The sequence below is a fragment of the Photobacterium sp. DNB23_23_1 genome (assembly GCF_052873815.1).
Window position 1 is genome coordinate 1 of the sequence record NZ_JBNNXT010000018.1, and the last position, 57,671, is coordinate 57,671.

Here is a 57,671-nt window from a genome sequence, read left to right on the forward strand (position 1 = left end):
ACCGTACTGACAGCTGCAGGTGGTCTACCGGCTGAGCTTTCGATGAACTGGCAGAACTACCAGATTGGTAAGTTCGATATCGATTTTGGTTATTCGTGCATGGGTTACGAAATTGCCGGTGGCTGGGGCGCGAAAATTGCTAACCCAGGCAACGATGTTGTCGTGCTGGTCGGTGATGGCTCATACCTGATCCAGAACTCAGATATTTACTCTTCAGTGTTGACTGGCCACAAGATGATTGTGGTGGTGTGTGACAACGGCGGTTTCGCGGTTATCAACAAACTGCAGAACAATACCGGTAACGAGTCATTCAACAACCTGCTTGAAGATTGCCGCCGTCCAGATGGCGAGTTGGCCCGTGTTGACTTTGCCAAGCACGCAGAAGCACAAGGTGCAATTTCCGAGAAACTGACGTCTGTTGACGAGTTTGATGCTGCCTTTGCCCGCGCGAAAGAAGCGGACCGTACTTACGTGATTGTGGTTGATATCGACCCAGTTTCTCCTGCGGCATGGTCGAAGTGTGACTGCTGGTGGGAAGTGGGTTTGCCTGAAGTGACACGCAACGAAGAGACAGCGAAGAAAGTCGCTGACTGGGAAGAAGGCCGAGTTACTCAGCGTCGTGGCGTTTAAGGTCTCGGCTTATAAAAACGCTGCACTTTAGCGAGAATTTATTAACCAAGAGGCTCTTATTACTGAGAGCCTCTGAGAATAAAAACTCTGTAAACAAGAACAATCTAATTCCAATATCTGAAACGCAGGTATCTCTCAAAAAATAATGGGGATCCCTGGCAAGGAGTGAAGCCATGTTTAATGAAGAACGTCATTTTGATCAACCTATCCGTTGGGCAATGGTAGGCGGCGGTCGTGGTAGCCAGATCGGTTACTCGCACCGTAACGCAGCGCTGCGTGATGGTTTGTTCAAGTTGGTAGCCGGTGCTTTTGACCTTGATCCTGAGCGCTGCCGTGACTTCGGTAACAACCTTGGCCTTGATAGCGACCGTTGCTACGCCAACTACCAAGAGATGTTCGAGCAAGAAGCACAGCGTGAAGACGGTATCCAAGCTGTTTCTATCGCAACGCCGAACTCGACCCACTACGCCATTTGTAAAGCAGCGCTAGAAGCAAACCTACACGTAGTGTGTGAAAAGCCAATCACTTTCACTACCGAAGAAGCAGAAGAGCTGAAAGAAATTGCGGCGAAAAACAACCGCGTTATCGGTGTGATGTACGGTTACAGCGGTTTCCCAATGGTTCAGCAGGCGCGTGAAATGGTTCAGCGTGGCGACCTAGGTGAAATCCGTGTTATCAACATGCAGTTCGCCCACGGCTTCCACAACGAAGAGTACGAACTGAACGATCCAGGCCTGAAGTGGCGTGTAAGCCCTGAAGTATCTGGCCCAACTTACGTACTGGGTGATATCGGTACTCACGCATTCTACCTATGCGAAGTGATGACAGGCCTTGAGGTTGACCGTCTATCTTGCATGCGTCAGAGCTTCATCAAGTCGCGCACTCCGTTAGAAGATAACGCGCACGTAATGATGGAGTTCAAAGGCGGCGCTGTCGGCACGCTTTGGGCATCAGCGGTGAACTCGGGCTCGATGCACCAGCAGAAGATCCGCATCGTCGGCTCTAAAGCGTCTATCGAATGGTGGGATGAGCAACCAAACCAACTTCGCTACGAAGTGCAAGGCGAGCCATCTCGTCTATTAGAGCGCGGCATGGGTTATCTACACCAAGATGCACCGGGTGTGGCATCTAACCGTGTTGGTGGTGGTCACGCTGAAGGTTACTTCGAGTCTTGGGCAAACTTGTACCACCGCTTTGCGCTGGCATTCGATGCGGCTGACCGCGACGACCAAGCTGAGCTAGCAGGTATCTGGTTCCCAGGTATTGACGCGGGTATCGAAGGTGTACGCCTTTGTGAGAAATGTGTTGAGTCTGCAGATCAAAATGCGGCTTGGGTAGATTACGAGTAATAGGAACGGACCATGACAAAGATTGCACTTCAGCAAGACCGTAAGCTGGATGCCATCGTGTTGGGACGTGCGGGCGTAGATCTTTACGCCCGTGAATCAAACACGGACATGGCTGATATTTCAGGTTTCAACAAATTCGTCGGTGGCTCGGCAGCCAACATTGCAGTGGCTGTAAACAGACTTGGCGGCAAGGTAGGGTTTATCGGTTGTGTCGCTGATGATGCATTCGGCGGCTATGTGAAGCAGTACATGTCAGGTCAGGGGATCAACCTTGACGGCATGATGACAGACAATTCAGGCTCGCGTACGTCAGTGGCGTTTACCGAGATGAAGCCAAGCGACTGCACGGTATTGATTTACCGCAACAAGGCCTCTGATCTGACCATTAAGCCAGAGCAGGTCGACCCAGAGTACATCGCAAGCTCGAAAGTATTGGTGGTAACCGGTACGGCGCTTTCAGAAAGCCCGAGCCGTGAAGCAACGCTTATCGCGATGGAACATGCACGCCGCAGCAACACGTTAGTGGTTCTGGATGTTGATTACCGTCCGTATTCATGGCGCACCGACGTTGACGCATCAATTTACTACGGTATCGCCGCGGGTCTATCCGACATCGTGATCGGTAACCGTGAAGAGTTCGACATGATGGAAACCGTGCTGGCACCGGGTAACACCGACGATGATGCAACGGCTGACCGCTTCCTTCGCGCAAACACCCAGGTGGTAGTGGTTAAAGCCGGTGAGTTTGGTTCCAAAGTGTACTGTCGAGATGGTCATAAATTCCAGCAAGGTATATTCCGCGTGGACGTGCAAAAGCCATTTGGCTCTGGCGATTCATTTGCAGGCGGCCTGATTTGGACACTGGTTAACGGTGGTGAGCTGGAAGACGGCGTGAAGCATGGTACGGCAGCGGCGGCAATCAATGTCAGTGGCAACAGCTGTACTGAAGCGATGCCGACCAAAGAACAATTATTCGATTTTATTGAGACCAGAGAAAAAAGCCTTTAATCGTCATCTTCGGGTGACGTGATTAAAGGCAATTAGGTCCGCCGAGCCAGTATTTTACTGGACACGTCTAGAAAGGGTACAAACCATCGAGGCTCGGCTTTTTTATTACGACAATTTTGACTGATAAACACTGTGCTGGAAAACGACAGTTGAAAAGGCAGGCAGTGAGGAGAGAGTACAATGGGCAAGCATATCCCACCATTTGATAATAAGAACCAACCAATCGTTGATGTAAACGATGAAGTCACACCGTTGTGTTATTTTAACCAAGTTTGTCTTTCGCAAGGCGATCAGCACCAGCATGTTGTTGAAGGTTATGAGTCTGTCATCGTCCTTGCAGGCGGCACCTGTTCAATTACCGTTACCAATGGTGAAAAGACCGAAGTTTACGACAATATCGGTAAGCGAAAATCAGTGTGGGATGGCAACCCAGAAGCTGTCTATGTCCCGCTAGGTTACAGTGCAACCATTGACTGTGTCAGCGACACGGCTGATGTGATGATTGCCGGTGGTAAGTTTGAACAATCGCTAGAACCTTTCTGTGTGCGTGAAGAGAATGTCGATATTGTTCAGTACGGCTCTGATGACACTAAAACTCACCGTAAGATCAAACACGTATTGGGCCAGTCTAATTCAGATAATCGCGGTCGCCTTCTTGTCAGTGAACTGTTTACTGTAGGTGCAGGGGGCTGGTCAGGTTTCCCTCCTCATAAACATGATGAAGATCGCGTTAAGCCTGATGGCAGCAAAGAAACACTTTACGAAGAAGTGTACCAATTCCGCTTTAACCCAGATTTCGGCTTCGGTGCGCAATTCCTGTATGAGCATGAAGATGACTTTGGTCCGGTTTACCATGTCCGCACTGGCTCTGTGATTGCTATCGATAAAGGTTATCACCCAAGCGTTGCGGCACCGGGTTATGAAATGTATTACTTCACGATCATCGTGGGTAAGACTGAGAAGTCGCTGATCCAGCACTTTGACCCACACCACGAGTACCAAGTTGAAACGATCCCTGGCATCAAGGACATGATCGCCAAGTTTAAATAAGGAGGGGCAATATGCTCGTCAATTTGAAAGACCTATTGCCTCAAGCTGCAGCGTCAGACTATTCAGTACCTTGTTTTAACGTATTTGGTTACGAAGATGCCCTTGCAGTTGTGGAAGCGGCTGAAGCTGTTAACAAGCCAGTCATTCTGGCTTGTAACAAAGACGTGGCTGACTTCTATGGGGTAGAGACTGCCGCCGCGATGCTATTGCCGATGGCACATAATAGTTCAGTGCCGGTTTGCTTGCACCTTGATCATACCTATGAAGAAGAGGTTGTTTACCGTGCCTTGAAGGCGGGATTCAGCTCCGTGATGTTCGATGGTTCTCAGCTGCCGCTTGATGAGAATATCGCCCGTACCCGTGCTGTTGCTGATGTTGCACACGCGTTAGGTGCATCGGTCGAAGGTGAAATTGGGTCGGTGCCTTATGATGAAGGCCGGGATCACATCAAATCTATCTACACCGAACCTGAAGATGCTGCGCGCTTTGCAAAAGAGAGTGGTGCTGATTGTGTCGCCATTTCGGTTGGAAACGTACACCGATTGACCGAGCCGACATGTACAATTGATTTTGGTCGTTTAGATCGTATTGCGAATATGGTAGATATTCCGTTGGTCATTCATGGCACCAGCGGTATCCGTGATGAAGATATGGAAGTGCTGAAGCGTACAAGAGTATCAAAGTTCAATATTGGTACGTGTTTACGTCAAGCTCTAGGCCATAATCTGCGCGATTTCATGAATGAAGAACCACAAAAATTTGATCGTATCTACTTTATGCAAAAGGCAATGCCCTTTGTGAAGCAAGAAGCGATTCGCAACTTCGAATTATTATCATAAACTATAGCCTCAGGTGCTTAGCACTTGAGGTATTCTTATTTTGTAGTATTGCTTTCGAGCGGGAGAGCGGCCATTTATGGATGTAGAAGAACAAGTACCAGCTGACTTAGATACGCTGCGTGAGCTTATTGTTAAGCGTTACGATAGCCTAAGTGGGCGACTACAACAGGTTGCTGATTTTGTGATGGCCCAGCCAATGTTGGTAGCGGTCGAAACTATGGCAACTATAGCTGAACAGGCCAATGTTCCTTTATCGACGCTGAGCCGGTTTTCAAATGCGATGGGCTATTCTGGATTTAGCTCAATGCAGGCACTATTCCGTGATCAGTATTTGAATCGTCCGAGGGATTATCTTGAGCGTGTAAAAAAAGCACGTGAAACTGAAGAAGTGAGCCAAGACTCACCGATGGCGATTTTCCAGGACTTTGGACAAGCCAATATTGAAGCGATGGAGCAGCTGCAAATGTCTGTTTCCCCGCAAAAGCTAGAAAGAGCTGTGAGCCTGCTTGATGGGGCCGAGACCATCTATATTCAGGGCATGCGACGAGCATATCCGGTGGCATTTTATCTTTGGTATGCGCTGATGAAATCAGACAACAATGTTGTATTGTTGGATGATCACGGTGGTATGTTGGCACCAATGACTCGTCGTATGAATGATAAAGATGTGCTGGTCACTGTGACTTTCAGCCCTTATGCACCTGAAACCAGTAGTTTGATTGATACAGCGTTTGAGAAAGGGGTGCCTATTGTTGCGATTACGGATAATCAGATGACCTCTCAAGGCAGCAAAATGGAAGTGTGCTTTGAAGTACAGGAAGGCGAAATCATGGGGTTCCGATCGCTCAGTAGTTCTTTGTATCTGGCACAAACGCTGGCAGTCAGTTTGATGTGCCAAGAAGTGAAATAGTATTTTTTCGAGACATTTATTAGTTAGTACGAGTAACCAAGTTATATCAAATAATTTGGTTACTATACCCAAGTGACTTCCGCCTTATCTTCTTTAGAAGTCACTTGGCTATAGAACTTCTGTTTTATATATATTTCTTATTTCAGGTAGGTGCCATGACCATGGCGTCTAGGGATTTTGTTGCACGGCATTTGGTGTCGATAAGGATTTAAAATGCGTTTTGCTCTTCATGGAATGTGTTCACTTCATAGTAATATTCTTTCTGATATTCGTTTGGCAAAAGAAACGGGTTATCAGGGGTTGGAAATTCATACCGAAAAACTATGGCGTTATATTAATGCTGGTTTTACCAGTGAGGAATTTAAAGCCCGCCTTGATGCGGCTAATATTACTCCTTCAGCTATTGATATTATCGGAGGGGTAGAGGCAACAACGAAAGAAGAGCAACAGCGTGTATTCAAAGAAGCTGAAGTATTATGTCGTTTTGCTAAAGACATTGGTGCACCCACTATTCAGCTAAATGCTTTTGAAAGCCTAAATGGCTTTAGTACTGAAGAAAACATTCAATTAACGGCGAAAAACATCCGAACTATTGCCGATATTGGTCGAGAGCATGGTATTCGCTTTCAGTATGAAGGGGCAGCATGGACACCGATCGCGACATTAGATGATTACTATCGATTGCTCGATGCTGTTGGGCGTGATAATTTTGGTTTCGTCTTAGATACATGGCACCTATGGGCATGTCGTGGTGCAACGTTAGAGCAAATCTCTCAAGTTGATAAATCTCTAATTTATAATGTTCATCTATCTGATGGTAAACGTCCTGCAGTAGGGCAGCCATGGGTTGATGAAAGAGAACTACGTGGTGTCTACATTGGTGAAGGCGATATCCCAATGCAAGAGTGGGTTGATGCCCTTCTACAGACAGGTTATGACGGTTTCTTCTCAGGCGAGTTCCTCAATGATCAAATGTGGGAGCACGATCATTACGAAGTGGCAGAAAAAATGCTTAATGGTATGAAAGCATTGGTTCGTTAATGGTTGCATGGATTTGCAGCTTATATTTGGAATAATTATTTGAAAATATATTGCTGTTATTTCCTACACGTTAGTTGTAGCGAGGGCGCTTCAGAATGAATCTTGAGCGCCGTGCTGATTTAATATTGGTCGCAACCACAGTATTGGCGGCAGCTGGCTGGATTTTCTCTAAAGAGGCAATTCAGGGGCTACCGCCTTTTGGCTTTATTGGCTTGCGTTTTATCTTAGCCTCTTCGTGCCTATTGCTGTTCTGTTATTCTGACATTAAGAAAGTCGAAAAATCCGTCATAGTCAAAGCGCTTGGGGTAGGGTGTATTCTTGGTAGCGCCTTACTGCTATGGATACATGCTATTTCTGTCAGTGATACGTTGGGCGAAGGCGCATTTATTATGAGCCTGTCCATGTTGTTCGTACCGTTGATTGCTTGGCCGTTGTTCAAAGCTAAGCCACCAAGAACATTTTGGCTGGCATTGCCTATCGCTTTTGCTGGTTTGTTGATGCTGTCGTTAGGAGGCGGTAATGGTTGGCAGATGGCGTCTAGCCAGTTGTGGTTTATGGCTGCGGCGGTGATGTTGGCGGTTCACTTCAACTTTAACAGTCAGTATGCTCGTCAGATCCCAACGCTGTTGCTGACCTGTTTACAGTTATTCAGCACTGGCTGTATGGGCATCATTGCTTCTTTATTGTTTGAATCATGGCCTGAGTCAGTCAGCTTGGCGACATGGGGCTGGTTCACAATGAGTATGCTGGTTGCGACAAGCTTGCGTTATGTGATGCAAACGATGGGGCAGAAACACAGTACCGCTGCGAATGCCGCGATTATTATGATCCTTGAACCTGTGTGGACGGTTATTCTCAGCGTTGTTTGGTATGCTGAAGAAATGCCGTTTAATAAACTCGCAGGGTGTTTGATGATTTTACTGGCCTTATTCACATACCGTGGTGGGCCGTATTTGGTCAATCGTGTGATAAGGCGGTTCTCGCACTAATCAAGTCTTACGGTGATCCAGTGCAAATACTTGATCAACGACTTATCCAGATTGGTATTACTTTCCTAAATATCTAATTTGTTCATTTATGCTGCTGTAAAAAAACCATCTGAAGAATTATCGCTTTGTTTTTAATAAAAATTGACTGCAACATAAAAAGATCACCCGGGACGTGATTGTGGTGCATCGTTATGCATACAAGCATAACTTTGATGAGTATCACGGATATGGATAAATGTATTGAGGTATGGTGATATTCACTCAGGGAATACGTGGGTCCTTTTGTCAAAAGTATTAAACGTAGCAAGGAGTCGCTATGCATTATTTACATTGCCCGGTATGTAAGCGTAAAAAAAATGTCTATCGGATCAAAAGAAATACCATAGAACGTATCACCAGACATAGTTATGCCAAATACCAGTGTGCGTGTTGCTCGTCGGTATTTTTATCTCACATGGTAAAGCAGGACACGATTCTCATCAAACGAGGTGAAGTGAGCTATGAAGCTACGGATTGATGTCAATGGCTGAATGCCTACAGGGTTAACGACCGCCATGAAGCGGTCATGGCTTCTGTCATTTTACCCGGTGAATATAAGGGAAATGTAAAACCACCTTCGATGTCGGAGGTAGCTTGTCCCATACCCATACGACCAGTCTGTAATGAAAGGTGATTTATAGCAATGTATCAAACATTCAACTCCCTCAGTAGTTGGTTTCGGTATGCTACGGCTTCAGGGTTATTCCGAGATAATCCAAGCTCAATCCATTTTTCGATGATGCTGATTTCATCTCTTGTTAAAGACTGTTCATCAACCTGATAGCGTTTTAGTAACGACAAATAGTCATTAGTGGTGATTGGGATAATTTCAAACTCTACTTCACCGAATGCGCATCGTTCACCATCATCATAATTGAGTGATACTCTAAAGTAACACTCGCTAATTTCTCTAATATTTTCATCGTCAATGATATAGAAATCGTTGTATTTCTTTAAATGGTAGCCACGGTAGTCTCCGACCTGTGGTTTATCATGGGTACTAACGCCCAATTTAGGGACAATGTTATCTTCTAGTGAGGTGACTTTCACCCCGATATCAAAGTAACCATTAAAATCTGAAATTTTCACATAAACACAGTCAGTGTAGTAATTCTCACATTCTAAAAGATGAGGTTTACTGTCAGTAACACGAATAATGTCAGCACTTTTAGCTGTGAGGTGGTCATGTTTTTGTTGTTGTGCTTTTTTACCGTCCAATAAAATGTATTGGAAGGTGACAGTGCTCAGAATAATAACAGCGATAAACACCGATAATGCTGCTGGTCCCGAGTGTTCTATAAAAATGAAAAGCGTTCGGTAAAAGTCACTTTCCTTGGATAAAAAATAAGAGAAGTATTGGCCTGAGAACAACTGACTGAGTTCAACATAGGAGCCTTTTACAAGTCTTTGATGGTACCCGGCGATAAACTGATATCCAGCGATGCAATACAGGGAACTCAGAGCACAGCAAAGGATAAACTTGCTGGTTTTATGTAACTCGTTAAGGGCGCTTTTCATTCCAACTCCATTCGTGATCTTTGTTATGCTGTAGCTATGAACGGCGAATTCAGCTACTTATAAATCAGTAATTTAATCTAAAACGACTGAACAAAAAAGATCAGATTCATGCTTACAGAGAGGAGATGGCTGGTTTTGTAGAGGAGGATGGGAAGTTGGGAAATGCGGTATGCATTCCCCATCTATTTTAAATAATAAAACTTACAGTATCAGTGCTGCTATCCAGGCAAACAGCACCATACCAAAGTTCGCATGGGTAAACGTAGGGATCACCGAGTCTTTAATGTGATCGTGTTGCCCGTCGGCATTCAAGCCTGATGTTACACCCAGTGAAATAGTCGAAGCGGGTGAGCCTGCATCACCCAAGGCTGCTGACGCGCCTAGTAGGGCAACGGTAGCGGCAGGTGAGAAGCCCAGTGACAAGGCCAAAGGCACGTAGATAGGGGCTAGAATGGGAACGCTGGCAAATGAGTCACCAAAGCCAATCGTAATAAATAAACCAACCAGGAGCATTAGCAGCGCTGCAATCGCTTTGTTATTGCCAATCAACTCACCGGTTGATTGCACTAGCGATGGAATTTCCCCTGTTGCTTCAAGCACTCCCGCAAAACCGGACGCAATGGTGATGATAACGGCGATCTGTACCATCATTCGCATCCCTTCGGTAAAGACATCATCCTGTTGCTGCCATTTGAACACACCTGATACTGTTAGCAGCATGAAGCCCACCATCGCTCCGATTAACAGTGAGTCGAACAGGATTTGGCACAACAGAGCGACGGCAATAGCACCGAGGACGAAAAGCAACTGTCCAACTTTGAGCGTTGGCTGCTCATTGTGAAAAACTAGCTTACTGGTTACTTCAGCGTCGTAGTCCCGTGGCTTGCGGTAGGTAATGAATACCGCAACCAGCATACCGGCGACAATGCCCATCACCGGTAAAAACATGGCTGATGGGATCTGCGAGGCTGTTACGGTGAGATCGTATGCTTCACCAGCCGAATTGACATTCGGTAGTAGGATTTCGAATAAGTAAATCGCGCCAAAGCCGGTTGGCAGCAACAGGTAACTGACACTGATGGAGCAGGCGATGATACAAGCTACCGCACGACGGTCGATTCGCAGCTTGTTGAAGATAGCGAGCAGTGGCGGGATCATCACTGGGATAAAGGCGATGTGAACCGGCACGATATTTTGTGACATGATTGAGGCGCCTATAAACAGGCTAAATAGCATCCACTTGATGGTTTTATGCGAAGCCCCTCCAGATACTGCGCCGAGTGTCTTGTTCGCAAAAACATCAAGTAACCCACTGCGGCCAAGGGCTACCGCGAACGCACCAATCATCACATAGGTCATCCCCACTTGGGCACCTGCGGCTAGATTGTCATTGATGGCACCAATTGCTTCATTGGTCGTCATGCCACTGTTGGTAGCTCCCACCATGGCTGAGGCAATTAGTGCAATCGCTACAGGCATACGCAGCAAACACATGGCAATCATAAGCCCAATGGCAAGGATCACTGAGTTGACGGGGAGCAGGCCGGGTTGGATGAGGGCAATGGCACTGATCACAAACGTGATGGCAATGGCCACTCGCGGATAAAAGCTGTTGGGGTTGGGTTGGGTTAAGCCCAACGATGACGTATCGGTAGCCATGGAATATCCTTTTCGGTTGGCATGAAATCAAATTAGCGGAATGAGTTTGTCGAAAGCCATCCTGGCTTTAGGGGAACGCATATTAAGCGAATGAAATACCTAAAATGCATAATCCATGAAGACATAAGGGTTATTTCTAACGATTTATGCATGAATGTCAAGGTGTTGAAGGGGAGAGAGGCAATTTAGTAATTATTTATTCACTGTCTTCTTCGTCTCTGATGGTTTTTCCCCAAACAACCGTTTGTAACTCTTGGCAAACTGCCCCAAATGATAAAACCCAAAGCTAAAAGCGATCTCATAGACCGCCCGTGTATCGGTGGCATCTTGTAATACTCTTCTTACTTGGTTAAGTCTCTGCCTTTGTATAAATTGCTGGGGAGCCATACCGCAGCATGCCTCAAAACTATATTGCAAGGTTCGACGACTAACATGGACGGCTTCACACAGTTCGCTGATGGTTATGGGGTTACTGGTGTCGATGTTTTCTAGATATTGTTTGATTTGGCCCATGATTTTCTGGCGGCGGTAAGGCGACTCAAGGTGCGTGTTCGTATTCGGTTTGAGCGTCAGCTGTTCGGCGACAAAATCCTTAAGGAGGGCCTCGTGGGTATGACTGGACCATCGAGTCGGCTTGGGCGCCAACAAAAGGGCAAGGTAGTTTTTAAGCTGTATTGCTTGTTCTTGAGACTCAATTTGGCACAACTTATCGATGTCACCAAGGCCAAATTCAACCTGCTCGCTGATTGATTCCAGCAGGTGTTGATCGAGAACCATGCCATAAATTGAAAAGGCATCGGGTGTGATGAGTTCAAAATCAACACCGCCAGAGCGTAATAACATGTGGTTAGCACTTACTTTGGCGTGATTTAGATGCAGCGATTTTTGCTGCGCGCTTATTCCGAGCCACAATCCTCCTACTTCCACACGGCACGCTTGCTTAAGTGCCCGGTTGCTGTCCTCACGAAACACATGAATGTGAGAAAATCGCCTTTCAATAATTTGCCCCATATAACGACCATTACTCAACTGGTCATATTCTTGCTGCCAGTTGGTAAGGTTCGCAGCTTGCTGGTTTGCATCACTTGAGGGCTGAATGCACAAATCCGGTGCAAGAGAGTGCGTGACTTCATTCAACTTAGTTCTCCCTAACTTCAAATTGTTGAACCAATTTAGAGCGATAACTCTATAACCTTTTGTTTATTTGAGCTTTTTTGATATTGCCAACTTTAGATAACACGTTGGAACGTATTTCGCAGCCATAGAGTCAGTATCTAATTGAAATAACGCAAGAACTGAACCAAGTTGTAGAGGAAGAGTGATGACAGTAGCGTATCGTTGGCAGCAAGGTAACCGTGTATATACCTTCAACTCCTTGGCGGATTTATTGGCCAAAGCAACACCCGAGCGTTCAGGAGACGCGTTGGCTGGCGTTTGCGCAGAGTCGGCTGCAGAGCGAGTGGTTGCGCAAATGACGTTGGCTGATTTGCCGCTTAAAACCTTTCTTAATGAGGCCGTAATCCCCTACGAGAAAGATGAAGTAACCCGGCTAATTATTGACACTCACGACTCCGGTGCCTTTAAACCAATCGAACACCTGACTGTGGGGGATTTTCGGAACTGGCTTCTGAGTGAACAAGCAGACGCATACACGTTAAAGCAGATCAGCGCGGGGTTAACCCCTGAAATGGTGGCTGCGGTGAGCAAGATCATGCGTAATCAAGATCTTATCTTGGTGGCTAAAAAGTGCAGCGTCGTGACGGCATTTCGAAACACCATTGGTTTACCCAGCCGCCTGTCGACACGTTTGCAACCCAACCATCCAACAGATTCACTCAATGGCATTGCTGCCACCATATTTGATGGGCTGATGTATGGTAACGGGGATGCGGTTATCGGGATAAACCCTGCTACCGACAATGTGCCTCAAGCCATTAAGCTGATGAAGCTAATGGATGAGGTGATACAACATTATCAAATTCCCACTCAATCCTGTGTTTTAACGCATGTCACCAATACGATTGAAGCGATTGAAATGGGTGCGCCCGTCGATTTGGTCTTTCAGTCCATCGGCGGAACGCAGGGCACTAACGATACATTCGGCATCGACCTCGCTGTGCTTAAAGAAGCGCAACAAGCGGCCCAGTCACTCAACCGCGGAACCGTGGGGAATAACGTGATGTATTTTGAAACAGGGCAAGGAACAGCGTTGTCTGCCGATGCCTTTCATGGCGTCGATCAGCAGACTTGTGAGGCTCGGGCTTATGCAGTTGCCCGGCATTTTGATCCCCTGTTGGTGAATACCGTGGTCGGCTTTATCGGACCCGAATATTTATTTGACGGAAAACAGATTATCCGCGCCGGATTGGAAGACCATTTTTGCGGGAAATTGCTGGGGCTGCCGATGGGGTGTGATATTTGTTATACCAACCACGCCTATGCCGATCAGAATGATATGGACAATTTGCTGACGTTACTCGGCGTGGCCGAATGTTCGTTCATTATGGGGATCCCTGGCTCTGACGACATCATGCTTAACTATCAAACCACCTCTTTCCATGATGCCTTGTATGCGAGAAAAGCCCTTGGCTTGAAACCAGCACCTGAATTTGAAAAATGGCTGATGGACATGCAAATCTTTCATGATATCAATGATGTTCGCTTGAACGACCATCCCGCTGGTTCTTTTGCTGGCGCAATTGCACAACTAAATTGAGGGGAATGTCATGGGTAAAGTGATTGCTTTAGCAGAAAAACAGTTTCCAACAGAAGTCGTTCAGAATCCTTGGTGCCAGCTTCGGGCATTTACCTCTGCCCGCATCGCATTGGGCAGAAGCGGAAATAGCATTCCCACCAAAGAACTTCTTTCTTTTCAGCTCGATCATGCACAAGCGATGGATGCCGTGCACTGCGCACTGGATACCGATTTGTTGGTCAGTCAACTCGTGGAGATTCCATCGCTCCTCGAATCAACATTAGCCTCCCCGGTTGTGGTCGAGAGTAAAGTTACCGATCGGTTGATGTATTTGCAGCGCCCAGATTTAGGTCGTCAATTGAATGATGTGTCATGGCTGGCGTTGGAAAACCTCTCCTCAAAACATCATGATACACCTGATTTGGCCATTGTTATTGCCGATGGCCTCTCCTCCACCGCAATTCAAAGTCACGCGGTAGAAGTTGTAAGCCGTTTGTTTTCAATGTTGGGTAACGACAGGGAGCATGAGTGGGACTTGTCGCCAATCAGTGTCGTCAAGCAAGGGCGGGTAGCTGTCGCCGATGATATTTCACAATGCTTCAACGCCAAAATGGCCTTGATCTTAATTGGTGAACGCCCCGGACTGACGTCGCCTGACAGTATGGGAATGTACCTGACATGGGGGGCCAGACGGGGCGCAAAAGATTCCCACCGCAATTGTATTTCTAATGTACGCCCAGGCGGATTGAGCTATGACGATGCCTGCAACCGCGCACTGTATTTGCTTAAAGAAGCGCGTAAGTTGCAGCTTTCAGGCGTCAACCTCAAAGATCGCTCCAATATCGACGAAGAAACTCAAGCCCAGGTCGATGATAAGCACAATGACAACTTTTTAATCTCACAACCGTAGAAGGATCTACTATGTCTAAACATCATGAATACCTGTCAAAAAGGCAGTTGAAAAGAGGCACCGCAGGTTGGGTTTTACTGGCTGGATTAGGTGTTTCCTACGTGATTTCCGGCGACTTTGCTGGTTGGAACTTTGGCATTGCCCAAGCGGGCTGGGCTGGTTTCTTGCTAGCTGCGGTCGCGATGGCGGTGATGTATTTTACCTTGGTGCTCTCATTGGCCGAAATGTCAGCTGCTATTCCAGCGGCGGGGGGCGGTTACAGTTTTGCTCGCCAAGCAATGGGTCCAACGGGAGGCTTTATAACGGGGTTAGCGGTATTGATTGAGTACGCACTGGCACCAGCCGCCATCGTTATCTTTATTGGCTCCGCGGTAAATGAACTGATTGGTATTGATGGCCCTCTTGTTTACGCACTTTTTTATGCTGCCTTTATCGCCATTCACTTAGCCGGTGTTGGTGAAGCTCTCAAGGTGATGATGGTCATTAGCGGCCTTGCCGTTTTAGCGATTCTGATGACAGCAGGCGTGCTCGTCGGACATTTTGATACCACTAACCTCTTCGACATTGCACCAGCAACGGCGCAAGCCACCGAAATGCTGCCTTTTGGCTGGTATGGCGTATGGGCTGCACTACCATTTGCGATGTGGCTCTTTTTAGCGGTTGAGGGCGTCCCACTTGCAGCCGAAGAAGCGAAAAACCCAGCAAAAGATGTACCTAAAGGTATCATTGGCGCGATGTTATTCTTGTTAGTGACCGCAACATTAGTGGTGTTCTTACTTGCCGGTGCGGTAGGGTCTGAAGCGATTGGTGCTAGCGCGGTGCCATTAGTGGATGCTCTAAAACTGACTGGAAACCCAATGATTGCAACGATGGTGAATGTGTTGGGGTTAGCTGGGTTAATCGCATCTTTCTTCTCCATTATTTATGGTTATAGCCGCTTGGTCTTTGCGCTTTCCCGTGCGGGGTATTTGCCGCAAAGTCTATCTTTAACCAGCAAGAAGAAAGTGCCTTCACGTGCATTGATTGTCCCTGGTGTCTTTGGCTTCGTGGTTTCATTGACGGGGGAAGGGGACTTAATTTTGGCGATGGCGGTCGTCGGTGCCACAGTATCGTACGCGCTGATGTCACTGAGTCACATTATGCTGCGAATTAAACAACCAGAGTTAGAGCGACCATATAAGACTCCCGGTGGCATGTTTACGTCAGGTATTTCATTAGTCCTGTCTCTTATTGCGATGACTGGAGTGTATGCATTTGACCCATCTGCCTTTTTCATGACGATGGGACTCTTTTTGATTGGTGGCGTGTATTACGGTCTGTATAGCCGTAATAAGCTGGTAGCAAGCAGCGCGGAAGAAGAGTTTGCGATGTTGTCACTTGCAGAGCAAGATCTCAACGCGAATACAAACTAATCCTTTAGCAAGATGATAAGAACCAGAGTAACCGTTTATACGTTACTTTGGTTCTTCGTTTTAAATGGAACAACGGGTCGCAGGTATGAATAGTATGCCTTTCTATAAAAAAGGCCTAACGAAAAGTTAGGCCTATGATTTAAAGAAAGTAATTAAGCTGTTAACCACTCTGATTCGTCAAGAGGGCGGTCAACAATACGGACCTCACTTATGTAGCCGATGAGTGGGCTAGAAATACGGCCATCCCAATGAGAAGCACCAATCGTCCAGTTAAAGCCATTCACAATCGCAAGACCATCTAGGTTGCAATTTGTCTGGTTACGCATAGTAAGGGCGCCATCGACAAACATTTCAGTGATCATGTAACCCGTTGACTCCTCAAGACGGTTAACCACGGCAATGTGGTGCCAACTGTCGGTGCCAAGATCCCACGACCATGAACGGTGAATGTTGCCGCTATCATGTGACAAACTTTCAAATTGCATTTCACGCAGCGTTGAAGTCGCAAGAACCATAGCTGCATCTTCACCATTACCGTTAATTTCCAACTCTTCTGCTGCTTGTGTACGAGATATTTGATGACACAGAATCCCCCCCCAGCCAGCTTGATTGGAGTTCCAACCATTTGGTAGTTTAATGAAGGTTTCAATGGTGAAACCGTCACCTTTAAAATCAGAATCGCTTAAGGTAACCCCTGATGTTTCTAAGTATACGCCTTCATCTGTTCGCTTATCACCAAGGAATAACATCGAGCCTGATGCAAATCCTTGGCCCGGGTTATCGTCCGTCATATCGAAGTAGCGGGAGTTAGATCCTATATTTCCAGAGAATCCTTTCATTACCAGATGGTTTCCTAGTCCACTAAGGTCTTGAAAAAGAATTTCCTCAGCTGCACTTTCACGAACAATCATACGATCTTTATCAAGAATCCAATGTGCTCGAGTACCTTCAATCCCACCCGGCCCAGCGTTGATGTTATTTGAGTTGTTTAGATCATTAAAACGCTCTTTGAAATTCATTGGGAAGTCGAAGTGGTTTATGGCATCCGTCAAATTCAATTGGTCTTGTGGGTCAATCGGCATACCAGCGGCCATCTTTTCCATAACGTATGGAGAGAAAGAACGCATAACCATTTTATTGTTTTTATAATCAAAGCCGACTGTACGCAACAGGCCGTTTCCACCCCAGAACATTGCCTGATAATCGACAACAGCCATTAATACCTCACGGCCGAACTTGTTGTACGCGACTAAGCTTGATGCACCGTGATGGTGCCCATTCAACGTAAGGAAAATCTGGTCGTTGTTGTAAATTAGATCAGTAAAGAATTCAACACCTTGGTTTGTTACTAGTGGACTTTCACCATCACCTGCAATGTTAATCAACTGGTGAGTTGAAAGGATGGTTGGAATAGTTGCATGTCGGTCAAGAACTTCTTGTGCCCAAGCGATACTTTGTTCGGAAGGGCGCCAGTCCATCGCAAGTGACAAGAACTCTTGGCCATTTGGTGCTTGGAAGATATGGTAACTGTTAAAGCCAGTTGGGCAACGGCCCATGAAAGTAGGGTCTTGCTGCATACGGCTTTCTGGGAACCAAGTGAAGTATGGTTCCTCAGCTAAATTACGTTCGGTATCTTTATTTTGGTTGAGCAGATCATGGTTGCCACAAAGAATCGAATATGGAGTGTTCCCTGTTTCGAGGAGAGACATTGCATAATCAGCCGCAACCCATTCTTCTGTAATACGGCGATCCTCAACAATATCGCCTAAGTGGATTGTAAATGGTATTTTTTCATTCTCCCAGTTCTCAGCAATCCACCTTGTTTGAGCATTGTAGCGCTCAGGACTGTTCTCTGAATACTTTTGGGTATCAGGTAAAACGGCAAGTTTAAAATCAACGTTAGTTGAAGAGCCTGAATTATCGCTCGAAGAATCAGAATTGCAACCTGTTAAATACGCCGCAGCCATAGTTGCCGTTGCACCTTTAAGAAAAATACGTCTAGTAATCATATTGTAAACCAAATTATGTAGTGATTTTTATAAATGCTATCTTGATGTTTTAATGCGAATTAAATTTATATAAATGCAATAAAGATAGGTATGGAAACTCATTTTTAATTATGTTTTGTTGCTTTTCATTAAATTAGTAACATGAATGAATTACTTGTTGCTGTAAAACTTGCTAAAAAACAGCCCTAGTTCAAATAACAATATCATAGGTATTGCTAATAATGTTTGAGATATTATATCTGGCGGAGTTAATATCATGCCTATAACAAATACGCCGACAATTACATAAGACCGCTTCTCTCGCAGCTGGCTAGGAGTTATTACGTTAGTCCAACATAGTAAAATGGTAACAACTGGAATTTCAAAAGCTAGACCAAACCCGAGAAATATTTTAAGAACAAAACTTAGGTAACTACTGATATCTGTAGCAATAACCACACCCTCAGGAGAAACACTAGAGAAAAAACTAAATACTAATGGGAACACCAAAAAATAAGCAAACCCTACACCAATATAAAATAAAAGGGCAGAAGCTATAATAAGTGGTATGACTCTTTTTCTTGCTTTTCTATAGAGACCAGGGGCTAATAAAAAACAAACCTGAAATAAAATCGCTGGCATAGAAACAAAAAAAGCGACTATCAAGGTTAATTTCAGTGGTGCAAAGAATGGCGATACAACATCGGTTGCGATCATACTTGCATCATCGGGCAACACTCTGATCAATGGAGATGATACAATTTCATATATATCATTCGAAAAACAAACCAAGCATAAAAAGGTAGTCAAAACAATTATTACAATACGTAATATTCTTACTTTTAGTTCTTGAATCCGTGATAGTATTGGGGATTCATCGACTGTGTTTTTTGGGTTCATACCGCTTTACTGCTTTGATCTTTTATAACGTTGGTATTTTTTATTGTTAATTCTTGTGTGCTTTTTTCTATATCAGATATGCACTCTTTGATATCATCAGGTATTTGTTCAAAATCAATTGACTTTATTTTGTCAACACCCTGTTGAAGCTCTTTTATTCTCAGTTCTTTGTTTAATTCGTCATTTAAAGAGTTGGCCATTGATTTTAGATTTGAAATGGTGTTTACAACCGTGTCTATTGCTTTAGGTAGTTTTTCAGGACCAAGAACAATCAAGCCTAAAACACCAATAAGAATAACCTCCCAAAAACCAAAATCAAACATCGATCGATTTAACCCTCGCTGTCATGTTGTTTTCTAATGCATCATCTATTTGTTCATCTTTTGTTTTTTTAGTGGAGTCTTCGATATTTGTTTCTTTTCTGAAATCACGAATAGCAGTACCTAAATCGCCACCTATTCCACGTAGTTTCTTAGTACCAAATAATAATGCAATGATTAATGCAACAATTAATAGTTGCCATACACTAATTCCCATAACTCACCTCTCGATTAACTGAGCACAGTATATTGAACAATTGTTTAATTAATATTACGGTGGGAATTAAAATTTCATCGCCTAGCTGGTAAATTTAATTATTTTAAGAAACCTCATTTTATTAATTGTTTGTAATGTTTACTGCGTGCTTATTGTTGATTTTCTTTGTGTTGTTGCTATCAATATGTGACTAACTCGGTTGAAAATAATAAGGTGAAACCAACCTAACCCCCCGAATTACACTTCTAGCAACATTATTGTATTTCTAATAGGCTGATGAGAATGTAAGCAATTAACGGTGTCAGCTAGAGTGGCATCATTTGATGAGGGAGGTGATAATCTCGTATATCGTGTTTCTTCCTGCCTGAAAAGTAATAAGCTTTGTATTCCAACGAAAGAGGCCTGCAAAGTGCAGGCCTTTTGGTGATTTGTTAAATGGTTAGTTTGCCAGTGCTTGACGGTTGCGGTGCCAGATGGTCAGTTTGCTTTAGCTTTGCCATTGCCACATAGGCGACAGGTACCACGAACAGCGAGAAAAAAGTACCGGCAACCAGACCGCCAACGAGCACCAAGCCGATATTTACCCGACCCAGTGAGCCCGGCCCAGAGGCAAATGCCAGCGGCAGCGAACCGAGGATCATCGTCAGTGAGGTCATCAGTATTGGCCTCAGGCGAGAGCGGGCACTTTCCAGTGCAGCAGTAATCGCTGTGGCGCCATGTCGGCGTTGTTCGTTGGCGAATTCAACCAGCAAGATGCCGTGTTTAGTCACCAATCCGACTAATGTCAGCAATCCTATTTTCGAGTAGATATTTAGGCTCTGATCAAATAGCGACAGCGTCAATAGAGCACCAACAATACATAACGGTACCGTTAACATAATGACCAGCGGATCGATAAAACTTTCAAATTGTGCTGCCAAAATGAGGTACACAAATACCAAGGCCAGCAGGAAAAGCAATTGTGTCCCGGATTGAGAATCATCCAGCAATTTTATTGTTCCGTTGAAGGCATAGCCTTGTGCATTGCTCAAAACGGAAGGTATTTCCTGATCGACGTAGGCTTTGATATCACTGGCAGTGTAGCCCGGCATTAAATCCGCGGTGATCACTGTACTGTCTTTACCCATATAGGTTTTAAAGCTTGATTCCGCAGTGGTTTGCTTGATTTTGACAAACTGGGACAACGGCAAACTTTGTCCTGATTTTGAACTGACATAAAGTTTATCGAGTACATTGAAGCTACCCAAATCCAGGCGGTTAACCTGCACCTGAATAGGGTAGGTGAACCCGTCATCGGCTTGCAAATCGGCGGCTTTGACCGATCCCATGAACGTAGATAGGGCATCAGTGACGTCGCTGTAGCTCACTCCAGATAAAATAATGGCGTTTCTGTCGATTTCCAGATCATAAGTGAGCTGATCGCGAAGGGTTGAGTTCTTCACATTGGTGACCCCTGGGTATTGCTCAAGCAGGGTGGTGACCTGTTCAGCAGTCATGGCCAAGGCATCGGTATTTCGGTCTACGGTCGTCAGCTCAAGTACCAAGTTCGTCGCAATACCAAGGTTATCGGCAGAGCGGACGGCAAATGACATATCATAGGCTGAGACGGTTCGGTTAGCTTTCTCATTGAGTGCCGCGACCACCTGATCTGCGGTTTGCTGGCGTTCACCCCATGGTTTGAGCAATACATGGTTGGTTGGCGTCCCTTCAATATATGACAGGTTTGCTTCGATGGCGCGTTGCCCTGCCATCACACTGTTTAGCTCATTATTATGAGACTGGTGATATTGGCGGCCGACGCCAGTTGGAGCGGTTGACGTCACCTCAATAAAGCCGGAGTCCTCGGTTGGCAGTAGAACCTGCGGTATGTTGACAAAGGCAAACCCCGATAGCAGCAGTAGAAGACAAGACAAACCGGCCATGACCGCTTTACGATTCATCCACTTAGCAAGTTCAAGGGTATATCTATCGGCCAGACGGTTAAGCTGGAGGTCAATGTGGGCAAACCACTTTGGGTGCTGGCTGATTGGTTTGATTAGGTAGGCACTCATCATCGGCGAGAGGGTAAGGGCAACCATGCCGGAAATGATCACTGCCGCTGCGAGGGTAAAAGCAAATTGACGAAAAAGATCGGCGGTTAAACCAGACATCAGGCCAATTGGTAGATAGACAACGGCAAGGGTGAGTGTCATTGCTATAACCGGGAAGACGATTTCCTTGCTGCCTTTCAGTGCTGCATTTAAAGGTCTTTCTCCTTGTTCAATATGTCGATAGCAGTTTTCGACCACCACGATAGCGTCATCAACCACCAGTCCAATGGCTAAAATAATGGCGAGGATGGTTAACACATTGATACTGAAGCCGAGCAATGCCATGACCGAGAACACACCGATGGCACAAACCGGTATGGTAATGATAGGAACAGAGGCGACACGAAAAGAGCCGAGGAACAGCATCACCACGATAGACACCAAGACAACTGCTTCGACCAGCGTCACAAAGCCTTCGTCTATGGCTGACTGGATGAAGTCGGCTTGGTTGTAAACCATCTTCATTTCAATACCATCAGGAAGATTGTCCTGCATCGACTCAATGGCTGCTTTTACGCGCTCGGCGACAACAACCGGGTTTTCGGTTTTCAGCGGTAGGACTTGTAGTGACATGGCTTGGTTGCCATTAACCGTTAGACTACTTGGAGTCAGGCTCTCTTCACCCATGACCACATCAGCAATGTCCTTGACTCGGATTATTTGGCCGCTTTGAACTCGGATCACCAACTCCTGGACATCTTTTAACGAGGTTACCTGGCTGACAGGGTTGATGGAAAAGTCCCGCGCTTCGCCTTTGATGGTGCCAGCTGTGAAGGTACTGTTGTAGGTACTTAAGGTACCGACAACATCAGCAGTCTTGATATTCAGTGCCTTCATTCGTTCAGGTTTCAGCCATACCCTAACGGCTTTGGAAGAGCCTCCGTATGGTCCCCAAACACTACCGACACCTTGGATATGACGAAACTGGGGGACAAGTTGCTGGCTGATGATGTCATACATTTCCTGCTGTTCAAGCCCCCCTGTATTGACGAAAGTGATGACATTACTGGTGGTACTGGTATCTGACGAGTTGTCCGTTACTGTCGGTTTGTCAGTCATGCTCGGTGGGAAATCGGTAACCGCTTCGACGCTGCTGCGCAGTTTGTTCATCAGGTTAGTGTATTCAACATCATCGACATCGTCGCTGAAGTTGATTTTTAGGGTACAGCTGCCCTCGACACAGTCGGTTGTCATGGTATCGACACTGTCCAGACCGGTCGCTGCATCGATCAGCTTGTCGGCAACATTGCGTGACATAAACTCGGCACTGGCACCGGTGATATTGGCACTGACTGTCGCAGTTGCTGTTTGATGCTCAGGAAAATACTGGATAGACAGTTTCTGGAATGACAAGATCCCCAGTAACACGACAGCAATGCTGAGTACCGACGCTAAAACAGGGTGGCGAATACAAACCTCAGGCAAGCGCATTATCCTGCCTCCTTGTTGTTAGTCTGTTCTGAGCCTGTTTCTATCGATCTTGTTTCTTTAGATATTGGCTGTCCAGAAGGCTGAGATGATAGAATATTGACCGTATTGCCATCATTTAATTTCTGTTGCCCTGTGGTGACAATCTGTTCGCCTTTTTTCAGCCCGCTTTTAATGATGACATAACCATCATTGGTATTGGCGCCTAATTCAACCTGGCGGCGTTGTGGTTTGTTGCCTTCAACAACCCAAAGATAGCGTTGTTCGTTGTTGGCCAAAATGGCGTTTTGTGGCACGACAAGTTGAGGTTTCCCTCTTTGCAGTTGCTGGCTGACGTTGGCAAACATGCCCGGTGCCAGTATCTGCTCTTGATTGTCTATGGTGGCATGAACTTCAACTCGGCCTGAGTTCTCATCGACAGCAGGCGCAATATAGTTCACTTCACCCGTGAACGACTGGTTGGGAAATGCCGAGACGCTAACCGCCACGGTTTGACCAATCTGAGCAGTACCAAGATCTTCCTGGCTGATGGCATAAGTGACATTAACTGGGTCTAACTTGTAGAGGCTCACCAGTGCCGTTGAGGCATCGATATGGCTGCCAATGGAGTGGCTAAAGATTGTTAGCCTGCCATCAAATGGAGCAACAATGGTGTAGTCTTTGAGGGTTGCTTCTTGCTGACGGAAGTCAGCCGCCGCAAGATTTACCTGTTCTTGAAGCTCATCGACATCTTGCGGCGATAGGGCGTCAGGTTGCTTGGCAAGTAGATCACGGGTTCGTTGGAGTTTGGTTTTTGCCAAATTGAGGGTGCTGCGAGCTTTGTCCAAGTCCGCTTTGGCTTTGGTGCTATCGAGTTCGGCAATGACATCGCCTTTGTTAACGGCATCCCCGTCATTGAAGGCGATCTTTTCAATTTTAGCCCCGGCACTGAATGTAAGGTTAGCATTATCAAGTGCGGTGATTTTTCCCACTTCCTCGATTTTTTGCACGATACTTCGGGTGGACACAGGCTCCACGGTAACTGGAATCGGTAAGAGTTCAACATCATTAGCCATCACGAATGTTGGTGTTAGGCAAAGGAGAGTATAGACAATTGTTTTGTAGGTTGAATATCTGTTCATAGGAGAATCTTTTTGCGAAATACAGACGAATTTTACAATTATGTGTCAAGGGACTGTCAGGAAAGTGTAAATTTGTGTTGCGAAGCGTAATGATGTGTATGCTCACTGTCTTTCTTGCAATGTCGAGTGGGGCGGTGATATAGCCCAAAGTGTCTCAATCGTTGCTTAACTCTTCCGAATTGTATTTATCAGCATGATCGTCTTCTCATTTTACCCACAGCTAAAACGTGTCTATTAAGTCGGTGGCTGTTCAGAATAAGCTCTTGAGAGATCTTTCTTTGAAAAAGAGGTTTTTTGTCGATAGCGTATAAAACAATGGAGGGTTAAATCGTTGATATTTAGGCACAATAACAGTGAGAGTTAACGCTGAACTAAACAAAGGCCCCCTGAGAAGGGGGCTTATACAAAAACACTTTCTTTCGACGGTGGATTATTTACTTAATGGAAATATAACCGCCTTTGGCAACAATCTTTTGTGCTTCAGAAGTGAACATCCAATCCAGGAATTTTTGTGTGCGTGTATTTGGCGTACCTTTGTAAAGTACTTGGAACGGACGTGCGACTTTGTAAGAGCCATTCTTTACGTTCTCAACAGTAGCAGCGGTGCCATTAACTTGTACTGGTGTTACTGATGAATCAACACTACCTAATGAGATGTAGCTGATTGCAAATGGGTTTTGAGCAGCCATTGTTTTAGAGTGACCATTGCCATTTGTAACTTGTGCATGCTGAGTAATCGCTGTTACTTTTATGCCATTTAATTCCTTAGTCAGCATCATGATTTCTTCAAATGCTCCACGTGTGCCTGATGCTGTATCGCGAGTAACCGGTACTATAGGTTTATCAGCGCCACCAACTTCTTTCCAGTTTTTTATTTCGCCTGCATAGATATCATGGATTTGCTGTGCAGTTAGCGATTTAACGCTGTTTGATGGGTTAACAACAACCGCAATACCATCACGTGCAATTACTTTATTGTGCAAATCGGATTCTTCTTCAGAAGAGGCAAGTTCACGAGAAGCCATACCAATGTCTGCAGATTGGTTTTTTGCAGCACGAATCCCTGCGGATGAGCCAGGTCCTTGCACTTCGATAAATACTTCAGGATGTGTTTTTTGGTAAGTCTCACCAAATACTTCCATAAGTGGCATTACGGAGCTAGAACCAACTACAGATATGTTGTCTTGTGCGAATGCAGAATTGGTGAATGCTACGACAGTTAGAGCTGCAACTAAAAAAGTATTTTTCATTTCAATCATCCATTAAGTGTAATTAAATATTTCTTGTGGGGGATGTTACCTACACTTATATTTCAAAATGATGTCAGTGAAAGCGAGTTGAAGTTTATATTGATCTTAATCAAAATAGCAAGGGTAAAGTTTGGTACTAACTTATAATCAAGGCTTATTTTTAAAAACTTATTTTTTATTATGATGATAAAAATTAAATATCAATAATTGAATATCCACTAACTCTCTGAGTTGTTTTGCAAATTGTACAGCGTGACATAGCTGATGCCTTTTACTTTCGGTTCTAATAGATTTTGAAAAAAGTCTAAGCATAAATGTTGAGAGAGGGGGCAGCCTGTGGTACCGTTTGCGAGCCACTGAAGGCTCTATATCGAACTAACGAGGTAATAACACTATTCATAAAAACGCCCCTGTAATGACAGGGGTGAGTAATAACCAGAAAAGAGCGGAAAGGGCATAGATGCCGCAATAAAAGTTTTCTTCATAGTTATTGTATTTTTTGTCGTTCAGAGCTAATTGAGTGATATAGGTTAAATAAAATTTCTGCTTCCATTTTTTGGTTTCAGCTTTTTATGATCATTCTCTAATTAATGTCTAGGGCATGATTGAATTTTTAATATGGTGATGAGAAGTGATCGTTTTCTTGGATGGGCGTACAAGCGAAAGCGGAGTAGCCCTACGTATTAGGTAAGAACAATTTCGAGAGTCAGGAGTCGTCGTACAAATAGTAATTATTATTTCGATTTGTGATTTTCACAAAGTAAATTGGCGGCTATTCAGTGAACGTTTATACGGTAATATGTACGTAGCCCTGCACATTAAGAGCCCCTTGAGCTAAGAAACTTTTATCTAAAGTGAGAATCTTTCGATCGCGAGAACGTCGGTTTGCGATAAATACCACCTCACAATTGATAAAAGTAACAATGACAATTTACTCAAAGTATTCCAGAGCGAGGGTTTATATTTTGGTGTTACTTTCTGAGTCGAGAATATATGAAGGAGTGATATTCATCTACATTTTCCACTTTATGCGTCAGCTCCTATCAAATTATTGCTGGTTCAAATAGTTATGACGTGTACGAAATTCCCTCCCCCCGGACTCGTTTTGCTAACGAGCATATATGTTCGCTATTAATTCTGCATAACAGGTTGACCTTTTGTTATTTAGCTAACCGAGCAAAGGTTAACGGTTTCCATTACGTAAACGCGACAGGCGGCTTTGTTCTTTAACGTCATATTTACCGGATAGAAAATCTTTGAGGTAGTGATAGTTCAATAGGTGGCCAGTACCTTTCTTTACATAGATTCTCCCATTCGTGTTACTTACACCATTGAGCACACCAATCATTGCGACGTAATCTTCGTCATTAGCAAAATGCTCTGTGAAAGGGAGCGAAAAGTGCACTGCACCTTGCTCAAACGAAGGATAGTCATCGTGTGCTGAGGCAAACGTATATATCTCAAGATGGTTGAGTAATGGGTCTCTTGGGTGTTCTTGAAGCAATCTTCCTACCACGTTGGAGATAATGATCCCGCCTTGGGAGTGAACAAGGATCACTATTTTATGGGACTGGTTACTGTTAACCGGGGTATATGCCAACTGGGTTTTGAGGCATTGTAACTCTCCCCAAAGAAGATCCTTCGTAGTTCGAGCGATGTTCGTATACTGGTCTAGATCCCTTCCTTTAATCGCTTCGGCCAAATCTGCGATCATGCCATTAGTAGGATTGTGGAGAGGCGTGATGGGACGCCCGAAAACCTTACTGAGCATACGAGAATTAATGATGGCCATGTCAGTACTAGTACAAATTCCGTTGATGAAAAACCATTTTTCGTTAGGTGTTGGATTTGTGGGATGCATGGATTGAGTCGGTAATCGTTTTATGGTGTTTTCTTTTTTAAGGGGAGTGAGATCAAATGGGATTTTTTCGAGTGTCTTGATGTAGCTTTCAGTGCTGTCGTAATACTTCCGGTTTAGTTCGCTGTCTTCACCCTTAAAGGTTTCGAGTGGGTTGTCGCCCAGTACCTTTGGCAGTGCGTCGATGTCTTTTAGGCCGATAAATATTGTTGTAATGAGCTTTTTGATCCGTAAGGTATCGAAGAAGTTATCTATAGTGGATTCAATCCTTTCTAGGCCCTTCCACCAAAAGTAGGTGGCGACTTTGCTTGCTAAACCCGAGGAGCTAATATCTTTTTCAATATCTTCCATGGTCGTTCTCCTTCCAGTAGTGAGTACGCAATATGATAAGCATCTGTGCTCACATAAATAATGATATGGTAGCTTCTGTTGTTGGTCAAAAAATAAGTAGTTATGGCCGTTCAAAATATGAAAAACATAATAAAGCAAAGAAGGGACGTCATCCTAACGTGGGTTGATAATGCCAGAACCTGGTTTTCTATATACCAACAAACGAAAAGCGTTCGTCTCATTGAGTACTATTGTTGCCTCAATGAGAGATATTTTGTATTTTAAGTTTATGAATTTATTGAGCTGGTAGACATACTGACGGTGAATTTTCGATAGAAAGTGAACCAGCATCGGATATTCCAATTTTGCGGTTTAAATTTGCATCTTTCTGGGATAGATCTACCAGTGGCACGTTATGTTGCCTGTGTTTGGAACTTAAGTATTTAGCTTGGCAGAGAAGGAATTTTAATGACGGAATCTATCAACGTAGATGTTGTTGTACTCGGTGGTGGACCTGGTGGGTATACAGCCGCTTTTAGAGCGGCCGATCTTGGATTGTCAGTATGTCTTGTTGAAAAACGTGACACACTGGGTGGCGTTTGTGTCAATGTAGGCTGCATTCCTTCAAAGACCCTGCTTCATGCCGCATCGCTCATTGAGCATGCCAAACATGGAGCGAGTATGGGTATTTCGTTTACTGAGCCTAATATCGATATTGACGCATTACGAGCCCATAAAGAGGGAACAATTTCCAACCTTACCCAAGGTATCGCCAATTTAAGTAAAGCGAGAAAAGTTGTTCGCGTGCAAGGAGCAGGGCTATTTATTGGCGAGCATACACTTTCGGTGAAAGGCGATGTTGAGCAACATGTAAACTTCAAGCACGCCATTATTGCGACGGGCTCCCATTCAGTTAAATTACCGATAGCGCCAGATGACTCAAGAGTATGGGATTCGACTGACGCACTGTCTTTGCAATGTGTTCCAGAGACGATGCTGATCGTTGGTGGCGGGATCATCGGATTAGAAATGGCGCAGGTATACTCGGCGCTAGGCACGGAGATAACGATTGTCGAGGCACAAGAGCAAATTATCCCTGCCGCCGATAAAGACATCGTCCAACCGCTTGTGAAAGCGACCAAAAAGACGTACCAACTGCTGACGAAAACCAAAGTGGCCAATATGGAGGCGCAGCCTGAAGGCATTGCTGTTTCCTTTGAAGGTAAGAAAGCCCCAGAGCATGCTGTTTTTGATGCGGTATTAGTTGCCGTTGGTCGTCGCCCGAATACAACCGGTATTGGCTTGGAAGACATCGGTGTTGCCGTCAATGAGCAAGGGCTTGTTGAAGTTAATGACCGCATGCAAACCTCAGTACCTCATATTTTCGCGATTGGCGATATTGTTAAGGGGCCAATGCTCGCACATAAGGCGACCCACGAAGGTAAGGTTGCCTCGGAAGTGATTGCCGGATTGGATGCAACATTTCATCCTGCTGCAATCCCATCGGTTGCTTACACCAGCCCTGAAGTCGCTTGGGTCGGTTTAACCGAGAAAGAAGCCAAGCAGCAGGGTATTGATTACAGCACGGGTAAAGTACCGTGGCTTGTCAGTGGCCGTGCACAAAGTGTTGGCGCAACCAATGGCGTTACTAAAGCGCTGTTTGATAAAGAATCTGGTGCGCTACTTGGGGCCGGTATTTGCGGTGAGAATGCGGGGGAACTTATTCACGAAGCGGCTGCAGCCCTTGAACTGGGCGGTACGGCTAAAGACATCGCCCATACCGTGCATGCACACCCAACATTGGCCGAAACCTTTGCCTTTGCGGCAGAAGTCGTTGAAGGGTCGATGACGGATATGCTGCCTAGTAGAAGACGCTAGGGTTATATTCATTATTCTTTTATTTACTGTTACCCCATCGAGCTAGGCAAACCGTCTGGCTCGATGTCTTTCTAATGGCTTCTATTTTCATAATTACTGAATGCCCAGAAGACACTGGCTTACGTTTAATCGCTAATAATTCCGCCAACTTATACCTCACCTGTCACAGTCTTTAAAATTTACTTTTTGAGCATTGATGAACAATTTTTTATGCCAACTATTGCATCACTCGATAAGAAATTTTCGTCATGTTACCTTGCCCACAAAATGAACCATATGTTTCATAATCGAATTGAAAAGATTTTTTCATTCCCATATTATTTTGAAAAATATTTACGAACCTATATAACGATTACAAGCATTGGGAAGGCCGCCATGTCAAAACTGCTCTCAAAATACCATGCCCCTGATCAGCATGGTAATACCCAAACAATTACCCCAGAAAGTGCGCAATGGGGTTATGTTGGATTTAAAGCGTTTGAACTTGAATGCGGCCAAAGTTTAGAGTTACCAGCCAGCGATGATGAAGTGTGTTTAGTGCTGGTGGGCGGTTTTGCCACGGTTACGACTCAATCTGAAACGTTCGAAAACATCGGTGACCGAATGGGGCCGTTTGAGCGCAAGAAACCTTATGCTGTCTACGTTGCCAAAGGTGAGGCGATTACCGTTGTGGCCAATACCCAGCTAGAACTTGCAGTGTGTACCGCGCCAGGGCATGGTAATTATCCAACCCGTTTGATCGCACCAGATGATATTGATGCTGAACAGCGCGGTGTCGGGAATAATAAGCGTTATGTCCATAATATTCTGCCTGACTACAAAGAAGCTGATAGTTTGCTGGTCGTAGAAGTGTATACCGATGAAGGTTGCACCAGCTCGTATCCAAGCCATAAACATGATCAAGATGCAGAGCCCAACGAAACCTATCTCGAAGAAACTTATTATCACCGTTTGAACCCTTCACAAGGGTTCTGCATGCAGCGTGTTTATACCGATGATCGTTCATTGGACGAGTGCATGGCGGTTTACGATAAAGACGTCGTTCAAGCCCCTAAGGGTTATCATCCGGTGGCAACTATTGCAGGCTACGACAGCTATTACCTCAATGTAATGGCAGGGCCTACGCGTAAATGGTTGTTTACTTGGGAAGATGACCATCAATGGATAAATGAAGAAAAATATGCAAGAAAACATCAATAATTAATTTCGGCAAAGGAGTGAGACATGTTTAATATTGCGTTATTTGGCGCTGGCAGGATTGGCCAAGTGCATGCTGTAAATATTGCAAAGCATCCCAAGACAACACTGTATTCAATCATCGACCCCTATGTTGAGGGTGCGAACAAGCTTGCCGAAGAATATGGCGCGCAAGTACAAGAGATCGAGCAAGCAATGACCGATCCGAATGTACACGCAGTATGTATTTGCTCTGCAACCCATACACATGCAGACCTTATTGAAATGGCCGCCGCACATGGGAAAGTCATTTTCTGTGAAAAGCCAATTGATTTAGATCTTAGTCGTGTCCGTGATTGTTTAGCGACAGTACGTAAGCATGGCACACCGATGATGGTTGGTTTCAACCGCCGTTATGACCCACAATTCAGAACTGTGAAGAACCAGCTAAATGCAGGTGTTATCGGTCAGCCGGAATCACTAGTGATCACCTCTCGTGATCCGTCGCCACCACCTGCAGAATATTCCAAAGTATCTGGTGGTATGTTCCGTGATATGACTATCCATGATTTGGATATGGCTCGTTTCATCATGGGTGAAGATCCTGTTTCGATCACAGCACACGGCAGCTGCATGGTTGATCCTGCTATCGGTGAAGCAGGGGACATCGACACCGCTGTGTTGGTGCTTAGCTTCCCATCAGGTGCGATTGCAACTATTAATAACAGCCGTCGTTCCGGTTACGGTTATGATCAGCGCCTTGAATTGCATGGCTCGAAAGGTTTGCTACAGGCACACAACGTTACAGAGAACTTGGTACAGCACTGGGGTGAAGAAGGCTGCGTAGCTGCAAAACCTCAGCACTTTTTCCTTGAGCGTTATGAAGCTGCTTATGTTGCAGAATGGCAGGACTTTGTTGACGTGCTTGAAGGTAAAGATCCTGAATGTGGCGGTGCGGATGGTGAATTTGCCCTTGTCATGGCTGATGCGGCCCTTGAGTCGATGAAGCAAGGCAAAACTATCAAGCTGTAATGTTTAAAAAGCCTCCTGAGTGATGACGGGAATGGGGTGACAGTTACCCCCCAATGACACTGCCCCAAAAAGTTAATCACTCTCTAAGCCCCGCAGTGCGGGGCTTTTTCTGTTAACGTCTTTTTGATTTTTTACCACTTTGTCGTAGGACGGCAGTCATTAATGAATTATGAAGTGATAAAAAGAGTAGGAAAGGGAAAGGCTTAGCTCAGAACGTTGATTTCAAGATCGTTACTTGCGCCTTGTCGATAGGCCAACGAAACTGCCAGTGTTTGTGCAAGGCACAAAGAAGCTGATTGGGAGCGGAAAGCTTCGACCTGGGCTTCTTTCACCACAAAGCACACATCACTGAAGGTGGCTAATGGGCTAACTTGGCTGTCGGTGATTACAATTTGTTTGGCACCGGCTTGCGAGGCAACCTCGCTGAGAGTGACAGTCTCTTGCGCATAAGGGCTAAAGCTGATGGATAGTACTGCATCATTAGGGCCAATCATCGAGAGTTGTTCTTTGAACATACCGCCTAACCCATCGATCAGGAATGCGCGGCGCTCAAGGTGACGTAATGCATAGGTGAGATAAGATGCGACGCTGAAAGAGCGTCTCAAGCCGATAAGGTAGATGTTATCAGCATTCATTAATATCTCGACCGCTTCTTCAAGCTTGTCTGTTGGTGTTTGCGCAGCAAGGTGATTCATTGCTTGTGCGTTCGCACGGGCGAACTCTTGCAAAATCATGGCCGGACTTTCAGGTGCGCTTTGTTCAGCGTCGAGCTCTTTGAAGAGTTTAGCTCGCTCGGTATAGCTTACTGTTTCTTCTACAAGGTTACGGCGAAACAGCTGTTTCATATCGTTAAAGCCGTTGAAACCAAATGCGTTGGCAAAACGGATCAAAGTAGAAGGGGGGACTTCAGCTTGGCTGGCAATTACTGCAACAGTGTCGAAAGCGACGCTGTTGGAGTTATCTAGCACATAACGCGCGACCTGCTGTAAACGCTTGCTAAGATCGCTATAACGCGTTCTAATTTGATCTTGCAGTTCGGTAAGGTTATTGGCAACAGACATCTCATACTCCCTTCAATTGCTCCTTTATGTATTGTAATAGCTAAGACACCAGTATGAAACATATTTTTCATATAATGCTGATTATATGCATGATTAGAATATACATTCCAAATATTATTGGCAGAAAAGTACGGTTTTGAGTTGAGTGGAAACCTAAACTGCGCAGGTGATGTCTTTCTGCCTGATTGGCCATGATTCCGTGAGATAAATCGGGATTTGAAAATGAAGAAAGTGATATGTTAAAATTTCAACATATCACTTTTTACAATTGAATCTATAACGCTGCTATATTTTTAATTGGATTTCGAGCCAAATTCATGGATGAAAGAAGTAAATTATATCTAGAACAATATCTTAGTACTCTGCCTGATGAAGTTGCATCAAAGTACACCTCATTTAGCGCAGATTATTTTTGTGCCGATGAATACAATGCAAATGTATGTGCTGATCTCATATTACGTGGTGAAAAAAGAGCATCGTGCAGCTTAGACATTTGGTACAGCGAACAAGGTGAAACCATGCCTGAAGTTGGTCATCTTCAGGTTGTAACCAATTGGGATGGTACGCCAGTTTGTATCACAGAAATAACCTCGGTATCAAAGTGCAAATACAATGAAGTAACGGCAGAATTTGCAGCGTTAGAGGGAGAGGGCGATAAGACTCTAGGTTGGTGGGAAAAAGCGCATTGGTACTTCTTTTCAAAAGAGTGCGAAGAACTCAATATCAGCCCATCAGAAGACATGCTACTTGTCTTAGAGCAGTTCAAAACTGTGTACCCACAAATAATATAACAAGCATATATGAGGGATTATCAACACTTGGTATTTTTCGTTCTATTTCAGTTTAAGTGTTTATGGCACAATCGTTTAGGTTGGGTGGTCGCGTTGCTCACCTTAATGCGGCTATGTGTCAGAGTGCCTCATTATACGAAGTAAATGGAGAGAGTATGCGATTTTTATACGTTATGGATCCCATGTGCGCTTGGTGTTATGGGTTTCAACCGGAACTAGAGAGATTTTTAGAACATTATCCTTCAGCTGACGTTGACTGGATAATGGGAGGGTTAGCTCCTGACACAGAAGAGCCTATGAACGAAAACCTAAAGCAAGCGATCTCTTCTTATTGGCACGAAATAGAAAAAGTTTCCCAAGTAACGTTTAATCATAGTTACTGGGAGTTAAATACACCTTATCGTTCGACATACCAAGCTTGCCGAGCAGTGATATCAGCTGAAAAGTTAGCCGTAAAGAGTGCTCAAAAGATGGTAAGAGCTATTCAATCGGCTTATTACCGTGAAGCTAGAAATCCTTCTTTAGATCGAACGTTGATTGATTGTGCTAAGTCATTAGATTTAAGTGAGAAGCAGTTTTTGGCGGCTCTTCATTCTAAGGAAACGGAATTGCGGCTTCGAGAACATTTAACTATTGCGCGTCATTTTCAGGTTAGTGGGTTTCCAGCTTTCTTTTATATCAATGAAGGTAAACAGGTTTACCCTTTAACTCTCGGTTTTTGCAAAGCTGACGAGCTTTTTGAACGCTTTACACTAATTCCTGAAGCGTGAGTGCATACAACGTCTTTAAGGCGGTCACCTCGTTGGCCGGAAAAACTGAACCGATGTGGGTATATTCGGGAACGGATCGCTAGGTAAACAGGGGCTGTGCCTTACGTTATAGATACGCATTAACTCAAACCGTTATTGCACAATAACCATCAATAATGGTCTGAATATTGGTATCGCCCGTGTTTCCCTGTTGAATACGACGATAATGGCCCAATGTTTTGTTTTTGTATTTTGTTGCGATATCGGCTTGTTCGGTCGAATCAGATTGCCAAATATTGCTACCGACAGCACTGACTTGCTCACGGTCTCCGCGTGTCGATGAGACGAGCATAATTTCATAAAAACGACGATTGTCTTCGATGAGCACTTCGTGTTCTAGTCCAAAGTCGTTCTTAATCAATGCTTTGCGCAGCGTAAACTGATGATTAACCGGGCACAGTAAGAAATCAATATTACTATTTTGATGGTCCTGATGAATAGCTTCTACAAGTTCGCTCATTAAGTCCCCCCCCACACCAGCAATGATGACCAAATGCTTACCGCTATATTGGTTTAGAGGGAGCTTTGCCACATCTTGGCAGTGGACTTTCCACGTGGCCTCAGGGTAGAAACGCTGAAGTTTTTGTTCCAATGCTGCCATCAGATCCGGAACAATATCAACAAAATGAACTGTTTTTGCTGCCTGTCGAGACAAGAGCGCTGCACCGATAAAGCCATGGTCACAGCAACAATCCCAAACATGGGTATAGTTAGGTGTGACCATTTGCTCGATTTTCTTCAATCTTTTACTGAGTTTCACGGGAATGCCTGATTAACGTTTTAAAACGCGCGCATTGTACTGGTTTTTACCCTTTTAGCGAAGTAGCTAAAGTGAATATAGTGCCACACCTGAGCAATGGCCTCTGCTTTTAGTAATGTGTTTGAGAATCGAGAAGGCTGTCGACATCTATGGTTTCCATTTCTTGTCATCGTATTTTCGCTTATGGTGCTTTACGTCTTTAAGGTACTATTTCTGTACTGTTTTATTAACAATTCAACTGGCGCTATCGTCTAGGTAGGTAAGGGGAGAACGGTGTAAAAAATGTTCGAAACTAAGTTAGGAAATCAGTTAGAAAATCAGTTTGTTGAGTTTATCCAATCAGAAATGCAGCAAGATCTCGCTCATGACATGAATCATGTGCTTAGGGTCGTTAAAACGGCCAAAGAATTATGTGCAAGTGAAGGGGCGGTACTTGAAGTTGTCCTTCCTGCTGCTTACCTACATGATTGCTTTTCGTTTCCAAAGAATCATCCAGATAGGACGAAAAGCTCTCAGGTTGCGGCTAATAAAGCGGTGGAGTTCCTGGCTAGTATTGATTACCCCTCTCAATATTTTGAGGCAATTCACCACGCCATTGTTACGCATAGCTTCAGCGCCAATATAGAGCCAAAAACACTAGAAGCTCAAATAGTTCAAGATGCAGACAGGCTAGATGCTTTAGGTGCCATTGGCATTGCAAGATGTATTCAGGTGAGTTCAAGCCTAGGTGTTAGCTTATATGATGCAGAAGATCCATTCAGTGAAGACAGAGATCTGAATGATCGGCTCTACACCATCGATCATTTCTACACCAAGCTCTTTAAATTGAAAGATACGATGAACACGTTATCTGCAAAGGCTGAAGCAGAGAAACGTACCGTCTTTATGGAAGAATACCTAAAGCAGTTAGGCGCAGAGATTTAATACCAATCTGGATAAGTAGTTGATCAAGTATTTGCATTGGAAAAATCGTTGTTATCAAGGCAGATATTGCAGTAACTAGTGGCTCTAATTACAAAATATCTAACGCAGAAAACAGCGATTTTAACCTGCAAGACTGATCAAATATTTATGTAGGTTGGTATAACACTTAGGTAAATAAAAAAAGCCACGTAACCCTAGGGGAGATACGTGGCACCTCAACGTGAAGTCCTACAGTAAAGCTAATTCTTTATAGGCCAAGTTGTATTTATTTTTATGTACTCGTCTTTATGCACTTATTAAGGGCAATGACTATTTGCTCTTTTTCTGTCGCTTCATATCGAAGACTACAGCGACCACAATGACCAAGCCTTTCACCACCTGCTGCCAGTATGCCGAGACGTTAAGTAAGTCGAGGCCGTTTTGCAGTACACCCATGATCATGGTACCAATAATGGTGCCTTGAATCGTCCCGATACCACCGGCGTGGGACACACCACCTACTGTTGCCGATGCAATGGCATCTAGCTCATACATTAACCCGAGGCCAGGCTGACCAGAGTTAATACGGGCAGATAGGATAAGTGCTGCAATACCGGCTAGTAGACCTGCATAGGTATATACCAGGATTTTATACTTCTTAACGTTGATCCCTGAAACATAGGCGGCTGTTTCGTTTCCACCAATTGCGTAGGCATATTTACCAAAGCGCGTGTAGTTAAGCAAAATGTAAGACACGATAGCCATAACAATAAAGATAACCACCGGAACGGGAATACCGGCAATGGTACCCTGACCAATCCACTGGTAAGAATCGATAAGGCTACTAACTGGACGGCCATCTGAGTAGAGCAGGGCAGCACCACGAGCAATAATCATCATACCCAAGGTTGCGATGAACGGAGGGATACCGGTATAAGCGATTAGTGCACCGTTAATATAGCCACAAAGTGCACCAACAGCTAACGCGACAAGGATTGGCACGATAACCGGTAACTCAGGCATGGCAGGATACATCCGCATGCCCCAGTCGAGAGTTTGCGCCATACTGGCCGAGGCCACAGCAGCAACGGCCAATACCGAGCCGGATGATAAGTCGATACCCCGGGTAATAATGATGATGGTCACCCCAAGGGCTAGCAGGCCGATACTGGCCATTTGGGTTACAACGTTAAGTAAGTTGGCTACTGTAAGGAATACTGGAGATAGAATCGTCATCACCACACACATGGCGATGAAAACAACGTAGATAGCATACTTTGAAATCAAGCGTTTATAATTCTGTGGCGATTTCGCACCAGACGTTGCTTCTATTAACTTCGCAATCATAATGACTTTCCTTGATTAATTTTTGCGTCACCCTGTCACGACAGCAGTGATTATGCGGTTTGGCTCTGGGAGTGTTATGCCAAGGCCATAGACATGATTTTTTCTTGGGTCGCTTCAGTACCGTCGAGCTCGCCTTTTAGTTTGCCTTCATGCATGACCAATACGCGGTCACTCATACCGATAACTTCTGGCAGCTCCGACGAAATCATGACCAAGCTTTTCCCCATACCGGTTAAAAGGCGCATGAGTTTGTAGATTTCAGATTTTGCACCCACATCGATGCCTCGGGTGGGTTCGTCGAGGAACAGAATATCGGGCTTGGTCAACATCCAGCGGGCGAGCAGCACTTTTTGCTGGTTACCACCACTGAGATTGTCGATAGCTTCATGCATATTCGGGGTTTTTACTTTGAGCTTCTTACAATGGTCTTCACTGTCTGAGCGCATTTGACGGACATCGAGCACATTTGCTACACGACTCTTATAAGCATCTAGATGGGCGATAGACGTATTGGCAAAAATATCTAACATCAGATAAAGGCCGGAATGACGGCGGTCTTCAGTTAAGAAAGCCATCTTGTGGCTAATGGCATCCTGAGGGGCTTTGATCTCTACATGTTCACCGTTGATCCAGATCTCTCCGGTGTCTATTTTGCGTACGCCGAATAGTGTTTCAATGAGTTCTGTTCGACCCGCGCCGACAAGGCCTGCAATACCTAGGATTTCACCTTCATGGAGCTTGAAATTCATGGGTTGAAAGCAGTCGTTAACTGACAGGTTTTTCACTTCAAGTCGAACTTTTCCCGGCTTGGCTGTTGGGGGGGGGAAAACATCGCCAAGATCACGGCCAACCATCATCTGAACAAGTTCGTCATGGTTTGTGTCTCTCGCTTCGCGTTCGCCGATATAGCAACCGTCACGGAATACGGTAATGTCATCACAGATTTTGAAAATCTCATCCATCTTGTGGCTGATATACACCATGGCAACGCCTTGGGATTTGAGCTTTTCGATGATCTCGAACAGGTGGGCGACTTCTTTGCCGGTCAGCGCTGAGGTCGGTTCATCCATGATGATGATCTTTGAATTGAATGAAATAGCCTTGGCGATTTCAACCATTTGCATTGTTGCGACTGTTAAGTCGCTCATCAAAGTACGTGGGTCCAGATCTAGGTCAAGGCGCTGAAGTAGGTCTGTGGTATCGGCGAACATCTTTTTATGATCAATGAGCTTCAATGGCCCTTTAATAGGCTCCCGGCCTAGCCAGATGTTCTCAGCAATATTCCGGTGAAGAATGGGGGATAGTTCTTGGTGAATCATTGAAATACCACTTTCCAGTGATTCTTTTGCGCCTGTGAAGTCTACGAGTTCTCCTTGATAGCGAATTGTACCTGTATCTCGTTGATATGTGCCAAACAGCACTTTCATCAAGGTCGATTTCCCTGCACCATTTTCGCCCATAAGCGCCATCACGCGGCCTTTCTTCAGGGTAAGTTGCACATTATCGAGTGCTTTTACGCCGGGAAAGGTTTTGGTAATACCACGCATCTCAAGTATTACTTGGCTCATACTGATTTGCTCCAAAGTAGGCCCTACGTCGCTAACGCAGAGTAGGGCCGGATAAGTTATTTACAGAGAGGGATATGAATTAACCTTTAGCTTGGAATTCAGCTAGGTTGTCTTTGGTTACAAGTTCAGCAGGAATCCAAGTGATTTTTTCTTGTGGCTTTTTATTGATAGCGTTCAGTGCAGCATCAAGTGCACCTCTGGCTTGACCTACACCATCCTGGAAAACGGTGGCATCCAATGCGCCTTGTTCAATAGCCATGATGCCATCTGGGGTAGCATCAACACCGACGACGATGGTGTCATCGAGTTTGCCTGCAGCACGAAGTGCCTGAATTGCACCGAGTGCCATGTCATCATTGTTTGCCAGAATGATGTCGATTTGTTCACCAGAATTGATCCAGTTCTCCATTACGATCATGCCTTGCGAGCGTTGCCATAGACCGGTTTGCTTACGGGTAACGTTGTATTCTGGCTTGTCTTTGAAGAAGTCTTCTGCACCTTGGGTACGAAGCAATGCGGCTTCAACCGTCATCATGCCCATAATGATACCGATATTCCCGCCATCCGTTTTCGAGGCTGCATATTTTGCCTGCTCTTCACCGAAGCGTACTTCGTTAGAGCCGACATAAGACACCCCATCAGGTAGGTAACCAGGGCGACGGTTCAGGTATACCAATTCGATGCCTGCTTTTTGAATGCTGTCAGTTATTGGTTGGGTTGCATCAGTATTAACCGGAACAAGAATGATGCCGTCAACTTGCTGGACAATGAAGTTTTGGATTTGACCCAATTGTTTCACTGTATCTTCTTTTGCATCGACGAAAATGAGCTCAACATCGCCCAACTCCTTTGCGTACTCCGCCATAGAATCTTTCATGTAGACCATGAAAGTATCGTCAAAGTTTGGGATAGCAACGCCGATCTTTGTTTTAGCTTCGCCTTCCTCACCACCACAAGCAGCAAGTGTTAATACCGCGCCTATGATGGCAACTTTGCGTAGGATTCCTTTAGTTAGGACCATTGTCGTCGAGACAGAGTTCGTAAGTAGAGAAGTAATTCCATGTATCAGTGACGGCATTGTAGCCTCCTTATTATTGTGCACTTAACCGTTCTCTTTTGTGAAATATATATTTCAAAAGACCGGTAAATTGGTGCTAATAACTTTCTAGAGTGAAACGTGGTTCTAGAAAGCATGTTCACGTTGATTGAAATAAATTTATTATTTTTATGTAAACAACTATAAGCTCGCGCTCGATTAATAACCACCCCTGATTGAGTGAAAATGACAGAATTGTTAACCAAGTCTCACTGAAATCAATGCTTAATAGCTACTAAATGCTCTAAAATTATGATTTTTAAAGCTAAATATGACGCATGTATCATTATTATTCGCTAACTTGTTGATGGGGAATGAAATGTTGTGATATCGCAAGTGTGTTGCGGTTATGTTGCTTTGATTTGAAAAATATTTTTCATTCTCGTCGTCTTCTTACTGATGTTTTGTTGGAGGGAGGAAATTCTACCTTGATCACAAAACACATATTTCATTTCACTTTTCATTTAAAATGAAATGAATATTTCGTATCATAAATGTATCGAAATAGTGAGCGTTGAGATAGCTGTTCTCAACGTAGATTGCCAAAATCAGTTCAACCATTATCAGAACGATTTTTAACTACAGCAGTGGTTAAAGGAAGGAGTGGAAAGGATGAATACCAGCAATAAGAAATTGGATCTTATTTGTTTGGGGCGAGTTGCCGTGGATTTCTATGGCCAGCAGATTGGTGCGCGCCTTGAGGATATGGGCACTTTCTCTAAGTATCTCGGTGGATCATCAGGCAACGTCGCCTATGGTACAGCAAGGCAGGGGCTGAAGTCCTCTATGCTGGCTCGAGTTGGTGATGAGCACATGGGTCGCTTCTTAAGAGAAGAGTTACAGCGTGTGGGTGTTGATACCAGTAATTTAATTACCGATGAAGAACGTTTAACTGCTTTGGTTATTCTCGGCATTAAAGATGAAGATACCTTTCCACTGATTTTTTACCGCGATAACTGTGCTGATATGGCAATCACTGCTGATGATATTGATGAAGAGTATATTGCCTCAGCTCGTTGCCTAGCGATCACCGGTACTCATTTGTCTCACCCTAATACCCGTGAAGCTGTACTGACGGCATTGCGTTATGCCCGCAAACATGGTGTTAAAACCGCGATTGATATTGATTATCGCCCTGTCCTTTGGGGGTTAACCCACCTTGGTGATGGTGAAACTCGTTTTATTGAATCAGGTCAGGTGACGGAACAACTTCAGGAAGTTCTGGGTTTGTTCGACCTAATTGTTGGCACCGAAGAAGAATTCCACATTGCCGGAGGCTCAACCGATACGGTGGAGGCACTCAAGGCGGTGCGAGCAGTCAGCAAGGCCGAGTTAGTTTGTAAACGTGGCCCTTTGGGATGCTCTGTATTTACTGATGATATTCCTCATGATCTTGATGAAGGGATCACCGTTGAAGGGGTTCGCGTTGATGTGCTGAACGTGCTCGGTGCGGGTGATGCCTTTATGTCGGGCCTGTTGCGTGGATACCTTAACGAGGAAGGCTGGGAGAAAGCCTGTGCTTATGCTAATGCTTGCGGTGCCTTGGTGGTGTCACGTCATGGTTGTGCGCCAGCGATGCCTTCAAAAGAAGAGTTGGATGACTATTTGACTCGTGCCAATGACGTTCCACGTCCGGATCTTGATGGCCGATTGAATCATCTTCACCGCGTCACTACCCGTGATAAAGAGTGGGACGAATTATGCGTATTGGCTTTTGACCACCGTATCCAGTTTGTTGATATGGCACGTGAAGCCAATGCCGATATTCGTCGAGTTAAAGCACTGAAAAAAATCATTTTACAAGCTGGCCGTGAAGTCGCTGAAGAAGCAGGGCTTAATGGAAAAGCGGGTTTGCTGTGTGATAGTACATTCGGTCAAGATGTCTTGAATGACATTACCGGTGAAGGTTGGTGGATTGGTCGCCCAATAGAATTGCCTACTTCCCGGCCACTTGAGTTGGAGCACGGCAATATTGGGTCCCAGCTAATTGATTGGCCGTTAGAGCATGTTGTGAAGTGCTTGGTGTTCTTCCACCCAGATGATCATCATACGTTGCGCCTTGAGCAGGAGAAGCAAGTGCGTGAAGTGTATGAAGCGTGCTGCAAAACAGGCCATGAATTACTGTTGGAAATTATATTGCCTGCCGATATGGAACGCTCCGATGCGCTATACCTGCGTGCCATGCAGCGTTTTTACAACTTAGGCGTTAAACCTGACTGGTGGAAACTACCGCCGATGGCTGCTGAATCTTGGCAGGACATCAGTGAACTGATCCAAGCTCGCGATAAGCACTGCCGTGGTGTTGTGTTACTGGGTTTGGATGCACCAGAAGATGAATTGAAAGCAGGCTTTAATGCGGCGGCGAATGCCAGTGTTGTAAAAGGCTTTGCCGTTGGCAGGACTATTTTTGGCCAACCATCTCGTCAGTGGCTAGCCAATGAGATTGATGATGCTGGTTTGATTGCACAGATTAAGCAGAACTATCACAACTTAATCACTATGTGGCGTCAGCGTGGCTAAAGGAGCAGACAATGAGTATTAATACTGTACGGCTGACAATGGCTCAGGCATTAGTTAAATACCTACAGGCGCAAAAGGTGGACGTTGATGGTGAAATTCAATCCATGTTTGCAGGCGTGTTTGCTATTTTTGGTCACGGCAATGTAGCAGGGCTAGGGGAAGCGCTTTACCACGCCAATGAAACTTTGCCGACATACCGTGCTCATAATGAACAAGCAATGGCGCATAGTGCGATTGCTTTTGCCAAGGCCAATAATCGCCAGCGAATGATGGCTGCCACAACATCGGTTGGTCCCGGTGCATTGAATATGGTGACAGCGGCTGCTCTTGCGCATGTCAATCGTCTACCCGTCCTACTTCTGCCTGGAGATACGTTTGCTACCCGTGAACCAGATCCAGTATTACAACAGGTTGAGGACTGGAGTGACGCAACAATTACGCCGAATAATTGTTTCAAACCGGTTAGTCGCTTCTTTGATCGTATTACGCGTCCAGAGCAGTTATTGAACAGCTTGCCGCAAGCGATGCGAGTGCTGACCGATCCGGTTGAGTGCGGCCCTGCAACCATTGCGCTCCCGCAAGATGTTCAAACCATGGCTTTTGATTACCCGTTGCATTTTTTCAAAGAGACAATCCACCGAGTGCGCCGTCCGGGTGCCGATGAGCAAGAATTGGCCGGAGTTGTTGAATTAATCAAACAAGCAAAACAGCCGTTGGTTATTGCTGGTGGCGGGATCCACTATTCCGGGGCTTTAGAGCAATTCCGTGAGTTTGTTGAAACCTATGAGCTGCCTGTTGGTGAAACTCAGGCAGGTAAAGGGGCCTTGCCATGGGATCACTCATCGAACCTTGGCTCCATTGGTGTTACAGGTTCAGCCGCTGTGAACACGATGGCCGCAGAAGCTGATGTCATTATTGCTGTGGGAAGTCGGTTGCAGGACTTTACCTCAAGTTCTAGAGCCTTGTTTAAGGCTGATGCAAAAATAGTCTCGTTGAATGTGAACGGCTTTGATGCCACTAAGCACTACGGAACGCCATTGGTTGCTGACGCTAAGGTGACGCTTCCTAAACTGACGCAAACATTAGCAGATTGGCAGGTTGCTGCTGATTGGAAAATGAAAGCAGAGACACTTCGCCAGCAGTGGAACGAAACCGTTTCTATTGCTATGACCGACCGTGGAACTGAACTGCCGACCGATGCCGAAGTGATTGGAGCGGTTAACCGTGCAGCTGATGAAAAAGACATTGTTGTCTGTGCCGCGGGTGGCTTACCTGGCGAATTGCATAAGTTATGGCGTACCCGCTATGACAAGGGTTATCACCTAGAATACGGCTTCTCTTGCATGGGGTATGAGATCGCTGGCGGGCTTGGCGTCAAGATGGCTAAACCAGATTCTGAAGTTTTCATCATGATCGGTGATGGCTCATACCTCATGCTTAATTCTGAAATAGCCACTTCGGTTATGTTAGGTCACAAGCTAGTGCTGGTGGTGTTGGACAACCGTGGTTACGGTTGTATTAACCGCCTTCAACATGCTTGTGGTGGGGCTGGATTTAATAACTTGCTTAAAGATTGCAACACTGTCGAAGAAGGCGCACCGAAAACTGACTTTGCAGCCCATGCCCGTTCGTTAGGGGCGCAGGCAGAACAAGTTGCTAGTATCGCCGAGCTTGAACAAGCCTTGATGCGAGCTAAGCAGGCCACGTCTACTTATGTCATTACCCTGGCGACCGACCCTCTCAGTACGACTGAATCCGGTGGTTCATGGTGGGAAGTTGCGGTGCCGGAAGTGTCTGAGCGTGAACAAGTACGTGCGGCCAGAGTACGGTATGAAATCGCCAAACAACAGCAAGTTATTTAAGGAGAATAAGCATGACTGTTCAACTAGGTATCAATCCACTGACTTGGACCAACGATGACTTGCCATCTCTGGGGGCAGAAACACCGCTTGAGACGTGTTTGAAAGAAGGTCGTCAAGCCGGTTTTGCAGGCTTTGAGCTGGGGAATAAGTTTCCGCGTGAAGCCAGCATACTTGGACTAATTTTAGCGAATCATGATGTTAAGTTGGTTTCTGGTTGGTACTCCGGTGAGCTGCTAACCCGTACGGTTGAAGAAGAAATTGAAGCCGTACAATCACATTTAACATTATTGCGTGAGTTGGGTGCCAAGGTGATGGTATTCGCTGAAGTGACCAATTGTATCCACGGTCTACAAGACACACCAGTGCGTTTGCGCCCTAAGTTCCCCGCTGACAAGTGGCAAGAATATGGTAAGAAGCTCAGTGAGTTTGCCAAATACACCAAAAGCCAAGGTGTCGAAGTTGCTTATCACCATCACATGGGTACGGTTATCGAAACCGCTGACGATATCGATAACTTGATGGAGTACACCAGTGATGAGGTAGGTTTGCTGCTTGATACCGGCCACCTGACATTCGCAGGTGCCGATCCAGTACTGGTCGCAACGCGTTGGGCTCATCGTATCAACCATGTTCATACCAAAGATGTAAGAGCTGATGTATTGGCCGGTGCACAGAACCGAAATACCAGTTTCCTAAATGCGGTGTTAGATGGCGTATTCACGGTACCGGGTGATGGTTGCGTAAATTACCCAGCGGTATTCGAGCAGCTGAAGAAAGCGAATTATCAAGGTTGGTGCGTTGTAGAGGCAGAGCAGGATCCTTCCATTGCTCACCCAATGACGTATGCAACTTTAGGTTTTAACAATTTACAAAAACTTGCTCGCGAGGCCGGGCTATTAACTGGCGAAGGCCAAGAGTAATGACAGGAGCAAAATCAATGGAAACAGTTCAAAACTTCATTCAGGGACAGATCAGCGAAAGCCACAGCCAGCGCTTTGCACCGGTATTTAACCCGGCGACAGGCGAGCAAACTCGTCAGGTGGTTCTAAGCTCTGCGGCCGAAACTGCTGAAGCTGTTGCAGCGGCAGATAAAGCATTCCCTGCTTGGGCTAAAACTTCACCGCTAAAACGTGCCCGCGTAATGTTCAACTTCAAAGCATTGTTAGAGCAGAACATGGATAAGTTAGCTCGTTTGATTTCTAACGAGCACGGTAAAGTCTATTCTGACGCAGTCGGTGAATTGACGCGTGGTCTTGAAGTGGTTGAGTTTGCCTGTGGTATTCCACACCTGCAAAAAGGTGAGCACTCAGCAAACGTGGGAACCGGCGTGGATAGCCATTCGTTGATGCAGCCATTGGGTGTGTGTGCCGGTATTACGCCATTCAACTTCCCGGCAATGGTACCAATGTGGATGTTCCCGGTTGCATTGGCAACGGGTAATACGTTTATACTGAAACCATCAGAGAAAGATCCATCATTGGGCCTGGTTATTGCAGAATTATTGAAAGAAGCTGGCTTGCCTGATGGTGTATTTAACGTCGTCAATGGTGATAAAGAATCTGTTGATGTGCTGCTTACTGATCCACGCGTTCAAGCGGTAAGTTTTGTTGGTTCGACACCCATTGCTGAGTACATTTATTCAACAGCCTCTGCACACGGTAAGCGTTGCCAAGCGCTTGGAGGCGCGAAAAACCACTGTATCCTGATGCCAGATGCTGATTTGGATATGGCGACAAGCGCTATCATGGGCGCAGCTTATGGTGCTGCTGGTGAGCGCTGTATGGCATTATCCGTTGTGGTTGCCGTTGGTGATGAAACCGCTGATCAGGTTATTGATAAACTGAAGTCACAAATTGATGTGATGAAGGTGGGCCCTGGTGTGGTTGATGGCCCTGAAAATGATATGGGCCCAGTTGTTTCAGCTCAGCATAAACAGAAGATCTGTGACTATATTACTTCAGGTGTCGAGCAAGGGGCTTCACTGGCTGTTGATGGCCGTGATATTCGCATTGAAGGCCATGAAAACGGCTTCTTTGTCGGGCCAACACTGTTCGACAATGTGTCACCAGAAATGACCATTTATCAAGAAGAGATCTTCGGCCCAGTCCTAGCGATTGTACGTGTACCGGATTATCAGACTGGCCTTGAGCTTATTAACCGCCATGAATACGGTAATGGTACCGCTATCTTTACCCGCGATGGTGAAACTGCCCGTCAATTCAGTGAAGATGTACTGGCTGGTATGGTTGGAGTGAACGTGCCAATTCCAGTCCCAATGGCCTTCCATAGCTTCGGTGGTTGGAAGCGCTCAGTATTCGGTCCGCTGAATGTACATGGCAACGACGGGGTGCGCTTCTATACCCGAATGAAGACAGTCACTAGCCGTTGGCCTGCCAGTGTTCGTCTTGAGCAGCACAGCAGCAGCTTTGTTATGCCGACGATGTAAACGCAAATTGATTTGAATTGTAAAAGCCAGGCTGTTCTCAGTCTGGCTTTTTATTTGTGGTATATATAATTCATTATTTACTGTGTTTGGTATAGGTATAGCTTTAAACAAAGGATTGAATCAATATGAAAATAGCAATTGGCAATGATCACATGGGTGTCGAGATGAAGTGTCGTATAACAGAAAATCTTGAGGCTTTGGGCCATACAATGGTGAACGTTGGTACCGATGATAAAGACCGAACACATTCCGCTTTGTATGCTGAGGAGGTAACAAACCTGATAAACCAAGGCAAGGTAGATAGAGGGGTTTTGATTTGCGGCACAGGTGTTGGTATGTCAATCTGCGCCAATAAAGTTAACGGTATTCGTGCAGTGATGGGGACAAACCTTTACACGGTAAAGCAATCAAAAGAGCATAATGATACCAATGTGCTTACCCTTGGTGCTCTCAATACCGATCTATCTACTGCATTGCAACTCGTTAAAACATGGCTCGATGCAAAGTTTGATGGTACGGAAACACGCCAATATAGACTTAGTCTTATTAGCGAGATAGAAGCTCATCAGCTAAAAAAAGAAGAACGTCATTCTTGAGCACAGAACTCAAGCTAACGAAGCGCTTCAATTACCATTGGCAGCAATTCTAGCCAACTATAAATAACAATAATGGCTATCACCACCGTCCATATAATGCGTTCGACCCAGCTCTTTCGGCTGTAGTAGCGAAACGGGTCTGGCTCACCACAGTTAGGGCAGGTATGGGCGCGTTTAGAAATCGATTTTTCGCAAAGAGGGCAAGCTAACAGCGGCATTCTTATCTACTCCATTCGGTTCAATTACTCTTTAAACATAGTGTAAAAGCAGTAGGTTAGTATGGATTGTTAAAGCGAAAAATCATTAAAGGGTGAACCATATCAACTATTTCTACTTAATGGACTCCCAACATTAAATAACGCGTATCTTGTTGGATATTAAGCACCTTTACTATTGCGGTAATACCAATCTGGATAAGTAGTTGATCAAGTACTTGCACTGGAAAAATCGTTGTTATCAAGGCAGATATTGCAGTAACTAGTGGCTCTAATTACAAAATATCTAACGTAGAGAACAGCGATTTTAACCTGCAAGACTGATCAAATATTTATGTAGGTTGGTATAATGGCTAAAAAAGCAACTAAAGCAATAACGGTATCAAGGCTAATCATAATGGTAGGCTGAGCGCTAATATACCACACAGTTTTATAGGTTGGTGGGGCAACAAGGCCTGATAGGCAGATACAAAAATGCCAAAGCACGTTGTCTTTGGCATAGCGAACTTTCTGGTTAGTTCTTGGGTTAGAAGTGTAGTTGAATAACCGATTCAGCGACACATCCTGGGCGTCGAACGCCTTCAATCTGAACCGTTAGCTCTTGAACAATTTCCAGACCCCGTTTAACTGGCTTTACAGACTGAATTTTAGTTGTAGCGCGAATACGGTTTTCAGATTTTACCGGATACGGGAAGCGGATCTGGTTGAAACCCAAGTTAACGGTCATTTTAGCCGTTGGGAACTTCTGATTCTCAGGGTCAACACTATCGGTAAGAACAGATAGTAGTGACAAGGTCAGGAAGCCATGTGCGATAGTCGTTTTAAATGGAGACTCTTCCGCAGCACGTTCTGGGTTGGTGTGAATCCACTGATGATCTTCAGTAACATCAGCAAATTGATTAATACGCCCCTGATCGACGGTCATCCATTCACCAGTATGGATAACTTCGCCAAGGGTAGCCGTCAGTTCTTTGTAAAGCGCTTCAGCTTCAGGCTTCATTTCAATTGGCGCTGGAGTTGTTACAGCAGCTTTAGGTGCGATATTGTTCACTACAGTCTTTTCTATCTTTGTTTTACTAGGCTGTTCGACCACGTCATCGTTAGATGCAGACTGTTTATCCATAACAAGGGAACCAAGCTGAGTTTTGTTCGCTCGGTTAACGAAGTCAAGCCAGTGCTCACGCAATGAAGGAGAGAGTAAGTCTTTTAATTCAAATGCATGCAGTGATAGGTCACCACGTTTTTGCTTAAAATAATCGACAACTTTCATGACTTGATACCTTATTATTAAAAACTGCCTTAAGCCGAATCAAGGCGATGTATTGTAATGAGAAATTAAAATAATAAAAGAAAAAATGTGTTCTAGCTCTCGGTTTTCTCATTGCTTTTCTTTTAAGTTATTGTTTTATTTGAATAAGTGATTTTTGTTGTTTTAGTGTAAAAATACTAATCAGCAGACTTCTGGTATTAAACTGCTAGTAAAATCGCCGTTTCTCTACAATTTAAGCTTACACCTGTAAGTTAATTCAGCGTACAGGTGTAAATATTTTTCAGCGTACACGTGTGTATTTATTTTTAATGATGAAAGCATAAAAAATACACTGTATAAAACTAATGCTGAATAAATGCATATTAGAGTAAATCAAATAAAAATGCTCTAAAAAATAGCAGTATTTTATTCTCTTCGAAAAAACTTTACGTAATGGAATTGCTAATTTGTCAATGATGTCACTAAGCTGACATGCATTCTCAATTGAGAGAAAAAAGCCCTTTCATTGATACGTCTACGCTTAAAGCCAAGCAATTTAAAACGAAGTTACTTGGATATAGATCCAATTAATTCCTTGGCGTGTTTTGGTAAATATAATTTTGGCTAGGTAGTAAAGTTGATGAAAAGTTATTGGATCCTGGGGTTAGCCTTGTGGTTGCTGACGTCAGTGCCAGTCGTTGCTGCTGAATACGATGACATGGCAGTTGAACTTGATCAATATGTCAAAAAAGCGGTTAAGAAGGGCATTCCGGGTGCCTCATTAGCAGTTGTTATTAATGGTGATATCAGGTTATTACGCGGATATGGCGTAACCAAAAAAGGGAGTAAAAACAAGATAGATTCGGCGACTGTATTTCCACTGGCTTCCATATCAAAGACGTTCGCCTCCGCTGCGGTGTCGATTCTTGTTGATCAGGGAGTTATAGAGTGGGACACCCATGTTGTACCGTATTTGGATAACATCGAATTCAGTGATCCACAGTTAGGCAAAGACGTGACATTACGGCATCTTTTATCTCATACCACAGGCTTGGTACCCCAAGCTTATTCTGACTTGATTGAAGATAATGTGAAGTACACGCGTATTCTGCAGATGCTTGATAGAGTCAAGTTTGTCTGTGACCCGGGCAAGTGTTATGGCTATCAAAATGTGGTCTACAACCTTTCCGCGGATATGTTAAAACTGGCTGTCGGGATGGATTACTCAAACTTTGTGCAAGAGAATATTTTTCTGCCGCTCGAAATGGATAATGCATCATATGGAATGGAGGGGTTTAAGCAGTCAGCTAACCGTGTTACGCCCCATGTAAAAGTGAAAGCGGGCTTTGCACCCGTTAAGCCTGCTCCATATTACTATCGAGTGCCGGCAGCTGCAGGAGTTAATGCCAGTGCACAAGACCTATCTAAGTGGATGCTTGCGCAATTTGGTCATAATCCTTCTGTATTGCAGCCACCATTGTTGGAGATAATGCATAAGCCGCACATTCGGGCTAATCAGTATCGATACCGGGCGAAACTCAGTAATGTGCATTACGGTTTAGGATGGCGGACGTTTGATTACAAGGGAATTTCCGGCTTTGTGCATCATGGAGGTTGGGTTAAAGGGATCCGTACTGAGATGTTGTTTAATCGTCATACTCAGACAGGAATGGTTTTTTTGACTAACTGCGAAACAGATGTTGCGAGGGAGATTGTACTTCACTTCCTTAAGCTGTATCGTCAACGGTTCGGACAACAAAAGGGCAAAATCTAGAGTAATCTAAGAGGAATTTATCTATGGGTAAGAAAATAAAGCAGTCACTCACAATAGTCAGTGACAATGATAATTATGATATTGGCTCAGTTGATACTGAGTTCGGCCGGGGCGTAATCAAGGACAATGCATTAAAAGCGGTGGTCACTAGCCAGTTATTCAAAACCCGCGTAGTTAAAGCCAAAAAAGGCAAGGGAAGCTTTAGACGTAAAGATAAATATTCAGGACGAGAGTCCTATTCAATGGCTGCTTAACCGCTGCTCCCATTGAATAGGACTTTCTTTTAGTCGGCCCTAATGCAGTTTGAACTTGACATTTATTTCGCATTCATTCCGGGAATGCAGTTGTTCAATATGCTGCGTTACACTCGGTATTATCAGCTAATAACGTGTGTCTCTCCCAGCGGGCTGCGTCCATAACTCCTCCTATCGTATATCTAAATTGAGAAGTACTTATTCTGCACTTATCGCCATTAATGATAATTACTATCATTTGGTCGATGGCTCAGTCCAACCATTCTCCGCAGTTATTGTGATTTTCAGGCTCTCCCATTAAAAATGAGGTATTCATCACATCATGTATAACTAGCCGTCGTTGGTGTCATGGTTTGCTTTTCCCCGTTCGTATTTTAACCCGCTTTTTCTTACAAATGACCCAATTTGGGGTTGTTTATTTTCTGTTCAGATTGCATTATGGCCAACCCTGTAACGGGGTGGTGTGACCACTAAAGTCTTTTGTTTTGAATGCTTTAGAGGTTTTGATGTTAAAAAAGTGACAGTTTGATGCTGGCTAGGTCATTGAGTTATCAGCTGTTTGAATGCAAACACACTATTGGGTTGGTACTTTTTTGTCACAGGCCTAATAGTCTTGAATCAAGAAAACAGAATAGATAGATGAAAAAGCAAATTACAATCAAAACACGTAATACGCGCCGAACCAAAAACATCCTCGGTGTGGGGTGTGGAGCGGTGGTAACCGGGCTTCTTTTCGCTGGAAGCGTACAATCAGCGGGAAAATGGGTAGAAGTCGAAAATGTTCATAATGGACGAGCACCGTTGTGCCATCACATTGAAAGTGGTGAGCTGAAATTCTGCTCTGACATTCAGCAAGAGCATGAAGAGCCATAATTTGTCAAAAAGGGAGCACTGCATAGTGCTCCCTTTTTGCTTTTAATCACGGCAATTTGTCCAGCCTATCTAATTATTAAATCTAGATATCAAGGTTTTGTTGTGTCGTAATAACGCTAAACTCTTTATAGGAGAGTGATGCGTTGTTGATGCGATGAAAAAATTCATATTAGGCGTGTTTTATCTTTTTATTCTATTTATCATAACCTTACAGTTTGATAGTCAGGGCGGTATTGTCACTCGTCAAGTCAAAGCGCTAGCGCCGCTTGAGCATAATCACTTATTGCAAATCGATGGGCATATTAGCCAAAGTCCGCGACCAGAAGAAACGTTTACCTTTCCAATTAGAGTTGGTGACATTGGCCCTGTTAACTCACTCTATTCCGGCCCGAATCAACACCCCTTTTTCTGTATGACCGTCGACTCTGGTTTGGGGCAGCCGATTGTTGACAATCAAGATGGATATGGCGTCCCCGTGTATGATCCATTTGATGGCACAAAGCGAATTGGCTACTCCAAAGACTGCGCACTAAAGACGCAGTTGTCATACGTTGTCGTAGATGAAAAGAATGGTGTTTCCAATCGTACCGAGCTGGAGCTCAAGCAGAGCCCACCAAGTGAAAGTGACATACTTATTCGCGTTGAGAAGGGGACGATCAACCGCTACATCTATTCGATAGTAATGCCGATAAACATTGATGAAGTTGGTAAGCAAGATAGTGCGAAAGTGTGGAATAAACGTTTAATTTATCGCTTTGAAGGTGGTTCAGGCCTAGGTTTCCGGCAGGGTAAGATGAAATTGCACCGGCTGATCAAAAAAGAGCTGGCACAAATTAGAAAGGGCTATGCTGTGATTGCCTCTACTGGTAACAAAACCAGTTACGGCTATAACATGTTATTGGCCGAAGATACGGCAAGAAGAGTGAAGACACAATTTGTCAGCTTATTTGGTGAGCCTTTATATACTGTTGGTATTGGTGGTTCAGGAGGAGGGTTGGCACAGTACTTGATTGCTCAAAACAGCGAAGGGATCCTAGACGGTTTGCTGCCCTTGTACTCATACCCAGATATGGTGAGTGTGTCGATATATGCCTTGGATTGCGATTTACTCAATACCTACTTCAGCTTCAGAGCAAGTGATAGAGAGCGCTGGCAAGATTGGCAGTCTCGGCAGCATATCGAAGGGCTGAGAGCCATTAATAAAGTAGAACAACGGTTTGGCTGGCTGCAGCCTTTAAATCAATTAGTACGTTTTAAACTGCCGGAATTTCCGCAGGGAAATAGCGAATGTATCAACGGTTTCTTTGGCTTAAGTAGCTATTTGAACAATCCGCGACAGGGTTTTTTGCAGCCTTACTATCATGAATCGGTGGTCGAGAAGGTCAATTGGAACTACTGGCAAGATCTCGTTCATATTTATGGTCAGGACGAACAAGGCTTTGCTCAATCAACATGGGACAACGTCGGTGTTCAATATGGGCTACAAGCATTACGTGATAAAACAATCGGCCTAGATGAGTTCATTGAAATAAATCAGAAAATTGGGGCTTGGAAGCCGTTTGATGCGATGGAATCGGAGAAAAAGCTAAGTCTCAGTGCCAGCATTCCACCACTGTGGTTATCATTGTGGGGGGAGCATAATGTTACTGAAGATAACACTATACCGGCAAAACGGCGCTCAGCCTCCATTTCGACAATCGAGCGCGCCTATCAGTATGGCCAGGTGTTCATTGGCCGAGTCAGTCTACCTATTATCGATATTCGTCATCACTTGGAAGATGATTTGAATATGCATCACACTTCGGCTTCATTCGCGACCCGTTTGCGGATATTAGATGAAATGCACCATGCTGATAACCATGTTATTTGGATTTCAGATAAGCAGTATAATCCGGTAGAGCATGCTTATGGACTGATGGATGAATGGTTAATGGCAATTAAAAATCAACCCGAATCGATGAGTTATGAGCAGAAAGTGATGGTAACCAAACCACCGCTAGCAACGGATACCTGTTTTAATGCTGATGGGAATATACATGCCTCTGGGAGAGGGGTCTTTGACGGACTGTGGAATGGCAAAGAAAATGGTCCGTGTGCTGATGCATTCCCGATTTATAGCAATAGCCGCATTCAAGCAGGAGCCCCATGGCAAGGGAGTATATTCAAATGTCACACAATCACAGTCTCGGCGGCGATAGAAAAAGGAATGTATGGAGACGTTGATGTTACGGCTCAGCTTATAGCGCTTGAAAAAACCTTTCCTGACGGTGTTTGTGATTATTCATTAGGTGACAAGGGGAGGCCTAAGTCAATGGCGCATTCCCTATGAAGGTAACAACGCTAAATAATGTATGCGAGTAAAGGCGCTTGGCTAACGCTGTAGTGACAGTGTAACCGCAGTGTGACAATGGCAAGTTTAAACGACCCAATGAATAACAAAGGGTCGTTTACTACACTCTAGAAGAGCTCCTTGAGAGCCAAATCAACAGCTTTCTTTATCTGATTAGAGCACTCTAATTTTCCTGAGCTTGCCGGACCTAGTACGTTTGTGTACAGAGCCAGTTGCTTGCAAAATGGCAAACCCAGTTGTTCATACAACCCCTGGCGAATTTCAGCGTGGTGCTCTGGGTTTTGGGCGGTTAGACGCATTGAAGTGTCGTAAATGAGTGTAGCTACATTATCCATCTTGTTTTTACCTCATAGTTTATTGGGGAAGTTGAGTTCATCCCTTATACAGGCTCAATTCTGTATGTTAAATCTTATCATAATACAAATAAATGTGAAGTTTGAATATCCACAAATTCAACAGACATCGATCTTGTCGTTTTAGGTTGAACACTATGGATAGCTGTACTGAAAAAGTGCATAGCTAAGGGCCAAATCATAAGCATCGTCAGCGATGGCTGTGCTGTTGGGGGAAGGCTTGAAAAGTATCAAGGCCTTATCTTATGGTTGTGTAATGCCTCTTCGGAAGAAACTGCGCTATTGTTTATATAATGAAGTGGTTAGCTGAGGTTTCGGAGATGATAAGATTTATATTAGTACTATTGGTTGCGATCGTTTCTACTGGTTGTGGGACAAGTGACAGTGCTTTAATTGAAGGTGGTCATAACATGTCTTATATTCAAGGTTTTCACGACGGTAGGCATAGTGGTATGCAAGAAACTGGTAATAACTTTGAAAACTATATAAAAGATGAAAAACGTTATGAATCAGATGTCGATTATAAACAAGGTTGGCTTGCCGGTGAGTCTGAGGGTAAAAAACTGCAATCTGAAGCAACAGCGGTTGGTAAAGGGATTGCTGGCAGTTACCCACTAAAAACTGAAACGACCAATCCCGACGACGTAGCAAAAGAAGTGTTAAAAGGTATCGATACATCAGATCTGAAAAGCTTAAAGTAAAGGCATACCAGCGTTTAAGGATGCCTCCTGGTGTTTGGCGTTATTAGTCTCGGTCGTTTGGTGTTTATGGTGCAAGGTTTAGGTTTTAGGGGGCTATTTAACGTGGCTAGCAAAACCTTGTGCTTGGATGATATTTGTCGTAGATACAAGAATGGTTGGTAATGTGAATCAACGTAGAGTTTGTGAGAGATCATGAATAAAGTAATCGATAAATTAGCGTGGGTATTTATTCGTGACGGTAAGCTTTTAACTGTTAGGTCGAAAGGCAAGGAATTGTTCTATCTCCCTGGTGGTAAACGTGAAGCAGGGGAAAGCGATAAACAAGCGCTTATACGAGAAATCAAAGAAGAATTATCTGTTGATTTAGTGGCAGATACCATGAAGTACGTTGAGGTTTTCACAGCTCAAGCCGATGGTAAAGAGCAGGGGGTGTCTGTTAAATTAACGTGCTATACCTCTGATTATAAAGGTGAGTTACAGCCTGATGCTGAAATTGAAGAACTAAAGTTCGTTGATGGAAGTAATGAATGTATTTGTTCTATTGCCACTATTGTCGCTTTGAAATGGCTTGGATCTCGCTCTCTAATTACAGTGAGTAATGGTTAGTAAATCCACTAACATACACATAGCTAGTTTTTGCGATAGGCTGTTCTTGGTCAAAAGATTTTATCGTAGAGCCCGCATTTAGTTCCCTTCTATTTTATTTTCTATCTCAGGGTATTTAGCACGTTTATTCCTGGTTTCCTACTGAGTGCATAGTGCCTACATGTTGGAAGGTATGAAGACCCGATTTCTTTTTGAATCTTTTTACCGTTAATACCAATCTGGATAAGTAGTTGATCAAATATTTATGTCGGTTGGTACAACAACGCTTCATATTACTTTAGATCTCACAATTAAAACTCAGTTAGATGCAAAAATGTAACCGCACGCTCTGAAGTTCCGTTTATTGAAATGCCATTTTATAAAGTTGACTCAGTTCAAAAAACAACCATTTTTTCTCTAATATTTGGAGTCGATGATCACGATTCCATCTGTTCACATGCGACTGATATTTATCATATATGAACAAGTGCTATTATCAAACGTATAACTTACTGCATAAGAAGGGAATTTATGCTTACAAAGTATTCAGCAAACCCATGTGACGTTAAAAAGTACACTACGAGCCAGCTGCGAGATGAGTTTTTAATTGACGATCTATTTGTGAAATCAGAAGTGAAAGTCGTTTATAGCCATATTGATCGCGCAGTAGCTCTCGGGATTTGCCCTATCGATGAGCCACTTATTCTCGAGGAATGGATCGATAATAAATCGTTTGGCACTGCGTTTTTTCTCGAGCGAAGAGAGTTAGGATTGACCTGTCTGTCTGGCAAAGTACGCGTAACCATTGACGCCCAAACCTACGATTTGAATGCAATGGATGCACTCTATGTCGGACTAGGTTCTAGAAATATTAGTATCGAAAAGCTAGAGGGTGACGCGACTATTTATGGCCTAAGTGCTCCGGCACATAAATCATTACCCACCAAATTGATACCCCAACATGAAGCACGTGAAGTAAAACTCGGGGCGCTGGAAACGGCAAATCAACGAACTATCTATCAATACCTTCACCCAGATGTGATTGAAACTTGCCAGTTATGTATGGGGATAACACACCTCGCGGCAGGTAGTGTTTGGAATACAATGCCGGCACATACACACGAACGGCGAATGGAAGCATATGTTTATTTCAATATTAAACCGGAACAAACTGTATTTCACATGATGGGAGAGCCCACAGAAACTCGCCACATCATCGTAAGAGATAAGCAACTAGTACTCTCACCGAGTTGGTCGATTCATTCTGGTTGTGGTACGCAAAATTATAGCTTTGTATGGGGAATGTTAGGTGAAAATCAAACATTCGATGACATGGACTTTATTCCAATGGATACATTGGCTTAGATGATAATAATAGGAAGTTAACATGAACAAAATGCTGAAAAACGTACTTTTTACCACTGTAACTGGTATCACCATGACAATGTCATCAATGACTTTTGCTGCAACTGAGATTAAAACCGCTTTTAATCAGTCAGACCAGCACCCTCAATACTTAGCACTGGAAGAGTTTGGTAAGCAGTTGGAGATGGCTACCGATGGTCGCTACACGGTTAAAATTTATCCAAATGCTTTATTAGGCGATCAGCGAGCTTCACTAGAACTAGTACAATCAGGTGCAGTTCAAATGGCGGTCGTTGCTAATCCACTGGTAGAAAACTACGACAAAACCTTCACAGCAATCGGTATGCCTTTTGCCTATACCGGCATTGAACACCAGGAAAAAGTCTTCACTTCTGGTGCTTTAGATTCGCTATTTTCGTCAACCAAAAAGTTTGGCTTTGAAGTTTTGACTGCTTATACCGCGGGTTCTCGTAATGTTTATACCAAAGGTAGTAACGTTAAATCTGTTTCGGATATGAAAGGTCAAAAAATCCGCGTAATGCAGTCTAACACCATG

Annotated in this window: 48 protein-coding genes and 1 pseudogene (1 of these 49 running past the window's edge); 30 read left to right on the forward strand and 19 right to left on the reverse strand. The window is 44.5% G+C overall.

What is annotated here, in order from left to right; genetic code table 11:
* The 8 genes from ACVA53_RS12905 to ACVA53_RS12940 all read left to right on the forward strand — a co-directional run.
* The coding region (locus ACVA53_RS12905) for a thiamine pyrophosphate-dependent enzyme (protein ID WP_446505309.1) at positions 1-630 on the forward strand (630 nt) is incomplete at its 5' end.
* Between the two features lie 173 nt (positions 631-803).
* A complete protein-coding gene (locus tag ACVA53_RS12910; protein ID WP_446505310.1) occupies positions 804-1,979 on the forward strand; it encodes a Gfo/Idh/MocA family protein in 1,176 nt (391 codons plus the stop codon).
* 12 nt (positions 1,980-1,991) lie between these two features.
* Positions 1,992-2,987 carry a 5-dehydro-2-deoxygluconokinase gene (gene iolC / locus ACVA53_RS12915; RefSeq protein WP_446505311.1) on the forward strand — a complete coding sequence of 332 codons (996 nt, stop codon included), beginning with the start codon at positions 1,992-1,994 and terminating at the stop codon, positions 2,985-2,987.
* A 180-nt stretch (positions 2,988-3,167) separates the two neighbouring features.
* Complete coding sequence (locus tag ACVA53_RS12920; RefSeq protein ID WP_255045398.1) at positions 3,168-4,037, forward strand: 5-deoxy-glucuronate isomerase; 870 nt, start codon at positions 3,168-3,170, stop codon at positions 4,035-4,037.
* Positions 4,038-4,048: 11 nt separating this feature from the next.
* A complete protein-coding gene (locus ACVA53_RS12925; RefSeq protein ID WP_255045396.1) occupies positions 4,049-4,876 on the forward strand; it encodes a class II fructose-bisphosphate aldolase in 828 nt (275 codons plus the stop codon).
* A gap of 76 nt (positions 4,877-4,952) precedes the next feature.
* The gene (locus ACVA53_RS12930; protein ID WP_255045395.1) at positions 4,953-5,786 is read left to right on the forward strand and encodes a MurR/RpiR family transcriptional regulator; all 834 of its coding nucleotides are present in this window, start codon (positions 4,953-4,955) and stop codon (positions 5,784-5,786) included.
* A 213-nt stretch (positions 5,787-5,999) separates the two neighbouring features.
* The gene (locus ACVA53_RS12935) at positions 6,000-6,827 is read left to right on the forward strand and encodes a sugar phosphate isomerase/epimerase family protein (RefSeq protein ID WP_446505312.1); all 828 of its coding nucleotides are present in this window, start codon (positions 6,000-6,002) and stop codon (positions 6,825-6,827) included.
* A 95-nt stretch (positions 6,828-6,922) separates the two neighbouring features.
* Positions 6,923-7,816, forward strand: coding sequence for a DMT family transporter (locus ACVA53_RS12940; RefSeq protein ID WP_446505313.1), 894 nt, complete (start codon positions 6,923-6,925; stop codon positions 7,814-7,816).
* 687 nt (positions 7,817-8,503) lie between these two features.
* On the opposite strand, the gene ACVA53_RS12945 is transcribed toward ACVA53_RS12940, so the two are convergent.
* The 3 genes from ACVA53_RS12945 to ACVA53_RS12955 all read right to left on the reverse strand — a co-directional run bounded on the left by ACVA53_RS12945 (position 8,504) and on the right by ACVA53_RS12955 (position 12,169).
* Positions 8,504-9,373: a hypothetical protein gene (locus ACVA53_RS12945; protein WP_255045392.1), complete on the reverse strand. Its 870-nt coding sequence runs from the start codon at positions 9,371-9,373 to the stop codon at positions 8,504-8,506.
* 201 nt (positions 9,374-9,574) lie between these two features.
* Positions 9,575-11,032, reverse strand: coding sequence for a Na+/H+ antiporter family protein (locus ACVA53_RS12950; RefSeq protein ID WP_446505314.1), 1,458 nt, complete (start codon positions 11,030-11,032; stop codon positions 9,575-9,577).
* A 192-nt stretch (positions 11,033-11,224) separates the two neighbouring features.
* Entirely contained in the window at positions 11,225-12,169 is a 945-nt protein-coding gene (locus ACVA53_RS12955) for a helix-turn-helix domain-containing protein (RefSeq protein WP_446505315.1), read from the reverse strand.
* 184 nt (positions 12,170-12,353) lie between these two features.
* Here ACVA53_RS12955 and ACVA53_RS12960 point away from each other — a divergent pair, with 184 nt between their 5' ends.
* The 3 genes from ACVA53_RS12960 to eat are packed head-to-tail and all read left to right on the forward strand — an operon-like array spanning position 12,354 to position 16,049.
* On the forward strand, positions 12,354-13,748 hold the full coding sequence (locus ACVA53_RS12960; RefSeq protein WP_255043934.1) for an ethanolamine ammonia-lyase subunit EutB: 1,395 nt from the start codon (positions 12,354-12,356) through the stop codon (positions 13,746-13,748).
* A 10-nt stretch (positions 13,749-13,758) separates the two neighbouring features.
* Positions 13,759-14,637 carry an ethanolamine ammonia-lyase subunit EutC gene (eutC, locus tag ACVA53_RS12965; protein ID WP_255043935.1) on the forward strand — a complete coding sequence of 293 codons (879 nt, stop codon included), beginning with the start codon at positions 13,759-13,761 and terminating at the stop codon, positions 14,635-14,637.
* Positions 14,638-14,648: 11 nt separating this feature from the next.
* Positions 14,649-16,049 (forward strand): ethanolamine permease, encoded by a 1,401-nt coding sequence (gene eat / locus ACVA53_RS12970; RefSeq protein WP_255043936.1) that lies wholly within the window; start codon positions 14,649-14,651, stop codon positions 16,047-16,049.
* A gap of 152 nt (positions 16,050-16,201) precedes the next feature.
* Here the strand turns inward: eat and ACVA53_RS12975 are convergent, their stop codons facing one another.
* The 8 genes from ACVA53_RS12975 to ACVA53_RS13010 form a co-directional block, all read right to left on the reverse strand.
* The gene (locus ACVA53_RS12975; protein WP_255043937.1) at positions 16,202-18,058 is read right to left on the reverse strand and encodes a LamG-like jellyroll fold domain-containing protein; all 1,857 of its coding nucleotides are present in this window, start codon (positions 18,056-18,058) and stop codon (positions 16,202-16,204) included.
* A 150-nt stretch (positions 18,059-18,208) separates the two neighbouring features.
* Positions 18,209-18,937 (reverse strand): twin-arginine translocase subunit TatC, encoded by a 729-nt coding sequence (tatC, locus tag ACVA53_RS12980; protein WP_446505316.1) that lies wholly within the window; start codon positions 18,935-18,937, stop codon positions 18,209-18,211.
* Positions 18,934-19,260 carry a Sec-independent protein translocase protein TatB gene (tatB, locus tag ACVA53_RS12985; RefSeq protein WP_446505317.1) on the reverse strand — a complete coding sequence of 109 codons (327 nt, stop codon included), beginning with the start codon at positions 19,258-19,260 and terminating at the stop codon, positions 18,934-18,936. The genes tatC and tatB overlap by 4 nt, the downstream gene beginning before the upstream one ends.
* Positions 19,253-19,474, reverse strand: a complete 222-nt coding sequence (tatA, locus tag ACVA53_RS12990) for a twin-arginine translocase TatA/TatE family subunit (protein WP_446505318.1) — start codon at positions 19,472-19,474, stop codon at positions 19,253-19,255. The genes tatB and tatA overlap by 8 nt, the downstream gene beginning before the upstream one ends.
* 431 nt (positions 19,475-19,905) lie before the next feature.
* On the reverse strand, positions 19,906-22,995 hold the full coding sequence (locus ACVA53_RS12995) for an efflux RND transporter permease subunit (RefSeq protein WP_446505319.1): 3,090 nt from the start codon (positions 22,993-22,995) through the stop codon (positions 19,906-19,908).
* Positions 22,995-24,113: an efflux RND transporter periplasmic adaptor subunit gene (locus tag ACVA53_RS13000; RefSeq protein WP_255043941.1), complete on the reverse strand. Its 1,119-nt coding sequence runs from the start codon at positions 24,111-24,113 to the stop codon at positions 22,995-22,997. The genes ACVA53_RS12995 and ACVA53_RS13000 overlap by 1 nt, the downstream gene beginning before the upstream one ends.
* Before the next feature lie 434 nt (positions 24,114-24,547).
* Positions 24,548-25,363, reverse strand: coding sequence for a phosphate ABC transporter substrate-binding protein (locus ACVA53_RS13005; RefSeq protein ID WP_446505320.1), 816 nt, complete (start codon positions 25,361-25,363; stop codon positions 24,548-24,550).
* A 1,183-nt stretch (positions 25,364-26,546) separates the two neighbouring features.
* On the reverse strand, positions 26,547-27,572 hold the full coding sequence (locus ACVA53_RS13010) for a hypothetical protein (protein WP_446505321.1): 1,026 nt from the start codon (positions 27,570-27,572) through the stop codon (positions 26,547-26,549).
* A 447-nt stretch (positions 27,573-28,019) separates the two neighbouring features.
* Between ACVA53_RS13010 and lpdA the strand changes: the two genes are divergently transcribed.
* From lpdA to iolG, 3 genes are all read left to right on the forward strand, one after another.
* Positions 28,020-29,429: a dihydrolipoyl dehydrogenase gene (lpdA, locus tag ACVA53_RS13015; RefSeq protein ID WP_255043944.1), complete on the forward strand. Its 1,410-nt coding sequence runs from the start codon at positions 28,020-28,022 to the stop codon at positions 29,427-29,429.
* Positions 29,430-29,804: 375 nt separating this feature from the next.
* Positions 29,805-30,629, forward strand: a complete 825-nt coding sequence (iolB, locus tag ACVA53_RS13020; protein WP_446505322.1) for a 5-deoxy-glucuronate isomerase — start codon at positions 29,805-29,807, stop codon at positions 30,627-30,629.
* A 24-nt stretch (positions 30,630-30,653) separates the two neighbouring features.
* Positions 30,654-31,637 carry an inositol 2-dehydrogenase gene (gene iolG / locus ACVA53_RS13025; RefSeq protein WP_255043946.1) on the forward strand — a complete coding sequence of 328 codons (984 nt, stop codon included), beginning with the start codon at positions 30,654-30,656 and terminating at the stop codon, positions 31,635-31,637.
* A 203-nt stretch (positions 31,638-31,840) separates the two neighbouring features.
* Here iolG and ACVA53_RS13030 read toward each other — a convergent pair whose 3' ends face one another.
* Positions 31,841-32,698: a MurR/RpiR family transcriptional regulator gene (locus ACVA53_RS13030; protein ID WP_255043947.1), complete on the reverse strand. Its 858-nt coding sequence runs from the start codon at positions 32,696-32,698 to the stop codon at positions 31,841-31,843.
* 317 nt (positions 32,699-33,015) lie between these two features.
* On the opposite strand from ACVA53_RS13030, the gene ACVA53_RS13035 reads away from it, so the two are divergent.
* Positions 33,016-33,489, forward strand: a complete 474-nt coding sequence (locus ACVA53_RS13035) for an ASCH domain-containing protein (protein ID WP_446505323.1) — start codon at positions 33,016-33,018, stop codon at positions 33,487-33,489.
* Between the two features lie 155 nt (positions 33,490-33,644).
* Positions 33,645-34,259 carry a DsbA family protein gene (locus tag ACVA53_RS13040; RefSeq protein ID WP_446505324.1) on the forward strand — a complete coding sequence of 205 codons (615 nt, stop codon included), beginning with the start codon at positions 33,645-33,647 and terminating at the stop codon, positions 34,257-34,259.
* A 124-nt stretch (positions 34,260-34,383) separates the two neighbouring features.
* On the opposite strand, the gene ACVA53_RS13045 is transcribed toward ACVA53_RS13040, so the two are convergent.
* On the reverse strand, positions 34,384-35,058 hold the full coding sequence (locus tag ACVA53_RS13045; protein WP_446505325.1) for a tRNA (adenine(22)-N(1))-methyltransferase: 675 nt from the start codon (positions 35,056-35,058) through the stop codon (positions 34,384-34,386).
* A 282-nt stretch (positions 35,059-35,340) separates the two neighbouring features.
* On the opposite strand from ACVA53_RS13045, the gene ACVA53_RS13050 reads away from it, so the two are divergent.
* On the forward strand, positions 35,341-35,982 hold the full coding sequence (locus ACVA53_RS13050) for an HD domain-containing protein (RefSeq protein WP_446505326.1): 642 nt from the start codon (positions 35,341-35,343) through the stop codon (positions 35,980-35,982).
* 309 nt (positions 35,983-36,291) lie between these two features.
* Here the strand turns inward: ACVA53_RS13050 and ACVA53_RS13055 are convergent, their stop codons facing one another.
* From ACVA53_RS13055 to ACVA53_RS13065, 3 genes are all read right to left on the reverse strand, one after another.
* Positions 36,292-37,308 carry an ABC transporter permease gene (locus tag ACVA53_RS13055; protein WP_255043952.1) on the reverse strand — a complete coding sequence of 339 codons (1,017 nt, stop codon included), beginning with the start codon at positions 37,306-37,308 and terminating at the stop codon, positions 36,292-36,294.
* A 74-nt stretch (positions 37,309-37,382) separates the two neighbouring features.
* Positions 37,383-38,876 carry a sugar ABC transporter ATP-binding protein gene (locus ACVA53_RS13060; protein ID WP_255043953.1) on the reverse strand — a complete coding sequence of 498 codons (1,494 nt, stop codon included), beginning with the start codon at positions 38,874-38,876 and terminating at the stop codon, positions 37,383-37,385.
* A gap of 79 nt (positions 38,877-38,955) precedes the next feature.
* The gene (locus tag ACVA53_RS13065) at positions 38,956-39,897 is read right to left on the reverse strand and encodes a sugar ABC transporter substrate-binding protein (protein ID WP_446505350.1); all 942 of its coding nucleotides are present in this window, start codon (positions 39,895-39,897) and stop codon (positions 38,956-38,958) included.
* 687 nt (positions 39,898-40,584) lie between these two features.
* Here ACVA53_RS13065 and ACVA53_RS13070 point away from each other — a divergent pair.
* From ACVA53_RS13070 to ACVA53_RS13090, 5 genes are all read left to right on the forward strand, one after another.
* The gene (locus tag ACVA53_RS13070; protein ID WP_446505327.1) at positions 40,585-42,492 is read left to right on the forward strand and encodes a bifunctional 5-dehydro-2-deoxygluconokinase/5-dehydro-2-deoxyphosphogluconate aldolase; all 1,908 of its coding nucleotides are present in this window, start codon (positions 40,585-40,587) and stop codon (positions 42,490-42,492) included.
* Positions 42,493-42,503: 11 nt separating this feature from the next.
* Positions 42,504-44,354, forward strand: a complete 1,851-nt coding sequence (gene iolD / locus ACVA53_RS13075; RefSeq protein WP_446505328.1) for a 3D-(3,5/4)-trihydroxycyclohexane-1,2-dione acylhydrolase (decyclizing) — start codon at positions 42,504-42,506, stop codon at positions 44,352-44,354.
* A gap of 11 nt (positions 44,355-44,365) precedes the next feature.
* On the forward strand, positions 44,366-45,274 hold the full coding sequence (gene iolE / locus ACVA53_RS13080) for a myo-inosose-2 dehydratase (RefSeq protein WP_446505329.1): 909 nt from the start codon (positions 44,366-44,368) through the stop codon (positions 45,272-45,274).
* Between the two features lie 17 nt (positions 45,275-45,291).
* Positions 45,292-46,800, forward strand: a complete 1,509-nt coding sequence (locus tag ACVA53_RS13085; RefSeq protein ID WP_446505330.1) for a CoA-acylating methylmalonate-semialdehyde dehydrogenase — start codon at positions 45,292-45,294, stop codon at positions 46,798-46,800.
* Positions 46,801-46,925: 125 nt separating this feature from the next.
* The gene (locus ACVA53_RS13090; protein WP_446505331.1) at positions 46,926-47,396 is read left to right on the forward strand and encodes an RpiB/LacA/LacB family sugar-phosphate isomerase; all 471 of its coding nucleotides are present in this window, start codon (positions 46,926-46,928) and stop codon (positions 47,394-47,396) included.
* Between the two features lie 14 nt (positions 47,397-47,410).
* Here the strand turns inward: ACVA53_RS13090 and ACVA53_RS13095 are convergent, their stop codons facing one another.
* Positions 47,411-47,614 (reverse strand): hypothetical protein, encoded by a 204-nt coding sequence (locus tag ACVA53_RS13095; RefSeq protein ID WP_255043768.1) that lies wholly within the window; start codon positions 47,612-47,614, stop codon positions 47,411-47,413.
* A 523-nt stretch (positions 47,615-48,137) separates the two neighbouring features.
* On the reverse strand, positions 48,138-48,881 hold the full coding sequence (locus tag ACVA53_RS13100) for a MaoC family dehydratase (RefSeq protein ID WP_255043767.1): 744 nt from the start codon (positions 48,879-48,881) through the stop codon (positions 48,138-48,140).
* A gap of 619 nt (positions 48,882-49,500) precedes the next feature.
* Between ACVA53_RS13100 and ACVA53_RS13105 the strand changes: the two genes are divergently transcribed.
* The 4 genes and pseudogenes from ACVA53_RS13105 (at position 49,501) to ACVA53_RS13120 (ending at position 54,090) form a co-directional block, all read left to right on the forward strand.
* Positions 49,501-50,634 (forward strand): serine hydrolase domain-containing protein, encoded by a 1,134-nt coding sequence (locus ACVA53_RS13105; RefSeq protein ID WP_255043766.1) that lies wholly within the window; start codon positions 49,501-49,503, stop codon positions 50,632-50,634.
* A gap of 53 nt (positions 50,635-50,687) precedes the next feature.
* Positions 50,688-50,876 (forward strand): annotated as a pseudogene (locus ACVA53_RS13110) (alternative ribosome-rescue factor A); the annotation flags it as partial.
* A gap of 651 nt (positions 50,877-51,527) precedes the next feature.
* Positions 51,528-51,761, forward strand: coding sequence for a hypothetical protein (locus tag ACVA53_RS13115; protein ID WP_255043764.1), 234 nt, complete (start codon positions 51,528-51,530; stop codon positions 51,759-51,761).
* A gap of 154 nt (positions 51,762-51,915) precedes the next feature.
* Positions 51,916-54,090, forward strand: coding sequence for a DUF6351 family protein (locus ACVA53_RS13120; protein WP_446505332.1), 2,175 nt, complete (start codon positions 51,916-51,918; stop codon positions 54,088-54,090).
* A gap of 128 nt (positions 54,091-54,218) precedes the next feature.
* Here the strand turns inward: ACVA53_RS13120 and ACVA53_RS13125 are convergent, their stop codons facing one another.
* Complete coding sequence (locus ACVA53_RS13125) at positions 54,219-54,446, reverse strand: PAS factor family protein (RefSeq protein ID WP_255043761.1); 228 nt, start codon at positions 54,444-54,446, stop codon at positions 54,219-54,221.
* Between the two features lie 311 nt (positions 54,447-54,757).
* Between ACVA53_RS13125 and ACVA53_RS13130 the strand changes: the two genes are divergently transcribed.
* The 4 genes from ACVA53_RS13130 to ACVA53_RS13145 form a co-directional block, all read left to right on the forward strand.
* On the forward strand, positions 54,758-55,165 hold the full coding sequence (locus ACVA53_RS13130; RefSeq protein ID WP_446505333.1) for a hypothetical protein: 408 nt from the start codon (positions 54,758-54,760) through the stop codon (positions 55,163-55,165).
* 192 nt (positions 55,166-55,357) lie between these two features.
* Positions 55,358-55,771, forward strand: a complete 414-nt coding sequence (locus ACVA53_RS13135) for an NUDIX hydrolase (protein WP_446505334.1) — start codon at positions 55,358-55,360, stop codon at positions 55,769-55,771.
* A gap of 510 nt (positions 55,772-56,281) precedes the next feature.
* Positions 56,282-57,115 carry a 5-dehydro-4-deoxy-D-glucuronate isomerase gene (kduI, locus tag ACVA53_RS13140; protein WP_446505335.1) on the forward strand — a complete coding sequence of 278 codons (834 nt, stop codon included), beginning with the start codon at positions 56,282-56,284 and terminating at the stop codon, positions 57,113-57,115.
* A 22-nt stretch (positions 57,116-57,137) separates the two neighbouring features.
* On the forward strand, positions 57,138-57,671 hold the 5' portion of the coding sequence (locus tag ACVA53_RS13145; RefSeq protein ID WP_255043756.1) for a TRAP transporter substrate-binding protein. 450 nt of this gene lie beyond the right edge of the window; the window shows 534 of its 984 coding nt (coding positions 1-534); its start codon is at positions 57,138-57,140; its stop codon lies beyond the right edge, outside the window.

Bases quoted from the DNA above. Each gene is read 5' to 3' on its own strand.
- ACVA53_RS13105 (WP_255043766.1), top strand. From the start codon at position 49,501: ATGAAAAGTTATTGGATCCTGGGGTTAGCCTTGTGGTTGCTGACGTCA.
- ACVA53_RS13130 (WP_446505333.1), top strand. From the start codon at position 54,758: ATGAAGTGGTTAGCTGAGGTTTCGGAGATGATAAGATTTATATTAGTA.
- ACVA53_RS13030 (WP_255043947.1), bottom strand. From the start codon at position 32,698: ATGTCTGTTGCCAATAACCTTACCGAACTGCAAGATCAAATTAGAACG.
- ACVA53_RS13135 (WP_446505334.1), top strand. From the start codon at position 55,358: ATGAATAAAGTAATCGATAAATTAGCGTGGGTATTTATTCGTGACGGT.
- ACVA53_RS13005 (WP_446505320.1), bottom strand. From the start codon at position 25,363: ATGAAAAATACTTTTTTAGTTGCAGCTCTAACTGTCGTAGCATTCACC.
- iolD (WP_446505328.1), top strand. From the start codon at position 42,504: ATGAGTATTAATACTGTACGGCTGACAATGGCTCAGGCATTAGTTAAA.
- tatC (WP_446505316.1), bottom strand. From the start codon at position 18,937: ATGAACCCAAAAAACACAGTCGATGAATCCCCAATACTATCACGGATT.
- ACVA53_RS12930 (WP_255045395.1), top strand. From the start codon at position 4,953: ATGGATGTAGAAGAACAAGTACCAGCTGACTTAGATACGCTGCGTGAG.
- ACVA53_RS13125 (WP_255043761.1), bottom strand. From the start codon at position 54,446: ATGGATAATGTAGCTACACTCATTTACGACACTTCAATGCGTCTAACC.
- ACVA53_RS13090 (WP_446505331.1), top strand. From the start codon at position 46,926: ATGAAAATAGCAATTGGCAATGATCACATGGGTGTCGAGATGAAGTGT.
- ACVA53_RS13100 (WP_255043767.1), bottom strand. From the start codon at position 48,881: ATGAAAGTTGTCGATTATTTTAAGCAAAAACGTGGTGACCTATCACTG.
- ACVA53_RS12945 (WP_255045392.1), bottom strand. From the start codon at position 9,373: ATGAAAAGCGCCCTTAACGAGTTACATAAAACCAGCAAGTTTATCCTT.
- ACVA53_RS12910 (WP_446505310.1), top strand. From the start codon at position 804: ATGTTTAATGAAGAACGTCATTTTGATCAACCTATCCGTTGGGCAATG.
- ACVA53_RS13060 (WP_255043953.1), bottom strand. From the start codon at position 38,876: ATGAGCCAAGTAATACTTGAGATGCGTGGTATTACCAAAACCTTTCCC.
- eat (WP_255043936.1), top strand. From the start codon at position 14,649: ATGTCTAAACATCATGAATACCTGTCAAAAAGGCAGTTGAAAAGAGGC.
- ACVA53_RS12925 (WP_255045396.1), top strand. From the start codon at position 4,049: ATGCTCGTCAATTTGAAAGACCTATTGCCTCAAGCTGCAGCGTCAGAC.
- ACVA53_RS13070 (WP_446505327.1), top strand. From the start codon at position 40,585: ATGAATACCAGCAATAAGAAATTGGATCTTATTTGTTTGGGGCGAGTT.
- ACVA53_RS13115 (WP_255043764.1), top strand. From the start codon at position 51,528: ATGAAAAAGCAAATTACAATCAAAACACGTAATACGCGCCGAACCAAA.
- ACVA53_RS13085 (WP_446505330.1), top strand. From the start codon at position 45,292: ATGGAAACAGTTCAAAACTTCATTCAGGGACAGATCAGCGAAAGCCAC.
- ACVA53_RS13010 (WP_446505321.1), bottom strand. From the start codon at position 27,572: ATGGAAGATATTGAAAAAGATATTAGCTCCTCGGGTTTAGCAAGCAAA.
- ACVA53_RS13120 (WP_446505332.1), top strand. From the start codon at position 51,916: ATGAAAAAATTCATATTAGGCGTGTTTTATCTTTTTATTCTATTTATC.
- ACVA53_RS12940 (WP_446505313.1), top strand. From the start codon at position 6,923: ATGAATCTTGAGCGCCGTGCTGATTTAATATTGGTCGCAACCACAGTA.
- ACVA53_RS12995 (WP_446505319.1), bottom strand. From the start codon at position 22,995: ATGCGCTTGCCTGAGGTTTGTATTCGCCACCCTGTTTTAGCGTCGGTA.
- iolB (WP_446505322.1), top strand. From the start codon at position 29,805: ATGTCAAAACTGCTCTCAAAATACCATGCCCCTGATCAGCATGGTAAT.
- tatB (WP_446505317.1), bottom strand. From the start codon at position 19,260: ATGTTTGATTTTGGTTTTTGGGAGGTTATTCTTATTGGTGTTTTAGGC.
- ACVA53_RS12975 (WP_255043937.1), bottom strand. From the start codon at position 18,058: ATGATTACTAGACGTATTTTTCTTAAAGGTGCAACGGCAACTATGGCT.
- ACVA53_RS13000 (WP_255043941.1), bottom strand. From the start codon at position 24,113: ATGAACAGATATTCAACCTACAAAACAATTGTCTATACTCTCCTTTGC.
- iolC (WP_446505311.1), top strand. From the start codon at position 1,992: ATGACAAAGATTGCACTTCAGCAAGACCGTAAGCTGGATGCCATCGTG.
- ACVA53_RS13050 (WP_446505326.1), top strand. From the start codon at position 35,341: ATGTTCGAAACTAAGTTAGGAAATCAGTTAGAAAATCAGTTTGTTGAG.
- iolG (WP_255043946.1), top strand. From the start codon at position 30,654: ATGTTTAATATTGCGTTATTTGGCGCTGGCAGGATTGGCCAAGTGCAT.
- ACVA53_RS12935 (WP_446505312.1), top strand. From the start codon at position 6,000: ATGCGTTTTGCTCTTCATGGAATGTGTTCACTTCATAGTAATATTCTT.
- ACVA53_RS12950 (WP_446505314.1), bottom strand. From the start codon at position 11,032: ATGGCTACCGATACGTCATCGTTGGGCTTAACCCAACCCAACCCCAAC.
- iolE (WP_446505329.1), top strand. From the start codon at position 44,366: ATGACTGTTCAACTAGGTATCAATCCACTGACTTGGACCAACGATGAC.
- ACVA53_RS13055 (WP_255043952.1), bottom strand. From the start codon at position 37,308: ATGATTGCGAAGTTAATAGAAGCAACGTCTGGTGCGAAATCGCCACAG.
- ACVA53_RS12920 (WP_255045398.1), top strand. From the start codon at position 3,168: ATGGGCAAGCATATCCCACCATTTGATAATAAGAACCAACCAATCGTT.
- lpdA (WP_255043944.1), top strand. From the start codon at position 28,020: ATGACGGAATCTATCAACGTAGATGTTGTTGTACTCGGTGGTGGACCT.
- eutC (WP_255043935.1), top strand. From the start codon at position 13,759: ATGGGTAAAGTGATTGCTTTAGCAGAAAAACAGTTTCCAACAGAAGTC.
- ACVA53_RS13095 (WP_255043768.1), bottom strand. From the start codon at position 47,614: ATGCCGCTGTTAGCTTGCCCTCTTTGCGAAAAATCGATTTCTAAACGC.
- tatA (WP_446505318.1), bottom strand. From the start codon at position 19,474: ATGGGAATTAGTGTATGGCAACTATTAATTGTTGCATTAATCATTGCA.
- ACVA53_RS12960 (WP_255043934.1), top strand. From the start codon at position 12,354: ATGACAGTAGCGTATCGTTGGCAGCAAGGTAACCGTGTATATACCTTC.
- ACVA53_RS13065 (WP_446505350.1), bottom strand. From the start codon at position 39,897: ATGGTCCTAACTAAAGGAATCCTACGCAAAGTTGCCATCATAGGCGCG.
- ACVA53_RS13040 (WP_446505324.1), top strand. From the start codon at position 33,645: ATGCGATTTTTATACGTTATGGATCCCATGTGCGCTTGGTGTTATGGG.
- ACVA53_RS13035 (WP_446505323.1), top strand. From the start codon at position 33,016: ATGGATGAAAGAAGTAAATTATATCTAGAACAATATCTTAGTACTCTG.
- kduI (WP_446505335.1), top strand. From the start codon at position 56,282: ATGCTTACAAAGTATTCAGCAAACCCATGTGACGTTAAAAAGTACACT.